We start from the raw sequence: 57,671 nt of genomic DNA on the forward strand, positions 1-57,671 counted from the left end.
GACGACGTGGTCCACCACCTCGAAGAGGAACCCGGCGGTTCCGGCGCTTTCTATAGCGACGGACTGGTCGGCTTCAGCATCAATGGCGACCGCGGAGTGGTGTACTGGGTGGAAAGCAACGACCTGATCGGCCGCGATTGCCACGCCCGCTAGGCCGCGCGGCGCAAGAGACTTGAATACGGCCTGCCCCTGGGGCAGGCTTTCGAACCACAGATCGAGCCCAACTTCTGGGAGAAGTGAAAACATGGCACTCATCAGCATGCGCCAAATGCTGGATCACGCCGCCGAGTTCGGCTACGGCGTTCCGGCCTTCAACGTCAACAACCTCGAGCAGATGCGCGCCATCATGGAAGCGGCCGACAAGACCGACTCCCCGGTGATCGTGCAGGCCTCCGCCGGTGCCCGCAAATACGCCGGCGCGCCCTTCCTGCGTCACCTGATCCTGGCCGCCATCGAAGAATTCCCGCACATCCCGGTGTGCATGCACCAGGACCACGGCACCAGCCCTGACGTCTGCCAGCGCTCCATCCAGCTGGGCTTCAGCTCGGTCATGATGGACGGCTCGCTGAAGGAAGACGGCAAGACTCCGGCCGACTACGAATACAACGTCCGCGTGACCCAGCAGACCGTGGCTTTCGCCCACGCCTGCGGCGTGTCCGTGGAAGGCGAGCTGGGCTGCCTGGGTTCGCTGGAAACCGGCATGGCCGGTGAAGAAGACGGCGTCGGCGCCGAAGGCGTTCTGGATCACAGCCAGCTGCTGACCGACCCGGAAGAAGCCGCCGACTTCGTGAAGAAGACCAAGGTCGACGCCCTGGCCATCGCCATCGGCACCAGCCACGGCGCCTACAAGTTCACCAAGCCGCCGACCGGCGACATCCTCGCCATCGACCGCATCAAGGCGATCCACGCGCGCATTCCGGGTACCCACCTGGTGATGCACGGCTCCTCCTCGGTTCCGCAGGACTGGCTGGCGATCATCAACGAGTTCGGCGGCGAGATCCCCGAAACCTACGGCGTGCCGGTCGAGGAAATCGTCGAAGGCATCAAGTACGGCGTGCGCAAGGTGAACATCGACACCGACCTGCGCCTGGCCTCCACCGGCGCCATTCGTCGCTTCCTGGCGAAGAACCCGAGCGAGTTCGACCCGCGCAAATACTTCGCCAAGACCATCGAAGCCATGCGCGATGTCTGCATCGCCCGCTACGAAGCCTTCGGCACCGCCGGCCATGCCTCGAAGATCAAGCCGATCTCCCTGGAAGGCATGTTCCAGCGCTACGCCAAAGGTGAGCTGGAGCCGAAGATCAACTGATCCGGCCCCGCACCTGAAGAGCCCCGCCCCTGCGGGGCTCTTTCATATCCGAGCCCCGAGAAGAGAGGTCGCCCATGCTGCGCTGGCTGTTTCCCCTGCTGGTCCTGCTGCTCGCCGGTTGCGCCGGTCACCCGTCCAGCGAGGCGCCGCCCGCCGAAGTCGCGCCGCCGCGGGCGCCAGCGGTCAGCCTGCCTGCCGACGCACAGAACTGCCTCAGCCATACCGAGTGCACGTTGAAGACCTCGCGTACCCTGCTGTTCGTCTTCGACTACGCCGCTGCCGGCGGCGCCCTGGTGCAAAGCGAAGGGCGTCTGTTGACCACGCCGGAGAAGGCCCCCCGCAACGGCTGGCCGGCCTTGCGCATCCAGCTGGCCGATCCTGACGGTGGGCGCTTCGACTTCCAGAGCGAATGCCGGCAGAAGCGCTGCCACATCAGTGATGCCAGGCTGCTCGCCTGCTACCGCGACTACCTCGACGGCAAGGCCTGCCGCCTGCGCTGACTGTGCTATACCGAGGCGATTCCGCAGCGGAGAGTGGTTCCATGGAAAACGTGCATGCCAGCGCCCGCCAGGGCTTCGGCCTGGAGGCCCAGACATACGCCCACGGGCGCCCGGACTACCCCGACGAGTTGCTCGAATGGATGCACGAGCGCCTGGGGATAACTGCAGGAAGCAAGGCGGTCGATCTCGGTGCGGGCACCGGCAAGTTCACTCGCCTGTTGTTGCGCAGCGGTGCTGAAGTCTGCGCCATCGAGCCGGTGGCGGCCATGCGCGACAAGCTGGCCGAGGAGCTGCCCGGCGTGCGCGTTCTGGAAGGCACCGCCCAGGGCATGCCGCTGGCCGATGCGAGCCAAGATGCGATGCTCTGCGCGCAGGCATTCCACTGGTTCGCCAGTGCGGCTGCGCTGCGCGAGATTCATCGCGTGCTGCGCCCGGGCGGACATCTGGGGTTGGTGTGGAACGTGCGCGACGAGCGCGTCGACTGGGTCGCCGAACTGACCCACATAGTCGCGCCCTACGAGGGCAGCACCCCGCGCTTCCATACCGGCGAATGGCGCCGAGCCTTCGCCGGTGCGCCGTTCGGGCCGTTGCAGCTGCGCGAGTTCAGCCACCAGCACGTTGGCCCGGCGGAGCAAGTGATAGTCGCGCGTACCCTGTCCATCAGCTTCATCGCGGCCTTGCCGGCGGAGCAGAAGGCGCGGGTCGAGCAGCGCCTGCAGGATCTGATCGACAACCATCCGGCCTTGCGCGGGCAGCAGCAGGTCGCCTTCCCCTACCGCACCGAGGCCTACTCGTCGGTCGCGCTGGGCTGAGCGCTGCCGGGCGGCGCGCGGATCGGCTAGACTGCGCGCCCCTTCGCCTTCCTCGCCATGTCCATGCAACCGCTCCGTTATCTCCAGGCTTACCCGCAACATCTGCAGGACCAGGTGCGCCAGCTGATCGCCGAAGAGCGCCTGGGCGAATACCTGGAAAAGCGCTATCCCGGGCGCCACGAAGTGCAGAGCGACAAGGCGCTGTACGCCTATGCCATGCAGCTTAAGCAGGAGCACATGCGCAACGCGCCGGCGGTGGACAAGGTCCTCTACGACAACAAGCTGGATGTGGTGCAGCGCGCGCTCGGGCTGAACACTGCGATCTCGCGGGTGCAGGGCGGCAAGCTGAAGGCGAAGAAGGAAATCCGTGTGGCCTCGCTGTTCAAGGAGGCGGCGCCGGAGTTTCTGCAGATGATCCTGGTTCACGAGCTCGCGCACCTGCGCGAGCGCGATCACAACAAGGCGTTCTACCAGCTCTGCGAATACATGCTGCCCAGCTATCACCAGCTGGAATTCGACCTGCGCGTCTATCTGACCTGGCGCGAACTGGGCTGATCGCGCGGCGCATTGCGCGCCTTCGAAAGGTTGCTGCGGGCAGCGCCCGGCGAATCGGATGGGGTCGATTGCACAGGCGCTGCTTTCCGCCGCATCCCGAGGTTAATCAAAGGCTTGGCAGATTGCTATCAAACCTTGAGAAATTTTCTCGGGCATAGCAAAAGCCCCTCCGGAGAGGGGCTTTGCGCGGATCAGAACAGGTCCATCGGCGTGCCTTCGTCAGCCGGCATGCCTGAGCCGGGCGAGGTGCCGGGAGCCAGCTCGTTCATCGGCGGCGGAGTGTCCTCGGCCTTGAACAGTTCGAAGTAGGCCCCCGGCGTTCCTGGCGGCGCGGCGCGGCCGCTGACCGGATCGATGCGCTGGCTGACCAGGCCCGGCGGTTCGGGCAGCACATGCGATGGCTTGTCCTTCAGTGCGGCGCCCATGTAGCGCATCCAGATCGGCAGTGCGACGTTGCCGCCGAACTCCATGCGGCCGAGGCTTTCCGGCTGATCGAAGCCAACCCACACGGTAGTCATGTAGTCGGCGTTGAAGCCTGAGAACCAGGCGTCCTTGGAGTCGTTGGTGGTGCCGGTCTTGCCTGCCAGGTCGTCACGCTTCAGCGCCAGGGCGCGGCGGCCGGTGCCGCGCTTGATAACGTCCTGCAGCATGCTGGTCATGATGTAGGCGGTGCGGGCGTCGATGATGCGTTCGGCCGGAGTTGGCTCGTAGGTGGTCTTGGCGTGTGCCGGATCGTTGTCCTCGACGGGCGCGGCGGTTGGCTGCGCGGTGGCCTGGCCCTGGCCGGCGGCCTGGGCAGTGTCGTCGACCGGTACGCTGGCCGGATTGGCCTGGAACAGCACCTGGCCGTCACGGCTCTCGACGCGGTCGACTATGTAGGGGCTGACCTTGTAGCCGCCGTTGGCGAAGGTGCTCCAGGCGCCGGCGATTTCCAGCGGCGTCAGGGTTGCGGTGCCCAGTGCCATGGACAGGTTGGGCGGCAGCTCCTGGACGTCGAAGCCGAAGCGGCTGATGTAGTTGCGCGCACGGTCTACACCGAGCGATTGCAGCACGCGGATCGACACCATGTTGCGCGACTTGTAGAGCGCCTCGCGCAGCGGAATGGGGCCGAGGAAGGTGTTGGTGTCGTTCTTCGGTCGCCAGACCTTGTCCAGGTATTCGTCGACGAAGACGATCGGTGCATCGTTGACCAGGCTGGCGGCGGTGAAGCCATTGTCCAGCGCGCAGCTGTAGATGAACGGCTTGAAGCTGGAGCCGGGTTGGCGCTTGGCCTGGGCGGCGCGGTTGTAGCTGCTCTGCTCGAAGGAGAAGCCACCGACCAGCGCCATGATGGCGCCGTTGCGCGGGTTCAGCGAAACGAGGGCGCTTTGCGCGGCGGGCACCTGGGTCAGGCGCAGGCTGCCGTCGTCGCGGCGCTGCACGCGAATCACGTCGCCTGCCTGCAGCACATCGTTGGGCTGGCGAGGTACCGGGCCCATGCTGTTGCTGCTGAGGAAGGGGCGGGCCCACTTCATGTTGTCCCAACTGATGGTCTCGTCCTTGCCATCGCGCAGCAGGACCATGACGCCGCTTTTTTCAACGCGGGTGACGATGGCTGGCTCCAGGCCGCCGAGCGGGCGTTGCTGGGCGATTGCCTGGCGCCAGGCGTCCATGGACTTGCCGGGCAGGCGAGCTTCCGGGCCGCGGTAGCCGTGGCGCTGGTCGTATTCCTGGAGGCCGTCGCGCAGGGCATCGTTGGCGTTGCTCTGCAAATCGCTGTGCACGGTGGTGTAGACGCGGTAGCCCTCGGTATAGGCGTTGCTGCCGTAGCGGCCGACCATTTCGGCGCGGGCCATTTCGGCGATATAGGGGGCATTCAGCTCGGGGCTCGGCACGTGGTAGGACGCGGCCACGGGCTCGGCAATGGCGGCCTGGTAGCGGGCCTGGTCGATGAAGCCGAGCTTGTTCATCCGCTCGAGGATCCAGTTGCGCCGCTCCATGCTGCGCGCCACGTTCGCCAGCGGGTTGTAGCGCGATGGCGCCTTGGGCAGGCCGGCGATCATCGCCATCTGCGCCAGGCTCAGCTCCTTGATCGACTTGCCGTAGTAGACCTGAGCGGCGGCCTCGATGCCGTAGGCACGGTTACCCAGGTAGATCTTGTTGATGTAGAGCTCGAGGATCTCGTCCTTGGTCAGCTCGCGCTCGATCTGCAGGGCCAGGAGGATTTCGGTGATCTTGCGCGAGAAGCTGCGCTCGTTGGTCAGGAAGTAGTTCTTCGCGACCTGCATGGTGATCGTGCTGCCGCCAGTCTGGATGTGCCCGGTCGTTAATAATTGCGCGGCAGCGCGCATCAGGCTCTTCACGTCCACGCCATAATGATTGGCGAAATTATCGTCCTCGGCGGACAGCAGGGCGTGAATGAAGTCTGGGGGAATGTCCGCGAAGCGAATGGGCGTCCGGCGCATCTCACCGAACTCTGCTATCAATTTGTTATCACTGCTGTAAACGCGCAGCGGGATCTGCAGCTGCACGTTGCGCAGGGCGTCTACCGAGGGCAGGTTGGGACTGAGGTAGAGATAAGCGCCGCTTAAACTGAGCAGCACTCCACAAAAAATGGCGACGCAAGTCCACCACAGAAACTTCAGCAGGCGCATTGGAAGGTCTTGGATTTCCAGGGAAAAGAAAGAGTTAAGCGAAACGCGCGGCGAAAAGGGAAAAGCTGTTCACATTATAAGCAGTTTTTTTGCCAGCGAGCTATTTGCGCGGGTGTCAAGTCTGGTATCTAATGTCAAAAAACATAAATCGTCCGTAAGTCTCGGATGCTGATAGGAAATCAGTCGTGCTAGGGCTCTTCAATAAGAAAGCGAACACACTGCTGGGGATCGACATCAGTTCGACTTCGGTCAAGCTCCTTGAGTTGAGCCGCTCCGGTGGCCGCTTCAAGGTCGAGGCTTACGCGGTCGAGCCGCTGCCCCCGAACGCGGTGGTAGAAAAGAACATCGCCGAACTGGAGGGGGTCGGCCAGGCGCTGTCGCGCGTGGTCGCCAAGGCGCGCACCGGCGTGAAAACCGCCGCCGTCGCCGTCGCCGGATCGGCGGTCATCACCAAATCCATCGAGATGGATGCTGGCCTCTCCGAGGATGAGCTGGAAAACCAGCTCAAGATCGAGGCGGACCAGTACATCCCCTACCCCCTGGAGGAAGTCGCCATCGACTTCGAGGTCCAGGGGGTATCGGCTCGCAACGCTGAGCGCGTCGATGTGCTCCTGGCGGCCTGCCGCAAGGAAAACGTCGAGGTGCGCGAAGCTGCGCTGGCGCTTGCAGGGCTGACCGCCAAGGTGGTCGATGTCGAGGCCTACGCCCTGGAGCGCGCCTTCGGTCTGCTCGGTGACCAGTTGGGCGGTAACGCCGATGAGCTGACGATCGCTGTGGTCGACATTGGCGCGACCATGACGACCCTGAGCGTGCTGCACCACGGCCGCACTATCTATACCCGTGAGCAACTGTTCGGCGGGCGCCAACTTACCGAAGAGATCCAGCGTCGCTATGGTCTGTCGGTCGAAGAGGCTGGCCTGGCGAAGAAACAGGGCGGGCTCCCGGACGACTACGAAAGCGAAGTGCTGCAGCCGTTCAAGGATGCGGTGGTTCAGCAGGTGTCCCGTTCCCTGCAGTTCTTCTTCGCCGCAGGTCAGTTCAACGACGTCGATTACATCCTGCTCGCCGGTGGCACGGCTTCGATCCCGGATCTGGATCGCCTGATCCAGCAGAAGATCGGCACGCCCACCCTGGTAGCCAACCCCTTCGCCGACATGGCCCTGAGCAGCAAGGTGAACGCCGGGGCGCTGGCCAGTGATGCGCCCGCGCTGATGATTGCCTGCGGTCTGGCGATGAGGAGTTTCGACTGATGGCACGCATCAACCTACTGCCGTGGCGCGAACAGCTTCGCGAGGAGCGCAAGCAGCGGTTCCTGGTGGCACTCGGTGGTGTCCTGCTGGTGTCCGCCGGCCTGGTGTTCCTGGGCGACCAGTACTTCAGCTCGGCGATCGAGAACCAGACTGCGCGTAACGACTTCCTGCGCAAGGAAATCAGTGTCCTCGATGCGCGTATCAAGGAAATCAGCGAGCTCAAGACCCGTCGCCAGCAATTGCTTGAGCGGATGAAAATCATCCAGGACCTGCAGGGTAACCGTCCGATCATCGGGCGCATCTTCGACCAGCTCGTGCGCACCTTGCCCGACGGCGTGTACTACACGGACCTGAAAATGAGCGGCAAGAGCATCGCCATCGCAGGCGCTGCCGAGTCGAACAACCGGGTTTCCAACCTGATGCGCAACCTGGACGCTTCCGAGTGGCTGACCGCGCCGAACCTCACAGAGGTCAAGGCGGTGACCCAGGGCGCTGTCGACCAGGCCAACACCTTCCAGCTGACCGTCCAGCAGACGCAGCCGAGCGAGAAGGCTCAGGAGCAAGAGAAGAAAGTGGCCGCGCAAGGAGCCAAGAAATGAGTCTGGCCGAATCCCTTGAAAGCTTGCGCAAGATCGACATCAACGAACTGGACCTGAACAACCTCGGCTCCTGGCCGGTTGCGGTGAAGGTGATCGCCGGTGCGCTGCTGATGGCTGTGGTGCTGGCGCTGGGATACAACTTCCACCTCAAGGACATGCAGGACCAGCTCGATCAGCGCCGCACCGAGGAAGAAACCCTCAAGCAGCAGTTCGCGAGCAAGGCGTTCCAGGCGGCCAACCTGGATGCCTACAAGGCGCAGATGAAGGAGATGGAAGAGTCCTTCGGCGCTCTGCTGCGCCAGCTGCCCAGCGATACCGAGGTGCCTGGGCTGCTGGAGGACATTACCCGTACCGGTCTGGGTAGCGGTCTCGAGTTCGAAGAGATCAAGCTTCTGCCTGAGGCGACGCAACAGTTCTACATCGAACTGCCGATACAGATCAGCGTGGTGGGCGGCTATCACGACTTGGCGACATTCGTCAGCGGTGTATCGAGCTTGCCGCGAATCGTCACGTTGCATGATTTCGAGATCAAGCCTGCGAGCGCGGACAGCACCAGCAAGCTGCGCATGACAATCGTGGCTAAGACCTATCGCTATAACGACAAGACGGTACAGGCCAAGCCGGGCAGCAAACCTGCTGCAGGTAAACCGGCAGCTTCGGCGGGGGCCAAACAATGAAGACTCGCCTGATACTGAGCGGCTTGGTTACGTTGATGTTGGCTGGTTGCGGGGCCGGCGGCGATTACGCTGACCTGCAGGCCTATATGGATCAAGTTCGCGCCAAGCCCAAGGGTGCGATCGAGCCGCTGCCCAAGTTCCAGCCTTACGAAGCATTTACCTATAACGCCTCGTCGCTGCGCAGCCCGTTCCAGCCACCGGTGAAGATCGACCTGGCGGTTAAGCAGAAGGGCTCGAAGGTGGTCAAGCCTGACGAGACCCGGGTCAAGCAGTTCCTCGAAGGCTTCAACATCGAAACTTTCGAGATGGTGGGTACGCTGTCGAATCCGCAAGGCATGTTCGGCCTCGTTCGCGGTGCCGGAGGGGTGCATCGGGTGAGGGTTGGGGACTACCTGGGGCGTAATGATGGAAAGATCGTATCCATCAGCGAAGGCAAGATCGATGTAGTCGAGATCGTTCCTGACGGAGAGGGGGGCTGGCTGGAACGGCCGCGCTCCCTGACGCTCAAGGAAAGGTCCTAAGGGGCGGGGATGACCATGAATTACAAACTGCTGTCTGCGCGACGGATTCAGACGACGATGAACAGAACGATGACCCGCCTGGGCGTTGCCCTGCTGGTAGGCCTTTTTGCACCGCATCTGCTTGCGGCCGACCTGCAGAGCCTTGACGTGGCCTCGCTGCCGGGCGATCGCGTGGAGCTCAAGCTCGGCTTCGACCAGCCTGTGGTGGCGCCGCGCGGCTATACCATCGAGCAACCCGCGCGTATCGCGCTGGATCTGCCTGGTGTGCAGAACAAACTGGGCAGCAAGAACCGCGAGTTGGGCGTGGGTAACGCCCGCAGCGTGACGGTTGTCGAGGCCAAGGATCGAACCCGGTTGATCATCAACTTGGGCACGCTGGTGCCGTATTCGACCCGGACCCAGGGCAACAACCTGTTCATTCTCGTCGGCCAGGGCACTGGAGCTTCCGCACCCGTTGCCAGTGCAACGCCGGCGGCGACCAGCTATGCCTCTTCGGCTCGTCCGGCGCAGCCCAAGCCTTACATTCCGGCCGGCAAGGCGATTCGCAACATCGACTTCCAGCGCGGTGATCAGGGTGAAGGCAATGTCGTCATCGACCTCTCCGATCCTGGTGTCAGCCCGGACATTCAGGAGCAAGGCGGCAAGATTCGCCTGAATTTCCCCAAGACGCAGCTTCCTGAAAGCCTGCGTGTGCGCCTGGACGTGAAGGACTTCGCCACTCCGGTGCAGTTCGTCAACGCTTCGGAAGCGGGTGGAAACGCCACCATCAACATCGAGCCGAGCGGTCTGTTCGATTATCTGGTGTATCAGACCGACAACCGCATGACCGTGAGCATCAAACCGCTCAGCGCCGGTGATGCCGAGAAGCGCAAGAAGGACACATTCGCCTACACCGGCGAGAAGCTGTCGCTCAACTTCCAGGACATCGACGTACGCTCCGTCCTGCAGCTTATCGCCGACTTCACCGACCTGAACCTGGTGGCTTCCGATACTGTGCAGGGCAACATCACCCTGCGCCTGCAGAACGTGCCCTGGGACCAGGCGCTGGATCTGGTGCTCAAGACCAAGGGCCTGGACAAGCGCAAGATCGGCAACGTGCTTCTGGTGGCGCCGGCTGACGAGATCGCCGCTCGCGAGCGCCAGGAGCTGGAGGCGCAGAAACAGATTGCCGAACTGGCGCCCCTGCGTCGTGAGTTGATCCAGGTGAACTACGCCAAGGCGTCTGATATTGCCAAGCTGTTCCAGTCGGTTACCGGTAGCGCTACCGGTCGTGGTGCTTCGGCCGCGACCGCGAACACCGATAACCGCGGTTCGATCACCGTGGATGATCGCACCAACTCGATCATCGCCTACCAGACCCAGGACCGCCTGGACGAGCTGCGCCGTATCGTTTCGCAGCTCGACATCCCTGTGCGCCAGGTGATGATCGAGGCTCGTATCGTCGAGGCGAGCGTCGATTACACCAAGGAGCTGGGTGTGAACTGGAGCGGCTCGCTGAGCAATCGGGGCAACTGGAACGTTTCCGGTGGCACCGACAGCACCTCGCAAACCTTCGTTGACCTGGGCGTGAGCACTACTACTCCGACGTCCGGTATCGGCATCGGCTTCGTGACCAACAACACCGTTCTCGATCTTCAGCTCAACGCGATGGAAAAGACCGGTAACGGTGAAGTGGTATCGCAGCCCAAGGTGGTCACCTCGGACAAGGAGACCGCGAAGATCCTGAAAGGTACCGAGGTTCCGTACCAGGAAGCGAGCTCCAGCGGCGCGACCTCGGTTTCCTTCAAGGAGGCCGCACTGTCTCTGGAAGTCACTCCGCAGATCACTCCTGACAACCGCATCATCATGCAGGTCAAGGTGAACAAGGACGAGCCGGACTACCAGAACGCGCTGCTCGGTGTGCCTCCGATCAAGAAGAACGAGGTCAACGCCAAGGTCCTGGTCAATGACGGCGAGACCATCGTTATCGGTGGTGTGTTCTCCAACACTCAGACCAAGACGACCGCGAAGGTACCGTTCCTGGGTGATGTGCCGGTAGTCGGTCGCCTGTTCAAGAATGACTACGTGACGGACACCAAGAACGAGCTTCTGGTTTTCCTCACTCCCCGGATCATGAATAATCAGGCCATTGCTATCGATCGTTGATCAATGCCGTGCCTAATCTGATTCTGGTTGGCCCGATGGGAGCTGGAAAAAGCACCATCGGGCGTCTTCTTGCCAAGGAGCTGCACCTCGATTTCAAGGATTCCGACAAGGAAATCGAGCAGCGCTGCGGTGCCAATATCCCCTGGATCTTCGATGTCGAAGGCGAAGTCGGTTTCCGTGAGCGGGAACAGGCGATGCTCGCCGAGCTCTGTTCCAGCAGCGGGATGGTGATTGCCACGGGTGGCGGCGCCGTCCTGCGTGAGGCCAACCGCGCGGCGCTGAAGACCGGCGGCAAGGTCATCTACCTGCATGCGTCTGTCGATCAGCAGATCGCCCGTACCGCGCGCGACAAGAATCGGCCCCTGCTGCAGAAGCCGAATCCCGGGCAGATCCTGCGAGACCTCATGGCTCAGCGCGATCCGCTCTATCGGGAAGTCGCCGACGTGGTGGTGGAAACCGACGAGCGGCCGCCGCGCCTGGTGGTTCTTGAGATACTCGATCGTCTGCGCAGGCTGGAGCGCCATTAAAGGCCGCCCGGTTCTGCGTTATCCTAATGCCCTTTCTTGCCTGGGGGCTTCATGCGCACACTGACTGTCGATCTCGCCGACCGCAGCTACCCGATCTACATCGGGGAGGGGCTGCTCGACGACCCGCATTACTTCGCGCCGCACATTCGTGGCAAGCAGGTGGCGATCGTCACTAACGAGACCATTGCGCCGCTGTACCTGGAGCGCCTGCAGAAGACGCTGTCGGGGTATGCGCAGATCGCCGTGGTGCTGCCGGATGGCGAGGCGTACAAACAGTGGGAAACCCTGCAATTGATCTTCGACGCGTTGCTCGAAGCTCGGCATGACCGCAAGACTACGCTGATCGCTCTGGGCGGTGGTGTCATCGGTGACATGACCGGATTTGCAGCCGCCTGCTACCAGCGCGGTGTCGACTTCATTCAGGTGCCGACCACGCTGTTGTCCCAGGTGGACTCTTCGGTGGGCGGCAAGACCGGCATCAACCACCCGCTGGGCAAGAACATGGTGGGTGCTTTCTACCAGCCGCAGGCTGTGGTGATCGATGCCGCTTCGCTGCGCACTTTGCCGCCGCGTGAGCTGTCCGCTGGCCTGGCCGAGGTCATCAAGTACGGGCTGATCTGCGACGAGCCCTTCCTGGCTTGGCTGGAAGCGAATATCGAACAGTTACTGGCGCTCGAGCCTACCGCACTGAGCGAAGCTATCGAGCGCTCCTGCGCCGCCAAGGCGCGTGTCGTCGGGGCAGACGAGCGTGAATCCGGCGTGCGTGCGACCCTCAACCTGGGGCACACGTTCGGCCATGCCATCGAGACGCACATGGGGTACGGCGTCTGGCTGCACGGCGAGGCCGTGGCTGCCGGAACCGTGATGGCACTGGAGATGTCGCATCGTCTAGGGTGGCTCAGTGTCGAGCAGCGCGACCGCGGTATCCGCCTGCTGCGTCGAGCGCGGTTGCCGATCGTGCCGCCGCAGGAAATGACAGTCGAGCATTTCCTTGAGCACATGGCGGTAGACAAGAAAGTACTCGATGGCCGGCTACGTCTGGTCTTGTTGCAAGGGATGGGGGCTGCAGTGGTCACGGCCGAATTCCCCCGTGAAATTCTGGAAGAAACGCTGCGTACTGATTATCAGGCCCTGGCCGATCAGTTAGGAGAACATTGAGGTCCCATGTCCAGCTTGCATGCCGATGAGGCCTTCCTGGCCCACTATCAGTTCAGCCACGACCCCTTCGCTCCGCGGGTGCCCGGCTTCAAGTTCTTCCCGGCGCAGCGCAAGCCGGTGCTTGGTCAGCTGCATCACCTGGCCCGCTACAGCCACCTGCTGCTAGCGGTGACCGGTCCACTGGGTAGCGGCAAGACGCTGCTGCGCCAGGCGCTGGTCGCCAGCACGAACAAGGATGCCGTCTCCAGTGTGGTGATCTCCGGTCGTTCGGCGGCCGACGAAGCCACCCTGATGCGTCAGCTGGCGCAGGGCCTGGGCATCACCCAGGTGAGCATCGAGGCGACTCTTGCCAAGGTGGCTCAGCTCGCCATCACCGGGCAGGACGTCTACTTGCTGGTGGATGATGCCGAGCAGCTACGCGACGGCGCGCTCGAGGTGCTCCTGTTGCTGGCTGCCGGTAACAGCGAAGCCCGCCTGCATGTGTTCCTCTTCGGTGAGCCGGAGCTGCTTTCCCGCCTCGAAGGGCTTTCGGAGGGCGAGGAGCGCTTCCACGCCATCGAGCTGCAGCCCTACACGGAGGAAGAAACCCGCGAGTACCTGGCGCAGCGCCTTGAGGGTGCTGGCCAGGGTGGTGAGCTGATTTCCGACGATCTGCTGGCCGACATTCAGGAGCAGTCCGGCGGCTGGCCGGGCTCGATCAACCAGGTGGCGCGCGACGCCTTGATCGAGGCGATGCTGGCCGACCGTGGCGGTGCCCGCAAGGCGGCTGCCACTTCCCCCGTGCGTCTGCCGAAGAAGCACCTGCTGGTGCTGGGTGTGGTTGCCATCGGCGTGGTTGCGGCCTGGTTCATGCAGGCTCGTACCAGCAAACCAGAGGCGCCTGCCCAGGCTTCCAGCCAGGCGCAGCCGGGTGCTCAGGCGCCGACTGCCAATGGTTCGGGGCCGTCGGTAGAGTTCGCTGGCTCCAACCAGCCGGTGCCGCTGCCGCTGGTAGGCCAGTCGCAGCCGGTGATTCGCGAGTCCATGGCGCAGGCTGGCGGGCAGGAAGACGCCGACGAAGGCGGCATGCCGTCCGCGGACGTTCCGCCGACCGTGACGACCTCCGCGCCGCCGGTGACGCCGCTCGCCAGCAAGACTGCTCCGCAGCCGCTCAATCCGGTTCCGCCGGCGCCAACCGCTGCCATTGCCAGCAGTGCGCCCGTCCAGCCTGTGCAGCCGGTCGCTCCGGTTCCCGAGCCGGTAAGCAAGCCTGCGCCGGTTGCCAAGGCAGAGCCGGTCAAGCCAGTTGCCAAACCAGTTGCCAAACCGGCCAGCAAACCGGCAGAGTCCAAGCCTGTCGCCAAGGCGGCGGCTCCTGCCAAGGCGCCGGTCGCCAGTGGTGGCGGCGCTGGCAGCCAGTGGTATCGTTCGCAGCCGGCCGCGCACTATGCGGTGCAGGTGCTGGGCACCGCTTCGGAAGCCAATGCCAAGGCCTTCATCAGCCAGCAAGGCGGCGGCGAGTACCGCTACTTCCGCAAGACCTTGCAGGGCAAGCCGATCTACGTGGTCACCTACGGCAGCTTCCCAAGTCGCGCTGCCGCCCAGGCAGCGGTCAAGGGCCTTTCGGCCAAGGTGCAGGCAGCCAAACCCTGGCCGCGCACCTTCGCCAGCATCCAGCAGGACATCGCTGGCAGCCACTGATCCTGCTGTCGCAAAAATGAAAACCCGTCAGTCGAGATCACGACTGACGGGTTTTTTCTTTCATAGATGCGACATTGAATTTCAGTCTGTCGCCAAAAATTTGTGACACGCAATGTAGCTATGTACAATGGCCTCCCTTTGCCTGTCGGAAACTTGCCGCTTGAGCGAGAAGACAGGTGAAGTCGCTGAATTAAAAAAGTTTTGCCGGTGAGAGTTCCCTATGAAAGCAGGTCTGTACCATCCTGAGACGTTCAAGGATAACTGCGGATTCGGCCTGATCGCCCATATGCAGGGCGAGCCGAGCCATGAGCTTCTGCAAACCGCCATCGAAGCACTGACCTGCATGACCCACCGAGGTGGGATCAACGCGGACGGGAAAACCGGGGACGGCTGCGGCCTTCTGATCCAGAAGCCCGATGAGTTCCTGCGTGCGGTGGCGAAAGCCGAATTCGCGACCGATCTGCCCGCCCAGTACGCGGTGGGCATGGTCTTCTTCAACCAGGACCCGGTGAAAGCCGAGGCCGCTCGCGCGAACATGAACCGCGAGATCGAGGCCGAAGGCCTGCAACTGGTCGGCTGGCGCAAGGTGCCGATCGACACCAGCGTGCTCGGTCGCCTGGCCCTGGAGCGCCTGCCGCAGATCGAGCAGGTGTTCGTCGGCGGCGAAGGCCTGTCCGACCAGGATTTCGCCGTGAAGCTGTTCTGCGCGCGTCGCCGTTCCTCGGTGTCCAACGCCGCCGATGCTGACCATTACGTCTGCAGCTTCTCGCACAAGACCATCATCTATAAGGGCCTGATGATGCCGGCGGACCTCGCCGCCTTCTATCCGGACCTCTCGGACGAGCGCCTGAAGACCGCCATCTGCGTCTTCCACCAGCGCTTCTCCACCAACACCCTGCCGAAATGGCCGCTGGCCCAGCCGTTCCGCCTGCTGGCGCACAACGGCGAGATCAACACCATCACCGGCAACCGCAACTGGGCACAGGCCCGTCGCGGCAAGTTCACCAACGAGTACATGCCGAGCCTCGACGAGCTCGGCCCGCTGGTGAATCGCGTGGGTTCGGACTCCTCGAGCATGGACAACATGCTCGAGCTGATGGTCACCGGCGGCATGGACATGTTCCGTGGCCTGCGCATGATCATTCCGCCGGCCTGGCAGAACGTCGAGACCATGGACGCCGACCTGCGCGCGTTCTACGAATTCAACTCGCTGCACATGGAGCCATGGGACGGTCCCGCCGGCGTGGTGCTGACCGACGGCCGCTACGCCGTCTGCCTGCTCGACCGTAATGGTCTGCGCCCGGCGCGCTGGGTCACCACCAAGAACGGCTACATCACCCTGGCTTCGGAAATCGGCGTGTGGGACTACAAGCCCGAGGACGTCCTGGCCAAGGGCCGTGTCGGCCCGGGCCAGATCCTCGCGGTGGACACCGAGACCGGCCAGCTGCTGCAGACCGAGGACATCGACAACCGCCTGAAGTCGCGCCACCCGTACAAGCAGTGGCTGCGTCAGAGCGCGCTGCGCATCCAGGCGTCGCTGGACGACGACCAGGGTGCGGCCAGCTACGACAGCGACCAGCTCAAGCAGTACATGAAGATGTTCCAGGTCACCTTCGAGGAACGTGACCAGGTGCTGCGCCCGCTCGCCGAGCAGGGCCAGGAAGCGGTCGGCTCGATGGGCGACGACACCCCGATGGCGGTGCTGTCCAAGCGTATCCGTTCGCCTTACGACTACTTCCGCCAGGTCTTCGCGCAGGTGACCAACCCGCCGATCGACCCGCTGCGCGAAGCGATCGTGATGTCCCTGGAAACCTGCCTGGGCGTCGAGCAGAACATCTTCGAAGAGTCGGCGCACCACGCCAACCAGGCGATCCTGACCACCCCGGTGATCTCCCCGGCGAAGTGGCGCAGCCTGATGAACCTGGATCGTCCGGGCTTCGATCGTCATCACATCGATCTGAACTACGACGAGTCCGTCGGCCTCGAAGCGGCCGTGCGCAACATCGCCGACCAGGCCGAGGAGGCCGTGCGCGCCGGCAAGGTGCTGCTGGTGCTGTCCGACCGTCACATCGCTCCCGGCAAGCTGCCGGTGCACGCGGCCCTGGCTGTCGGCGCCGTGCACCACCGCCTGGTGCAGACCGGTCTGCGCTGCGACTCCAACATCCTGGTGGAAACCGCCACCGCCCGTGACCCGCACCACTTTGCGGTGCTGGTCGGCTTCGGTGCGTCCGCGGTCTACCCGTTCCTCGCCTACGAGGTGCTGGCCGACCTGATCCGTACCGGCGAAGTGCTGGGCGACCTCTACGAGGTGTTCAAGTACTACCGCAAGGGCATCTCCAAGGGCCTGATGAAGATCCTGTCGAAGATGGGCATCTCCACCATCGCCTCCTACCGTGGCGCCCAGCTGTTCGAAGCCATTGGCCTGGCCGACGAAGTCACCGACCTGTGCTTCCCGGGCGTGCCGAGCCGCATCCAGGGTGCGCGCTTCATCGACATCGAGAACGAGCAGAAGCTGCTCGCCGGCGAAGCCTGGAACAACCGCAAGACCATCCAGCAAGGTGGCCTGCTGAAGTTCGTCTACGGCGGCGAGTACCACGCCTACAACCCGGACGTGGTGAACACCCTGCAGGCCGCCGTGCAGCAAGGTGACTACGAAAAATTCAAGGAATACACCGCGCTGGTGGACAACCGTCCGGTGTCGATGATCCGCGACCTGCTGAAGGTGAAGACCGCCGCGCAGCCGCTGAGCCTCGACGAGATCGAGCCGCTGGAGTCCATCTTCAAGCGCTTCGATGCCGCCGGCATTTCCCTCGGCGCGCTGTCGCCGGAGGCCCACGAGGCCCTGGCCGAGGCGATGAACCGCCTGGGCGGCCGCTCCAACTCCGGTGAGGGCGGCGAGGACCCGGCGCGCTACGGCACGCTGAAAAGCTCGAAGATCAAGCAGGTGGCCACCGGCCGCTTCGGCGTGACCCCGGAATACCTGGTCAACGCCGAGGTCCTGCAGATCAAGGTGGCCCAGGGCGCCAAGCCCGGCGAGGGCGGCCAGCTGCCGGGCGGCAAGGTCAACGGCCTAATCGCTCGCCTGCGCTACGCAGTGCCGGGCGTGACGCTGATTTCGCCGCCGCCGCACCATGACATCTACTCCATCGAAGACCTCGCCCAGCTGATCTTCGACCTCAAGCAGGTCAACCCGCAGGCGCTGGTTTCGGTGAAGCTCGTGTCCGAGCCTGGCGTCGGCACAATCGCCGCCGGCGTGGCCAAGGCCTACGCGGACCTGATCACCATCTCCGGCTACGACGGCGGTACCGGCGCATCGCCGATCACCTCCATCAAGTACGCCGGTAGCCCGTGGGAGCTGGGCCTCGCCGAAGCGCACCAGACCCTGCGCGGCAACGACCTGCGCGGCAAGGTCCGCGTGCAGACCGACGGCGGCCTGAAGACCGGCCTGGACGTGATCAAGGCGGCCATCCTCGGCGCCGAGAGCTTCGGCTTCGGCACCGCGCCGATGATCGCCCTGGGCTGCAAGTACCTGCGCATCTGCCACCTGAACAACTGCGCCACCGGCGTGGCCACCCAGAACGACAAGCTGCGCAAGGACCACTTCATTGGCACGGTCGAGATGGTGACGAACTTCTTCACCTTCATCGCCAGTGAGACCCGCGAGTGGCTAGCCAAGCTGGGCGTGCGCAGCCTCGCCGAGCTGATCGGTCGCACCGACCTGCTGGAAGTCCTGCCGGGTGAAACCGCCAAGCAGGGCAACCTCGACCTGACTCCGCTGCTGGGCAGCGACCTGATTCCGGCCGAGAAGCCGCAGTTCTGCGAAGTCGAGAAGAACCCGCCGTTCGACCAGGGTCTGCTGGCCGAAAAGATGATCGACCTGGCGCGTTCGGCCATCGAGGGCGCCACCGGCGGCGAGTTCGAGCTGGACATCTGCAACTGCGACCGTTCCATCGGTGCTCGTGTCTCTGGCGAAATCGCCAAGCGCCACGGCAACCAGGGCATGGCCAAGTCGCCGATCACCTTCCGCTTCAAGGGCACTGCAGGGCAGAGCTTCGGCGTGTGGAACGCCGGCGGCCTGAACCTGTACCTCGAAGGCGACGCCAATGACTACGTGGGCAAGGGCATGACCGGCGGCAAGTTGGTCGTCACCCCGCCCAAGGGCAGCCCGTTCAAGACCCAGGAGTCGGCCATCGTCGGCAACACCTGCCTGTACGGCGCCACTGGCGGCAAGCTGTTCGCCGCCGGCACCGCGGGCGAGCGTTTCGGCGTGCGTAACTCCGGTGCTCACGCGGTCGTGGAAGGCACTGGCGACCACTGCTGCGAATACATGACCGGCGGTTTCGTCTGCGTACTGGGCAAGACCGGCTACAACTTCGGCTCCGGCATGACCGGTGGCTTCGCCTACGTCCTCGACATGGACAACACCTTCGTCGACCGCGTGAACCATGAGCTGGTGGAAATCCAGCGGATCAGCGGTGAAGCGATGGAGGCCTACCGCAGTCACCTGCGCAAGGTCCTGGTGGAATATGTTGCGGAAACGGCGAGCGAGTGGGGTGCGAACCTGCTGGAAAACCTCGACGACTACCTGCGTCGCTTCTGGCTGGTCAAACCCAAGGCGGCGAGCCTCGGCTCCCTGCTGACCAGCACCCGTGCCAACCCGCAATAAGCGCCTGAAGTCGAAAGAGGTCTTGAAATGTCTGAACGTCTGAATAACGACTTCCAGTTCATCGAAGTCGGGCGCAAGGATCCGAAGAAGAAGCTCCTGCGCCAACGCAAGCGCGAGTTCGTGGAGATCTACGACCTGTTCAAGCCGCAGCAGGCGGCTGACCAGGCGCATCGCTGCCTGGGTTGCGGCAACCCGTACTGCGAGTGGAAGTGCCCGGTGCACAACTTCATCCCCAACTGGCTGAAGCTGGTCTCCGAAGGCAACATCCTGGCCGCCGCCGAGCTGTCGCACCAGACCAACACCCTGCCGGAAGTCTGCGGCCGGGTGTGCCCGCAGGATCGCCTCTGCGAAGGCGCCTGCACCCTGAACGACGGCTTCGGCGCGGTGACCATCGGCTCGGTGGAGAAGTACATCACCGACACCGCCTTCGCCATGGGCTGGCGCCCGGACATGTCCAAGGTCAAGCCGACCGGCAAGCGCGTTGCCGTGATCGGTGCCGGCCCGGCCGGCCTGGGCTGCGCCGACGTGCTGGTGCGCAACGGCGTGACCCCGGTGGTGTTCGACAAGAACCCGGAAATCGGTGGCCTGCTGACCTTCGGCATCCCCGAGTTCAAGCTGGAAAAGCAGGTGATGAGCCGTCGCCGCGAGGTCTTCACCGGCATGGGCATCGAGTTCCGTCTGAACACCGAGATCGGCAAGGACGTGACCATGCAGCAACTGCTCGACGAGTACGACGCAGTCTTCATGGGTATGGGCACCTACACCTATATGAAAGGCGGCTTCCCCGGCGAGGACCTGCCCGGCGTGACAGACGCGCTGGACTTCCTGATCGCCAACGTGAACCGCAACCTGGGCTTCGAGAAGTCGCCGGAAGACTTCATCGACATGAAGGGCAAGCGCGTGGTGGTTCTGGGCGGTGGTGACACCGCGATGGACTGCAACCGCACCTCGATCCGTCAGGGCGCCAAGGCCGTTACCTGCGCCTATCGCCGTGACGAAGAGAACATGCCCGGCTCGCGCAAAGAGGTGAAGAACGCCAAGGAAGAAGGCGTGAAGTTCCTCTTCAACCGCCAGCCCATCGCCATCGTCGGCGAGGACAAGGTGGAAGGCGTGAAGGTGGTCGAGACCCGTCTCGGCGAGCCGGACGCCCGCGGCCGTCGCAGCCCCGAGCCGATCCCGGGCTCCGAGGAAATCATCCCGGCGGAAGCCGTGCTGATCGCCTTCGGTTTCCGTCCGAGCCCGGCGCCGTGGTTCGACCAGCACCAGGTGGAAATCGACAGCCAGGGCCGCGTCATCGCCCCGGCCGCCGCGCAGTTCAAGCACCAGACCAGCAACCCGAAGATCTTCGCCGGTGGCGACATGGTCCGTGGTTCCGACCTGGTGGTGACTGCGATCTTCGAGGGCCGCACGGCTGCCGAAGGCATCCTGGACTACCTGGGCGTGTAATCGCGCCCACGGCTGCGGCATTCTGCCGCGAATGACAAAAGGCACGGCACCCGCCGTGCCTTTTGCTTTGGGCTTTGCGAAAATGCCGGCACTTTTCTGCCGGATGCCGCCATGACCGCCCTGAAGAACGATCGCTTCCTCCGTGCCCTGCTCAAGCAGCCCGTCGACGTCACCCCGGTGTGGATGATGCGCCAGGCCGGCCGCTACCTGCCGGAATACCGCGCCACCCGCGCCAAGGCCGGCGACTTCATGAGCCTGTGCATGAATCCGCAGCTGGCTTGCGAGGTCACCCTGCAGCCGCTGGATCGTTATCCGCAGCTGGACGCCGCGATCCTCTTCTCCGACATCCTCACCATCCCCGACGCCATGGGCCAGGGCCTGTACTTCGAGAGCGGCGAAGGTCCGCGCTTCAAGAAGGTCGTCTCCAGCCTGGCCGACATTGAGGCGCTGCCGATCCCCGATCCGGAGAAGGACCTGGGCTACGTGATGGATGCCGTGCGTACCATTCGCCGCGAGCTGAACGGCCGCGTGCCGCTGATCGGCTTCTCCGGCAGCCCCTGGACGCTCGCCACCTACATGGTCGAGGGCGGCTCCAGCAAGGACTTCCGCAAGTCCAAGGCGATGCTCTACGACAATCCGCAGGCCATGCATGCGCTGCTCGACAAGCTGGCGCAGTCGGTGACCAGCTACCTCAACGGGCAGATTCGCGCCGGCGCCCAGGCCGTGCAGATCTTCGATTCCTGGGGTGGCAGCCTGTCGTCCGCGGCCTACCAGGAGTTCTCACTGGCCTACATGAAGAAGATCGTCGACGGCCTGATCCGCGAGCACGACGGTCGCCGCGTACCGGTGATCCTGTTCACCAAGGGCGGCGGCCTGTGGCTGGAATCCATGGCCGACACCGGCGCCGAAGCGCTTGGCCTGGACTGGACCTGCGACATCGGCAGCGCCCGCGCCCGGGTCGGCGACAAGGTCGCCCTGCAGGGCAACATGGACCCGTCGGTGCTCTACGCCAACCCGGCAGCGATCCGCACCGAGGTGGCGCGCATCCTCGCCGCCTACGGCAATGGCAGCGGCCATGTGTTCAACCTCGGCCACGGCATCACGCCGGAGGTCAACCCGGCCCATGCCGGCGCCTTCTTCGAGGCGGTGCACGAGCTGTCGGCGCAGTATCACTGAGGGATTGTGGCGTAGCGCCGCTCCTGTAGGAGCGGATCTCATCCGCGAATCGCGCTGGTAGGTTCGGTTTTCGCGGACAAGGTCCGCTCCTACGAGGGCAATCCCTCCCAAACGAAAAAGCCCCGCCAATGGCGGGGCTTTTTCATGTCCGGTGCAAACGCTTAGGCGGCGTCGGCAACCAGGCCATTGGCGCGCTGGGCCTTGCGGCGGTTCGAGACCAGCAGGCCGGAGCAGACGACCACGATGCTCAGCAGAGTGGTGGCGACTACTTCCATGCGGTGATCCGGCATGATCAGCATGATCGCCAGGGCTGCGACGATGAACACGATCACCGCCCAGGTCAGCCAGGGGAACAGCCACATCTTCAGCTTCAGCTGGTGGCCCTGGGCGAGCAGCTTCTTGCGCATGCGCAGCTGCGACATCGCGATTACCAGGTACACCAGCAGGGCGATGGCGCCGGAGCTGGCCAGCAGGAAGTCGAACACCGCAGCCGGGGCCAGGTAGTTGGCGAAGGTGCAGGCGAAAGCCATGGCGGTGGACAGCAGCACGGCGTACACCGGGGTGCGGCTGACGCTGGTCACCTGGGCGATGCGCGGGGCGTCGCCGCGCTTGCTCAGCGAATACATCATGCGCGAGGCGGTGTAGAGCGCCGAGTTCAGGCAGCTGGTCACCGAAACCAGGACGATGATGTCGACGATCAGCTTGGCGTACGGGACGTTCAGCTGGTTCAGCACGGTCTGGTAGGAGCCCATGCTTACCAGGCGCGGGTCGTTCCACGGCACCAGGCAGACCACGATCAGGATCGACAGCAGGTAGAACAGCGCGATACGCCAGATCACCGAGTTGGTGGCGCGGGTGATCTGCTGCGCCGGGTCCTTCGACTCGGTGGCGGCGATGGTGACGATTTCCGAGCCCATGAAGGAGAACATGGTGGTCAGCAGGGCGGCCAGCACGGCGCCCCAGCCCTTTGGCATGAAGCCGCCGTCGGCCCAGAGGTGGCTGATGCCGCTGACTTCCGGGTTCAGCGAGACGCCGAAGATGGCGGCGCAGCCGAGGACCAGGAAGGCGATGATCGCGCTGACCTTGATCAGCGCCAGCCAGAACTCGAACTCACCGTAGTTCTTCACGCTGAACAGGTTGGTGACGGTCAGGGCGCTGGTGATGACGAAGGCCAGGACCCAGATCGGCGCGCCGGGAATCCAGGCGTGGATGATGGCCGCTGCCGCGTTGGCTTCCAGCGGGATCACCAGGACCCAGAACCACCAGTACAGCCAGCCGATGGTGAAACCGGCCCAGTGGCCGATGGCGCGGTCGGCGTAGGTGGAGAAGGAGCCGCTGTCGGGTTGGGCGACAGCCATTTCGGCGAGCATGCGCATCACCAGGACCACCAGCAGGCCGGCGACCAGGTAGGACACCATGACGGCGGGGCCGGCTTCGGCAATGGCGTGGCCGGAGCCGACGAACAGGCCGGCGCCAATGGCCCCGGCGATGGACAACATGGTGACGTGACGGTTTTTCAGGCCTTGGGCCAGACCGGCGGAAGGGGTACTGCTCATGAATTACCTACAGCGAAAAGGAAGGGAATTGCGTCCTGCGCAGCCGAGGCTGTCTTGAGAATCCAGCGAATTAAGCGGGGGACGTGAACGCAAGATGCGCGCCACATTCTGTTACGACTTTGGTCGTAGAAAGCTGTTGCGTGGGTAAAAACCGCACAACGCCCGCTGGCACGGGCGTTGTGGTGGCATTTCAGGCATATCCGTCGGCGACGATGGCGTATCAGTCGCCGACGTCTTTGGTATGGGGTGTGTAGAAACTACTCATGCACGTGTCGCGCTCGGTGCGGGAATGCTGCGCGGTAACACTGCAAGGCGTGCCAAGTGCAGGGCAACCAGCACGGCGGCGACCAACAGGGCGGCGATGAACAGGCCAACGCCGGTCCAGCCGAAGTGGTGCCAGAAGACCCCGCCAGTGGTGCCCGCGACGCTGGAGCCCAGGTAGTAGCAGAACAGGTACAGCGACGAGGCTTGCCCCTTGGCCTTGAGCGCGCGACGGCCGATCCAGCTGCTGGCCACCGAATGCGCGGCGAAGAAGCCGAAGGTGAACAGCAGCATGCCGGCGACGATCAGCGGCAGCGGGCTGGCGAAAGTCAGCAGCAGGCCGCTGAGCATCAGCACTATCACCGCCCACAGCACCTTGCGCCGACCGAGGCGGTCAGCCAGTGAGCCGACCCAGGCGGAGCTGTAGATGCCCACCAGGTATACCAGCGAAAGCACTCCGACCACGGACTGGCTGAGGTGGTACGGATCGGCCAGCAGGCGGTAGCCGATGTAGTTGAACAGGGTGACGAAGGCGCCCATGAGCAGGAAGGCTTCGAGGAACAACCAGGGCAGGCCGGCGTCGCGCAGGTGCGAGGCGAAGCCGTCGGCCAATTGCCGCACGTTCAGCGGGGTCGGGCGAAAATTGCGCGACTCCGGGAGGATGCGCCAGAACACCAGGGCGGCGACCAGCGCGAGTGCGCCGAGGATGCCGATGGCGGCATGCCAGGAGACGAAGTCCACCAGCACGCCGGTGATCAGCCGGCCGCTCATGCCGCCAATGGCGTTGCCGCTGATGTACAGCCCCATGGACAAGCCGAGGTGCTGTGGATGGATTTCCTCGCTCAGGTAGGTCATGCCCACCGCCGCCAGGCCGCTGAGCGATAGCCCGACCAGTGCGCGCATGGCCAGCACGCCATGCCAGCTGGGCATCACCGCGCTGCCGAGGGTGAACAGGGCGGCGAGGATCAGCGAGGCGACCATGATCGGCTTGCGGCCGATGGCGTCGGAAATCGGCCCGGTCACCAGCAGCCCGCAGGCCATCATGATGGTCGCGATGGACAGCACCAGGCTGCTCTGCGCAGCGGTAAGGGAATAGGTCTGCGACAGCACCGGCATCATCGGCTGCACGCAGTAGAGCAGGGCGAAGGTGGCGAAGCCGCCGGCGAACAGCGCCAGCGAGGTGCGCAGGAAGGCCGGGGTGCCTTTCTCGATATAGCTTTCGATCTCGCCGAGGGCGCCGGACAGCGCTCGGTTGGCCTCCTGGGCGGCCTTGATGACGGCGGGCTCGGGTTCCGCGGAAGCCCGCAGGGCGGAGTGACTCACAACTCACCTCGAATCTGGATGGGATGCGCCGCGGGCGAGCGAAGGGCGCTTGCACAGGCGGCTGGCAGAAAGAGTGGGGAAGTTGTTCTTGGGCTTGTGCGGCAAGGATAAGGACAGGGATTTATTATCTCCAATATATTGTTCGACACGTTTGATATGTATTTCGAATCAAAGAGGCGGGTATGGAACTGCGTCACCTGCGTTACTTCATTGCCGTCGCCGAAGAACTGCACTTCGGCCGCGCGGCAGAGGCGTTGGGCATCTCCCAGCCACCGCTGAGCCAGCAGATCCAGGCGCTGGAAGAGGAGATTGGCGCGCGCCTGCTGGAGCGCACCAATCGTCGGGTGGCGCTGACCGAAGCCGGGCGGCTGTTCCTCGACGAGGCGCGGCAGGTGCTCGCCCAGGTCGACCGCGCGGTCCTGCTGGCGCGGCGGGCGCACCAGGGCGAGCTGGGCGAGTTGCGCATCGGCTTCACTGCTTCGGCACCTTTCACCTCGACCATCCCGCGCAGCATCCATGCCTTCCGCCAGGCTTATCCGGAGGTGCATCTGGACCTGCAGGAGATGAGCAGCCGGCAGGTCGTCGAGGCGCTGCTCGAAGAGCGCCTGCACGTCGGGGTGATCCGTTCCTTCGCATTGCCCGAGTCACTGGAGGCGGTGGAGCTGTTCAGCGAGCCGTTGGTCGCCATCCTGCGCGCCGACCATCCGCTGGCCGCCGAATCGGTCGAAGGGTTGGAGATGGCGGCGCTGGCCGACGAACCATTCGTGTTCTTCCCGCGCAGCTACGGCACCGGCCTTTACGACCAGCTGCAGGCGTTGGCCCGCCAGGCCGGCTTCACCCCGCGCATCGCCCAGGAAGCGGGCGAGGCCATGACCATCATCGGCCTGGTCGCGGCAGGCCTGGGCGTCTCCATGCTGCCGGCTTCGTTCCGCCGCACGCGGGTCGACGGCGTGGTGTACCGCACCCTGCTCGACCCCGGCGCCTGCAGCTCGGTCTGGCTGGTACGACGGCGCAACGAAAGCGCGCCGGCAGCGCTCAGCTTCATCGACCTGGTGACCCGCAGCGTGACCGCCTGAATGCATGACCGGCGGCGCGCGTAAGTGCTCGCCCTCGTCATGGCCATTGCATAGAATCCGAGACTCCTAAACGGCAGGAGGGATGCCCGATGCGTCGCGTGGTTTTCAATCAGAAGGGTGGCGTGGGCAAGTCCAGCATCGCCTGCAACCTGGCCGCGGTGAGCGCCGCCGAAGGCTACCGCACACTGCTGGTGGACCTTGATGCGCAAGGCAACTCGACCCATTACCTCACCGGTCTGACCGGCGAGGACGTGCCCATGGGCATCGCCGACTTCTTCAAGCAGACCCTGGCCAGCGGCCCCTTCGCGCGCAAGGGCAAGGTCGACATCTACGAGACCCCGTACGACAACCTCCACGTGGTCACCGCCACCGCCGAGCTGGCCGATCTGCAGCCCAAGCTCGAGGCCAAGCACAAGATCAACAAGCTCCGTAAGTTGCTCGACGAGCTGGCAGAGGACTACGACCGGATCTATCTGGATACGCCGCCAGCGCTGAACTTCTACACGGTTTCTGCGCTGATCGCTGCCGATCGCTGCCTGATTCCCTTCGACTGCGACAGCTTCTCCCGCCAGGCGCTGTACGGCCTGTTGCGCGAGATCGAAGAGCTCAAGGAAGACCACAACGAGGACCTCGAAGTGGAGGGAATCGTGGTCAACCAGTTCCAGCCGCGCGCCAGCCTGCCGCAGCAACTGCTCGACGAACTGGTGGAAGAGGAGCTGCCGGTGCTGCCGGTCTACCTGATGAGCTCGGTGAAGATGCGCGAGTCGCACCAGGAGTGTAAGCCGCTGATCTTCCTCGACCCGCGGCACAAGCTGACCCAGCAGTTCGTCGAACTGCACAACCTGCTCGAGGCCTGAGGCCTCAGGCGCTGACCAGCAGGTCGCAGGGCGGACGGCGCAGGTAGTAGCGCGCCGTGCTGCCCAGCAGGGCCTGTTGCAATGCGGCGCGTCCGCGGCTGCCGAGCACCAGCAGCTGGGGCTGCCAGTCGGCCAGGCTCTGGTCGAGCAGGACGCGGATATTCAGCGAGCTCACCAGGCTCTTGCGATGCGGCAGGGCTTCGCCGACCTGGGCGCATTCGTCCTGCATGAGTTGCTCCAGAAGAGCCTGCTGCTCCTCCAGGCGTTCTTGCACCCGCCTGTTATCCGAACCGGTGTCGTAGGCATGCACGGCCAGCAGTTCGCTGTGCGGCGGCAGCCAGCAGCAGGCCGCGCGCCAGGCGTTGCAGGCGGCCACCGAGAAGTCCAGGGCGCTGAGCACCCGCTGGTAGGGCTGGAGCTGGTCGTCCAGCGCCAGCAGTGCCGGCACTCGGCAGCAGCGCAGGATCTGCTCCAGGGTGGTGCCGTCAAAGTGCTCCACCACCTGGGGATGGTGTGCGCCCGTCACCAGCAAGTCGGCCTGCATTTCTTCGGCGGTGCTGGCGATCACCGTTGCCGGCAACCCTTCGCCGATCAGGAGTTCGCAGCGTTGCAGTCCCGCGGCCTGAGCGCTGTCGCGCAGGGCGGCTTCGGCGGTTTGCCGGGTCCTGCCAAGCAGCTCGGCGGTCGGGGAACTCTTGATGACGTGCAGCAGACAGACTTCGGCGTCGTGCTCGGCGGCCAGTTGCGCGGCGCGGCGCACGGCTACATCGGCCTCCACGCTAAGGTCGTGGGCGACCAGGATGAGCTTGGGCATAGTGGCGTCCTCCACAGGTCAGGACACTTTGGTCCATCCCTGTGAAGGCATCTTGATCCAACGCAAATGACACTGATCAGCGGCTACGCAGCTGATAGACGGCGTGGCTTTCGGCGACCACCACGCCTTGGGTGTCCTTGAGCTGCAGGTCGAGCACGTACTCGGACTTGCCTTTGCTCGCCGCTTCCTCGGCGATGCGCTCTATATCGGCTTCGCTCAGGCGCGCCTCGACCACTACGTCGCTGCTGGCGGGCCTTAGGAAGCGCAGGCTGGCTTCCTTGACGATCGGGTAATAGCTGTGGCTTTCGAAGCAGGTGAGGCGCAGGACGCCTCCGGGGATTTCGGCCAGGGTGAAGAGTGCAGCGGCGTACATGGTTCCGAGGTGGTTCTCGTTGCCCTTGAGGGGCATGCGCAGGCGCACGTGGCCGCGCTCGAGGAGTTCGGCCTTGAGCCCGGTGCGCTTGACGAAGGCGATGTGCTCCTCGGTCAGCTGGCGGACATATTCTTCGGGAAAGTACATGGGCGGCCTCGCTGTGCATGGGGTCAGCGCAAGCCTAGCCGCGCCGTCAATGGCGGCAATGACCGCTTCGCTCAGCCGGGCTGACCGAAGCGATCAGGGCGGTTCAGATGCCCTGGCGCGACAGCCAGTCGAGCAACTGGGGAAGGGGCATTGCGCCGCTCTGCCGCGCGACTTCGCGACCGTCCTTGAACAGGATCAGCGTGGGAATCGAACGGATGCCCAGGCGCCCGGCGAGGTGCTGGTTGGCTTCGCTGTCGAGCTTGGCCAGGCGGCATCTGCCGTTCAGCCGAGCGGCGGCCTGCTCGAAGGTCGGCGCGAACGCCTTGCAGGGTCCGCACCAGTCGGCCCAGACATCCAGCAGCAGCGGCAGGTCGCCCTTGAGTTGCGCGGCGAAGCCGGCGTCGTCGACGGCGAAGGGCGTGCCCGGCAGCACTTCGTTCTTGCAGCGGCCGCAGCGGGGATGGTCGCTCAGGCGTTCGCTCGGCAGGCGGTTGAGGCCGCCGCAGTGTGGGCAGGGAATCAGCAGGGGATCGGTCATGACGCGGCTCCGGATATGGCTTCCCCCTATCTGGAGCCGCGCCCGCCGGATATCAAGCCGCGGCGGCGGCCAGCGCCTGCTCCAGGTCGGCGATGATGTCGTCGCGGTGCTCGATGCCGATCGACAGGCGCACCATGTCACGCGGAACGCCGGCCTTCTCCAGCTCGTCGTCATTGAGCTGGCGGTGGGTGGTGGAGGCCGGGTGGCAGGCCAGCGACTTGGCATCGCCGATGTTCACCAGGCGCACCACCAGCTTGAGCGCATCGATGAAGCGCGCCCCGGCTTCCTGGCCGCCCTGGATGCCGAAGGAGAGGATCGCCGCCGGCTTGCCGCCGGTGTAGCGCTGCGCCAGCGCATGTTCCGGATGATCGGGCAGGCCGGCGTACTTCACCCAGGCCACTTGCGGGTGTTGCTGCAGGTAGTGGGCGACCGCGAGGGCGTTGTCGCAATGGCGCTCCATCCGCAGCGCCAGGGTTTCCAGGCCCTGCAGGATGAGGAAGGCGTTGAATGGCGAGAGCGCCGCGCCGGTGTTGCGCAGCGGCACCACGCGGCAACGGCCGATGAAGGCCGCCGGGCCGAAGGCTTCGGTGTAGGTCACGCCGTGGTAGGACGGGTCCGGCGTGTTGAGCAGCGGGAAGCGCTCCTTGTGCTGCGCCCAGGGGAACTTGCCGGAGTCGACCACGATGCCGCCGATGCTGGTGCCGTGGCCGCCGATGTACTTGGTCAGCGAGTGCACCACGATGTCCGCGCCATGCTCGAAGGGCCGGCAGAGGATGGGCGTGGCGACGGTGTTGTCGACGATCAGCGGCACGCCGTGGCGGTGCGCGGCGTCGGCCAGGGCCTGGAGATCGACGATGTTACCCGCCGGGTTGCCGATGGATTCGCAGAAGACTGCCTTGGTGCGCTCGTCGATCAGCGCTTCCAGCGCAGCGATGTCGTCGTGCGGGGCAAAGCGGGTCTGGATGCCGAAGCGCGGCAGGGTGTGCGCCAGCAGATTGTAGGTACCGCCATAGAGCTTGGCCACCGAGACGATGTTGTCGCCGGCCTCGGCGACGGTCTGGATGGCATAGGTGATGGCGGCCATGCCCGAGGCCACGGCGAGCGCGCCGACCCCGCCTTCCAGCGCCGCGACGCGCTGCTCCAGCACGTCGTTGGTGGGGTTCATGATGCGCGTGTAGATGTTGCCGGCGACCTTGAGGTCGAACAGGTCGGCGCCGTGCTGGGTGTCGTCGAAGGCGTAGGAGGTGGTCTGGTAGATCGGCACGGCCACGGCCTTGGTGGTCGGGTCGGGGCTGTAGCCGGCATGGACGGCCAGGGTTTCCGGTTTCATCGCGCTTGCATCCTTGTGGGCAGAAAGGCCCTGAGGATGCGAGCGGCGCCGCGGCCCGGTCAATGACCGGGAGCAATTGTCGCAGGGCGCCGCCAGATCGATTTCGCCTGAGCTTATAACCGCCTCAGGAGGAACAGCTGATCTCCAGGTGGCGGCCCCAGTCCGGCGGGCGGCGGGTCAGGTGTTCCACGCCCGGCTGCTCCTCGAAGGGCTTGCTCAGCACCTCGTGCAGCTGGCGCACCACCGAGTAGTCGCCCTGTTCGGCAGCTGCAATGGCTTCCTGGGCCAGGTAGTTGCGCAGCACGTACAGCGGATTCACCGCATGCATGCGCGCGCGGCGCTCGTCCTGGTTGCCGCCTTCGCGCGCGGTGCGAGCGAGGTATTCGGCGGCCCAGGCATCGAAGTCGGCGAGGTCGACGAAATCCTCGCGGACCGTGGCCAGCGCCTGTTCCGGCGCCTGCTCGCCGAGGCGGCGGAAGAACAGGCTGTAGTCCACCGCGCCGCTCTGCATCACCTGCAGCAGACGTTGCACGAGTTCGAGGTCGCCTTCCTCGGCCGTGGTCAGGCCGAGGCGGCGGCGCATCAGGTCGAGGTAATGGGCCTGGTACAGCGGCAGGAACAGGCCGAGCGCCTCGCGCAATTCGTCCACCTCGACGAAGGGCGTCAGCGCCTGGCCCAGCGCCGCCAGGTTCCAGTGGGCGATGGGCACCTGGTTGTTGAAGCTGTAGCGCCCGCTGTCGTCGGAGTGGTTGCAGATGTGCTTGGCGTCGAAGTCGTCGAGGAAGGCGTAGGGGCCGTAGTCGAAGGTGATGCCGAGGATCGACATGTTGTCGGTGTTCATCACGCCGTGGCAAAAGCCGTAGGCCTGCCAGTAGGCGATGAGTTCGGCGTTGCGCTCGACCACTTCGCGGAAGAAGGCCGCGTAGGGTTGCGGCTGCTCCAGGCAGGCCGGGAAGTGGTTGGCCAGGACGAAGTCGCCCAGTTCCTTCAGCTTGTCGTGCTGCTGGGTGTAGTAGAAGTACTCGAAATGGCCGAAGCGCACGTGGCTGGGCGCCATGCGCAGCAGCATCGCGGCGTTTTCCTTCTGCTCGCGCCAGACCGGGGTGTCCGAGGCGGTCACGCAGAGCGCACGGCTGCTGGGGATGCCGAGGGCGTACAGGTACTCGCTGGCGAGGAATTCACGGATCGAACTGCGCAGCACGGCGCGGCCGTCGCCCATGCGCGAGTAGGGCGTCTGGCCGGCGCCCTTGAGGTGCAGGTCCCAGTGCTCGCCAGCGGCGTTGATCACTTCGCCCAGTAGCAGGCCGCGGCCATCGCCCAGGCGCGGGTTGTAGGCGCCGAACTGGTGGCCGGAGTAGACCATGGCGCGCGGTTCGGCCTCGGACCACAGCTTGTGCCCGGCGAAGATCTCGGCGAACACCGGCTCCTCGGTCACCGCCGGATCGAGGTCGAGCAACGCCAGGGCGGCGCGGCTGGCGACGACCAAGCGCGGGTTGGCGATGGGATCGGGGAGGACTTCGGTGGAGAAGGCGTCGCCCAGGCGGGCGAAGCGATTGTCGAAGGAGAGTTCGTCGAGGGCTTTCATGCTGACTCCGGTAAGTCCGAGCATTGTGCTCGGACTTGTCCGGAGCCGTCCAGACTCAGGGCTTGCTGCCCGGCAACGGCGGGTCCTGGTCCTTCACCGGTACGCCGGGCAGGGCCAGGGGCAGCTGGGGGATCTTCTGTGCCAGGTGGATTTCCTTGCCTTCGCCGTTCTTCACGTAGACGTCGAGCTGGTTGAAGGCCATCTCCACGCCATTTTCGCGGAAGCTCAGGGCGATGGCGGTGAGCAGTTCGTCCACCGCCGGGTTGCGGTCGCCCAGTTCGCGCACGTGGAAGCGCAGCTCGTAGTCGAAGGTGCTGGCGCTGATCGACAGGAAGTACAGCGACGGCTCCGGATCACGCAGCACGCGCGGGTTGTTGCGTGCGGCCTCGAGCATCAGCTTGCGTGCAAGCGCCAGGTCCGACTCGTAGGCCAGGCCGATCTTGATGGTGACGCGGGTGACGGTGTCGCTCAGCGACCAGTTCACCAACTGCCCGGTGATGAAGGTCTGGTTGGGGACGATGATTTCCTTGCGGTCGAAATCGGTGATGGTGGTGGCGCGGATGCGGATCTTGCTGACCGTGCCGGAGAGGCTGCCGATGGTCACGGTGTCGCCGATCCGCACCGGGCGCTCGAAGAGGATGATCAGGCCGGAGACGAAGTTGGAGAAGATCGCCTGCAGGCCGAAGCCCAGACCGACGGAGAGCGCCGCGACCAGCCACTGCAACTTGTCCCAGCTGACGCCGAGGGTGGACAGCGCGCTGACGATACCGACGCCGCTGATGGCGTAGGAAAGCAGTGTGGTGATGGCGTAGGCGCTGCCTTGTGCCAGGGTCAGGCGTTGCAGCACCAGCACTTCCAGCAGGCCCGGCAGGTTGCGCGCCAGGGCCGTGGTGACTGCCGCGATGACCAGGGCCATGAGCACGTCGCCGAGGCTGATCGGCGAGCTGCTGAGGTTGTCGCCGGTGCCCGTGGTGTATTGGTAGAGCGTCACGTCGTTGAGGTACGAGGCGACGCTGATGAGGTCGGCCCAGATCCAGTACAGCACCGCCACGAAGACGATCAGCAGGCCGAGGCGAATCAGGCGCAGGGACTGTTCGTTGATCTCTTCGATGTTCAGCGTCGGCTCTTCCACCGCTTCGCTGCCATCGGCGTTCTCCTTGGGCGGGTTCTGCCGCTTGCTCAGCGCGCGCTGGTAGGCCAGGCGCCGGGCGGCCACGCTCAGGCCGCGGACGAAGGTGGCCTCGATCACCACCCAGATCATCAGCAGGAACAGGGTGTCGATCAGCCGGTCGCTCAGGCGCAGCGCGGTGTAGTAATAGCCGAAGCAGACCGCGATGAAGAGCAGCACCGGCAGCGCGGTGAAAAGCACGCCGACGATCATCTTGATTGCCGATGGGCGCGAAGTGCTCGGGCTGGCGAAGAGGATTCGCCCGAGCAGGGTGGTCATCACCGCATAGCCGGCGAGCACCACGGCAATGCCGATGACGTCGTCGGCCAGGCTGCCGGGCTGGTGCTCGGCCACGGTGAAGACCGCAACCAGCGCCATGACCACGGCGCCCAGGCGACGGATCATCTTGCTGGCGAAGCGCACCTGCGCCTGGCTCCAGTGGAAGTGCAGCTCGGCGATACCGCCGGGGCTGAGGATGCGGTGGGCGGTGTAGAACACCAGCCAGACTTCGGCCATCTGCAGCAGCGCGGCGCCGAGGGTGGCGTTCTGGCCGCGAGCGTCGAGCACCAGCGCCAGGCCGGCGATGGCCAGTGCCAGGGTGCCAGGCAGGGCCAGCAGTATCACCAGCAGCAGGGCGAGCGGCGTGTGCGCCTGGCCGTCGCGCTTGAAGTGGCCGATGTCGTCGTTCAGCGAGGCCAGCTTGTCGTAGAGGAAGCGACGCTTCCAGAGCAGGCCGGCGATCAGCAGGATCAGCGGCAGGAACAGCAGCGGACGGTCGATCAGGCCTTCACCCACTTCGACCACGGCCGAGCCCCAGGGTACCTGCGCCAGCTGGTTCTGCAGCAGGGTTGGGGTCATCTTGAACCAGGACAGGTCCAGCGGGCGGTTGCTGGGAATCCAGAACATCTGCTCGTCGAGCGTGGCGCGCAGGTTGTCACTGGTGTCCTTGAGCTGCTTCTGGTTGAGCTGCAGGGTGATGGCCTCGTTGAGCAAGGCATTGAGCTCGTGGTTCAGGCGCTCCATCAGCTCGCTGCGGGTGTCCACCAGGTTGCTCAGGTCCTGGCGCAGCTGCGGCGTCACGGTTTCCTGTGGCTGCTGGGCGAGCAGCTTGTCCATGTACATCTGCGGGTTGGCCAGCTCGTCGCGCTTCTGGTTCAGCTCGAACTGGTACAGGCGCAGGTCGGCGATCTCGTCGGCCAGTTCCTGGTCGGTCTTGATCTTGGGCAGCGACTGTTTCTGCTGGTAGAGGACCTTGGACAGCAGCAGGCTGCCGCGCAGCACATTGATCTGCTGGTCGAGGGTCTGGTCGAGTTGGGTCAGGGTGTCGAGCTGCTGCTTGGCCTCCAGGTTGCGCCGGGTCAGATCGTTGAGGCGGTCGGTGGTCCGCAGCAGATAGTCCGAGAAGCGCAGGTTGGTGGCGTTCTCCTGGCTCAGCAGGCTGTCGCTACCGGTGCTCTGGCTGCTGTCCTTGGCCAGCTCGGCGACGGTCTTTTCCGACTGCTGGCGGCGCTTGTCGCTGATCATCGTCTGCAGTTCGAGGGTCTCGTGCTCGGCGCGAGCGATCTGCTCGCTGAGCAGATCGCGGCGACTGTTGGCAAGGTCCTGCAGCAGGTTGTTGCCGGCCAGTTGCTGGCGCAGCAGCTGTATCTGCGCGTTCAGCGAATCCTGCTCGGCGAGCAGTTCGTTGCGGCGCTCCGGCGAGATCGACTTGCCGGTCTCCTTACCCGCCTTGAGGAGGTTGCCGATTTCCAGCACCCGCGACTGGGCATTGCTAATGTCGGCCTGGGCGCGCTCGGGGCGGGTCTGCGCGGTGATGAACTGGCTCTTCGCGTCGAGCAGCTGTTTCTGCCAGTCGGTGAGCTGGGTGGTGCGGTCGTTGAGCAGCAACTCCAGGCGGCTCACGTTCTCCCCGGCGTAGCGCTGGGTCGCAGGCTTGTCCGGGGTTGCCTTCAGGCGCGCCAGATTGCGCTGGTTCTCGATGATCTGTCGGGGCGCGTCGGCCAGGCTGGTTTTCAGTTCGTCCAGCTGCTTCACATTGTCGTCGCGCGTGCCGAGCAGCTTGAGCGTGCGCTCCAGGCTGGCCTTGGCGACCTGCATGTCGGCATCCGGCAGCTTGCGCGCGGCCAGGCCGTCGAGGCTCTGCTGGACGGCATCGGCGGAAGGCGGCTGGTTGGCGTCGGCGTGCACCGGCAGGGTGACGAGGGCTCCTCCCAGGAGGAGGGCGGCGAGCAGATTGCGCAGGGACGAAGGCATGGTCGCGGTCGGTGGTTCTCGAAAAGTTGCAGTGAGCGTAGTGCGCCGCCGGCGGCAGCGGCAAGGTTGGACGATGGGCTGCCGGGCGAGCGGTGGGGCGCTAGAGGAAGAGCCCCGGACCGGGACGACCTTCGGGGAATTTGACCCCCACCTTGCGGATCTTGTTCCCGTCCAGGGCGGCCACGGTCCAGGTCAGGCCGTTCCATTCCACCTGGTCGCCGATGATCGCCTGGCCGCCGATCTCGTGGGCAATGAAGCGGCCCAGCGACTGTTCGCCATCGACACCCACGAGCTTGAGGCCGTAGAGGGAGGCCACCGCCGACAGCTGGGCGTCGCCTTCGAGGACGAAGTCGCCGAAGAAGCGTGCGCTCAGTCCGCGGTCCGGCGCCTGGCTGAACAGCTTGCCAAGGGCCGGCAGGTCATGTTCATGGCCGATCACGCAAAGGATGTCGTCGGCCTCGAGGATGGTGCTACCGGACGGGTGCAGCAGCTGGGTGCCGCGGAACAGCGCGGCGATACGCGTGCCTTCGGGCATCTTCAGCTCGCGCAGGGCGGCGCCGATGCACCACTTTTCCTTGCTCAGGTGGTAGACGAACAGCTCCCACTCGCTGGTCGGGTGCACTTCGAGGCCCGCGCGGGAGATCGGCGCCGGGTCCGGCGGCACGATAACCCGCAGCAGGCGCGCGGCCCAGGGAAGGCTGGTGCCCTGCACGAGCAGCGAGACCAGGACGATGAAGAAGGCCACGTTGAAGAACAGCTGGGCGTTCGGCAGGCCGGCCATCAGCGGGAACACCGCGAGGATGATCGGCACCGCGCCGCGCAGGCCGACCCAGGCGATGAAGGCTTTCTCGCGGCCATGGAAGGCGCGGAACGGGATCAGCCCCAGCAGCACCGAAATTGGGCGGGCGAAGAGAATCATCCACAGGGCCAGGCCAAGCGCCGGCAGGGCGATGGGCAGCAGGTCGTGAGGCGTGATCAGCAAGCCGAGGATGAGGAACATGCCGATCTGCGCCAGCCAGGCCATGCCGTCGAGCATGTGCAGGATGCCGTGGCGCGAGCGGATCGGCCGGTTGCCCAGGACCAGGCCGCAGAGGTAGATGGCGAGGATGCCGCTGCCGTGCACGGTGTTGGCCACGGCGAAGATCAGCAGGCCGCCGCTGATCACCAGCAGCGGGTAGAGGCCGCCGGCCAGGTGCATGCGGTTGATTACCTGCAACAGCAGCCAGCCGCCGCCCAGGCCGAGCACCGAGCCGATGCCGAACTCGCTCAGCAGGTGGCCGGCGAAGGCCCAACTGATCTCGTTCTCGCCGTGGGCGAGCATGTCGATCAGGGTGACGGTGAGGAACACCGCCATCGGGTCGTTGCTGCCGGATTCGATTTCCAGGGTCGCGGTGACCCGCTCGTTGAGACCCTTGCCGCCGAGCAAGGAGAACACCGCCGCAGCATCGGTAGAGCCGACGATGGCGCCGATCAGCAAGCCTTCCATCCAGCTCAGCTTGAACAGCCAGGCGGCGGCCATGCCGGTCAGCCCTGCGGTCACCAGCACGCCGACGGTGGCCAGTGACAGCGCTGGCCAGAGTGCCACGCGGAAGCTCGTTACGCGCGTGCGCAGACCGCCGTCGAGGAGGATCACCGCCAGCGCGAGGTTGCCCACCAGGTAGGCCACGGGATAGTTGGAGAAACCGATGCCGCCGGGGCCGTCGGTGCCGGCGAACATGCCGACGCCGAGGAAGATCACCAGGATCGGGATGCCAAGGCGCGAGGACAGCGAACTGACCAGAATGCTCATGCCGACCAGTACCGCACCGATCAGGAAATAGGTGTTGATCGAAACGGCATCCAAGGTATCGGGCCTCCTGGCAGATAGGGAACGGCAAGGCTATCGGGAAGGATGCAGGCCGCATGCCAAGGGATTCTAACCCGCGGATTTGCAAGGCTGTCAAAGGCTAATTGCGCAAGCCTTCACGAGGCTTTCAGCCCTGCCTTGTAGGCGCAAGCTTGCTCGCGAACGCATGCTGCCGGAGCTCATTCGCGAGAAAGCTCGCTCCTACGGAAGGCTCTGCGGCACGCGAAAATAAAAAAGCCCCGGACGTGACCGGGGCTGAAGAACGCAGGCGGGAACTAGAACCAGCTGTCCCGCATGCTCGAACAGGTGTTGTCGCGGGCCTCGAGCAGCGCCAGCTCGTGGTGGCAGGACGGCACTTCCCAGGTCAGGAAGTAGCGCGCGGCCTGCAGCTTGCCGCGGTAGAAGTCCTCGTCGGCGGCGTTGCCGCGCGCCAGGCCTTCTTCGGCGCGGATCGCCTGTTCCAGCCAGCGCCAGCCGATCACCATGTGGCCGAATACCTTGAGGTACAGCGCCGAGTTGGCCAGGCTTTGGGCGACCTTGCCTTGCATCAGGTCGCCGAGCAGCGCCAGCGTCACTTCGGAGAGGCGCGCCAGCAGTTGCTCCAGCGGCTGGCGCAGGGCGTCGAGGCTCGGGTAGCCACGGGCGCGCTCGCAGGCCTGGTGGATCAGCCGGGTCAGCTGCTTGAGGCCGGCGCCGTTGTTCTGTGCAAGCTTGCGGCCGAGCAGGTCGAGCGACTGGATGCCGTGGGTGCCTTCGTGGATCGGGTTCAGGCGGTTGTCGCGGTAGTACTGCTCCACCGGGTATTCGCGGGTGTAGCCGTGGCCGCCGAGGATCTGGATGGCCAGCTCGTTAGCCTTCAGGCAGAACTCCGAGGGCCAGGATTTGACGATCGGGGTGAGCAGGTCGAGCAGCTCGTGCGCCTGCTTGCGCTCATCCTCGGTCGGCAGGGTCTCGCAGTCGTCGACCAGGCGCGAGGCGTACAGGCCGAGGTCGAAGGCGCCTTCGACGTAGGCCTTCTGGGTCAGCAGCATGCGTTTGACGTCGGCGTGCTCGATGATCGAGACCTGCGCCGAAGTCGGGTCCTTGGCGTCCACCGGGCGGCCCTGCGGACGCTCGCGGGCGTATTCCAGCGAATACAGGTAGCCGGCGTAGCCGAGCATGATCGCGCCCATGCCGACGCCGATGCGCGCCTCGTTCATCATCTGGAACATGTAGGCCAGGCCGTGGTGCGGCTTGCCCACCAGATAGCCGACGCAGTCGCCGTTATCGCCGAAGTTCAGCGCGGTGGAGGTGGTGCCGCGCCAGCCCATCTTGTGGAACAGGCCGGCCAGGGTCACGTCGTTGCGCTTGCCCAGGGAGCCGTCGGCATTGACCAGGAACTTCGGCACGATGAACAGCGAGATGCCCTTCACCCCGGCCGGTGCGTCCGGCAGCTTGGCCAGGACCATGTGCACGATGTTTTCCGACAGCGGGTGGTCGCCACCGGAAATGAAGATCTTGTTGCCCTTGATCCGGTAGCTGCCGTCCGCGTGCGGTTCGGCGCGGGTGCGGATGTCGGCCAGCGACGAGCCGGCGTGCGGCTCGGTCAGCGCCATGGTGCCGAAGAAGCGACCTTCGATCATCGGCTCGAGGAACAGACGCTTCTGCTCGTCATTGCCGAAGGACTCGATCAGGTGGCTGGAGCCCATGCTCAGCATCGGGTAGGACGAGGTGGCGATGTTGGCCGACTGGAAGTGCGCGAAGCAGGCGCGCGACAGCAGGTGCGGCAGCTGCATGCCGCCTTGCTCGAAGCTGCGCGAGGCGTTGTGGAAACCGGCCTCGTTGAAGGCGTCGACCGCCGGCTTGACCTCGGGGATGAGCACCGCGGCGCCGTCGACGTACTGCGGTTCGTGCTCGTCGTTCTTGCGGTTGTGCGGGGCGAAGAGCTCTTCGGCGATGCCGCGCGCGGTGGAAATGGCCGCGTCGAAGGTCTCGCGGTTGTGCTCGGCGAAGCGCTCGCGCTGGGTCAGGGCTTCGGCGTCGAGCACTTCGTAGAGCTCGAAGGCGAGGTTGCGGGAGCTGAGCAGGGTCTCGGACATGGTCGGCCTCCAGATGGGTGACAGCAGTCTAATCTGGTGAATTAAGGGCGCCCACTAACATCCATGAGCGTGATAGAGGCCCAAAACATCGCCCATGCACTAAAATGCCCTCCCCCAAGGAGCCTGCCGTTCATGAACTACCGTCACGCCTTCCACGCCGGCAACCATGCCGATGTCTTCAAGCACATCGTCCTTTCGCGGATCTTCGCCCTGATGGCGCGCAAGGACACGCCCTTTGCCTTCCTCGACAGCCACTCGGGCATCGGCCTGTACGACCTGCTGGGCGACGAGGCCAGCCGCACCGGCGAGTGGGAGCAGGGCATCGGCCGCCTGTGGCAGCGCGACGACCTGCCGGAGCTGACCGCCGATTACATGGCGCTGGTGCAGGCGATGAACCCGGATGGCGAACTGCAGTACTACCCCGGCTCTCCCGAGCTGGCGCGGCGGCTGACCCGTTCCCAGGACCGTGTGCACCTGAACGAGCTGCACCCAGAGGACGGTCGCCTGCTCAAGGCCAACATGGGCGGCGAGCGGCGAATCGCCGTGCACCAGAACGACGGCTGGTTGCTGCCGCGAGCGCTGCTGCCGGTGGCGGAAAAGCGTGCAGTGCTGCTGATCGACCCGCCGTTCGAGCAGGCCGATGAGCTGGAGCGCTGCATTACCGCCCTGGGCGAAGCCATCGCCCGGATGCGCCAGACGGTGGTGGTGATCTGGTATCCGATCAAGGACGAGCGCCAGCTCAAGCGCTTCTACCAGGGGCTGGAGCGCAGCAACGCGCCCAAGCTGCTGCGCGCCGAACTGCTGGTGCATCCTTCGGACACTGCCGACCGCCTCAACGGCTCGGGCCTGGCCATCGTCAACCCGCCGTGGCCGCTGGAGGACGAACTGCGCGAGCTGCTGCCGTGGCTGGCGCAGGTGCTGGCGCAGAGCGAAGGCAGTTGGCGCCTGGACTGGCTGGTGGCCGAGGGCGCCTGAGGCCCGCAATCCCTGTAGGAGCGAGCTTGCTCGCGAACGCTTTCCGGGGCACACGCATCAAGCGGATTCGCGTGCAAGCTCTCCTGCTGCGACTTCAAAGCGCCGTCCAGGTCTCGAAGACTTCTTCCCGCGCGATCAGCCCATCGCGCATGCGGAAGTGATGCACCAGCCGCAGCTCGGCGCGGCTGCCCACCGGAAGCGGACAGTTGTCGATGCCCTCGGCGGTGATTCGCAGGCGCACGCGCATGTCATCCACCACCCTGTCCTCGGTAGCGAAGCGGTCCAGCGGTTCCAGCTCGATCTCGCCCATGGCGCCGAACAGTCGCAGGTACATGATGCGGATGGCCGACTTGCCATGCAGTTCGATGCCGCGGCCGGGGATGCTCAGCACTATGTCGTCGGTATATAGGTCGAGCACTGCATCGACATCGCGGGCTTCGTCGCGGATATGCCGATCCACGACTTCGAGGTTGCGGGTGATCGAGCTCATAGCTATCTCCTGGAACAAAGTCAGTTTGTCTGTCTAAAATAGACAGGTAAACTGACTTTGTTCAAGCTGAGCCGATGAACAGTCCTCTCGTCGATCCGAATCGAAAATCCCTGGGTGTGCTGCTGCGCTATCCCTACGAACTGCTTGCCGACTGGCTCTATGGCCGCCTGGGCGAGGAGTTTCCTGGCGTGCGCCTGCCGCACAGTGCTGTGCTGCGCGGTCTGGAAAGCGGCGGCAGTCGAGTGGTCGATCTCGCGGCGCGCGCCGGCATGACCAAGCAGAGCATGGCCTATCTGGTGGAGCAGTTATGCGAGCTGGGTTACCTGCGTGTCGCCGCCGACCCCAACGACGGCCGGGCCAAGCGGGTACAGCTGACGGCAAGCGGGGAACGCCTTTACGCAAGGGCGCTGGAGTTGTCCGCGCAGGCAGAGGAGGGGCTGGCCGTAACCTTGGGGGAGGCGGATGCGCACGAGCTGCGGCGCATCCTCGAACGTCTCCACGGGCGTTGGAGTCCGCGCTAGATGCTTTGCGCTGGAGCGATGCTTTCCGGCGAGCCGCGTCGAGCGGATCGCAGAATGCAAGAAGCCCCGGCGGTGCCGGGGCTTCTGCGTTATGCGGTGATGACCTTTGCAGGTCCTGGCGCCAGGGCGCGTCTACCTCACGCCGGCAGGCAAACCCCGGTGCCACCCAGGCCGCAGTAGCCGTTGGGGTTCTTCGCCAGGTACTGCTGGTGGTAGGCCTCGGCGTAGTAGAACGGCGGCACCTCGCGGATTTCCGTGGTGATCTCGCCGTAGCCGTTGGCGCTCAGTTCCTTCTGGAAGGCCGCACGGCTGGCTTCCACCACGGCTTTCTGCGCCTGGTTGGTCCAGTAGATGGCCGAGCGGTACTGGGTGCCGGTGTCGTTGCCCTGGCGCATGCCCTGGGTCGGGTCGTGGGATTCCCAGAACACCTTGAGCAGCTTCTCCAGGCTGGTCTGCTGCGGGTCGAAGACCACCACCACGACTTCGGTGTGGCCGGTCAGGCCGGAGCAGACTTCGTCGTAGGTCGGGTTCGGGGTCAGGCCGCCGGCGTAGCCGACCGCGGTGACCCACACGCCCGGCTGCTGCCAGAAGCGCCGCTCTGCTCCCCAGAAACAGCCCAGTCCTAGAACGATCTGCTGCAGGCCGGCCGGGTACGGCGGGCACAGGGTGTGGCCGTTGACGTAGTGGGTCTCGGGCACCGGCATAGGCGTCTCTCGGCCGGGCAGGGCCTGGGCTTGGCTGGGCAGTTCGTGCTTGTGGACGAGAATCTGGGAACGCAGGGTCATGGCATTCGTCTCCTCTGGCTGGGATGCGGATAGACGCGCGTAGACCCCGGAGATTACAGATTTTGCCTAGGGCGTGGGATTTTTCAGTCGCTGCGGCAGGGATAGCGTTGCAGGCTGGCGGACAGCTCGGCGCTGGGGATGGGTTTGTCGAACAGGTAGCCCTGGCCGATATCGCAGCGGTTGCGCCGCAGGAAAGCCAGCTGCGCCGCGGTCTCCACGCCTTCGGCGACCACTTGCAGCTTGAGGTTGTGGGCCATGGCGATCACCGCCGAGGTGATTTCCATGTCGTCCTGGTTGTCCGGGATGTCCTTGATGAAGCTGCGATCGATCTTGATCACGTCGATGGGGAATTTCTTCAGGTAGCTCAGCGACGAATAGCCGGTACCGAAGTCGTCCATGGCCAGTGTCAGGCCGAGCTGCTTGAGGCGTTCCAACTGCTGCTTGGTGTCGGCGGTGGCGTCGAGCAGCAGGCTTTCGGTGAGTTCCAGCTCCAGGCGTCCGGCCGGTACCTGTTCCTCGTGGAGGATCGCGGCGATCGAGCCGACCAGGTCGGGGTCGCTGAACTGCTTGGGCGACAGGTTGATCGCGATGTTCAGCGGTCCCAGGCCCTTTTCCATCAACTCGCGGCCCTGGCGGCAGGCCTCGCGGATCACCCACTTGCCGATGGGGATGATCAGCCCGGTTTCCTCGGCCACGCTGATGAACTGGTCAGGGCGGATCATGCCGCGCTCCGGGTGCTCCCAGCGCAGCAGGGCTTCCAGGCCGAGCAGCTGGCCGCTGCGCAGGCACAGTTTGGGCTGGTAGTGCACTGCCAGTTCGTTATGCACCAGCGCGCGGCGCAGGTTGCTCTCGACGAACAGCTTGTGGCTGGCCTCGGCGGTCATTGCCTCGGTGAAGGTCTGCAGCTGGTGCTTGCCGTTGGCCTTGGCCTTGTGCAGCGCGAGGCCGGCGTTCTTCATCAGCGTCTGTGGGTCCTGGCCGTGCTGCGGCGCATAGGCCAGCCCGACCGAACCGGTGATGTTGATGAGTTGGTTGTCGACGAACAGCGGCTTGTCGAGCACGTCGAGGATCTGCGCGGCCACCCGCTCGCCACGGCCGGCGCTGGACTCCTCGAGCAGCACGGCGAACTCGTTGCTGGCGAAGCGCGCCAGCGTCGTGCCGTCGGAAAGACTGCTGCGCAGACGCCGCGCCAGGCTGGCGAGCAGCTTGTCGCCGGTCTGGTGGCCAAGGCTGTCGTTGATCCGCTTGAAATTGTCGATGTCCACCAGCAGCAGGCTCAGCGGTGTCTGGCTGCCGGCGTGCAGGCGTTCTTCGAGGACATTGATGAAGTAGTGCCGGTTGGCCAGCCCGGTGAGGTTGTCGCGGTAGGCGAGCTTCTCGATGTGCTGCTGGGCCAGCTTGCTCTGGGTGATGTCTTCGTAGATGCCGATGTAGTGGGTCAACTCGCCGTCGTCGGCGTAGACCTTGGACAGCGACAGCTGGCCCCAGTAAGGCTCGAGGTTCTTGCGCCGGCTGCGGAATTCGCCTTGCCAGCTGTTCTGCGCGAGCAGCGCGGAGCTGGCGTCGAACAGCAGGTCGCTGAGGTTGGCCAGGGCCGGCACTTCGGACAGGCGGCGGCCGCGCACTTCGTCGGCGCCGTACTGGGTGATGGCGGTGAAGCTCGGGTTGACGTATTCGATCACGCCTTCGCGTTCGATCAGCAGGAAGGCGCTGGCGCTCTGCTCTACCGCGCGCTGGAACAGGTGCAGGGCGCTGGAGGCACTGCGCCGCTCGTGGTTCATCACCACCTGGGCGTACTGGTCGGCCAGCTCGCCGGCGAAGGCGACTTCGTCGCTCTGCCACAGGCGCACTTCGCCTATGTGCTCCAGGCAGAGCACGCCGACCACCTCGCCGCCGACCCGGATGGTCGCGTCGAGCATCGCGCTGATGCCTTGCGCGCGCAGGTAATGCTCGGCGAGCTCGCGGGTACGCGGGTCCTGCAGGACGTTGTGTGCGTCAATTGCACGACCGCTGTTGATGGCTTCGAGGTAGTTCGGGAAGCGGCTGGCGTCGAAGCTGCGCGGCAATTCGAACTGGTCGATGTCGCGGCGGTAGATGGCGATCGGCTCGAGGACGTTGTCCTTGGTCAGTCGCCAGATGCCGGCGCGGGCCACTTCGTAGGCCTCGCTGGCGGCCTGGGCGATCAACTGCGCGGCTTCCAGTAGCGGGTCGTCGGACTGGTAGCGATGGCGCGCCAGACGCACGATTAGGTTCTGCTGGGCGCGTGAGCGCACCAGGTGCTGCAGGTGTTCGTCCTGGGAGCGCTGGTACATCTCCAGGGACATCTTCAGGCGGATGTTCTGCTCTTCCAGTTCGCCTGGTGCGGCTTGCTCTGCGGAGGAGTCGTCATGCACGAGATAGCCCTGCAGCAACTGGCGGCCGCGCTGCTGCACGGCCTCGCCGATCTCCAGCAGGCTGAGCGCGCCACGGGGCGTGTGCAGGCTGTAGCGCACCTGGTAGCGGCCGTTCTGCAGTAGCTGCTGCTGGATCTGCTCGTGCAGGCGGTGGCGCGCTTCCGGCTCCATCAGGCTGGCATAGGGCGAATCGAGCAGGCTGCAAAGATCGGCGGCGGCGACTCCGAGGCTGCGTTCGCAGGCGGCGTCGAGGTACAGGAGTGTCCAGCTCGGCTCGTTCAACCGCTCGAAGCGCAACAACCCCAGCCGCGAAGGGACGGGGAGCTGCGTGACAGCCTCGACCGCCGGACGGTTGGCGGGATCGGGATGACTCTTCATGCTCGGCGGTTTTTCCAGTTCTGGGCGAGGTGCTTTGCCTCGGCCGACTTCTGATGGCTCAGGCAAGGGTGCATGATGCAGAAATGTCTGACAAGCAAAGCCTTTATCGGCGCGGTCGGGCATCGATTGAGGAAAAGGCTGACCGTTGATCGGAGGATGCCACGGATACTGGCGGTTTGCCATGAAGTGCGCGGTGGTAGAGCGGCGGGCAAAAAGAAGCCCCGTCATCCGGCGGGGCTGGAGAGAACGAGCGTGGCGTGCTCGTTGGTAAAAACGAATCGGCCCCCGAATGGGGGCCGATGCATTTACAGCAGCAGGGTGCGGATATCGGCGAGCACATCGCCCAGGCGCTTGGTGAAGCGCGCGGCGGCGGCGCCGTTGATCACCCGGTGGTCGTAGGACAGCGACAGCGGCAGCATCAGGCGCGGCTGGAAGGCCTTGCCGTCCCACACCGGCTGCATGGTCGCCTTGGACACACCGAGGATCGCCACTTCCGGCGCGTTGACGATCGGCGTGAAGCCGGTGCCGCCAATGTGGCCGAGGCTGGAAATGGTGAAGCAGGCGCCCTGCATGGCGTCGGCCGAGAGCTTCTTGGTGCGCGCCTTTTCCGCGAGTTCCGCGGCTTCGGCGGCCAGTTGCAGCAGGCTCTTCTGGTCGACGTTGCGGATCACCGGCACCAGCAGGCCGTCCGGGGTGTCTACGGCGAAGCCGATGTGCACGTACTTCTTGCGGATCAGCGCCTTGCCGCTGGGGGCGAGGGAGCTGTTGAAGTCCGGCAGTTCCTTGAGCAGGTGCGCACAGGCTTTGAGCAGGATCGGCAGTACGGTCAGCTTGACCCCGGCCTTCTCCGCGGCGGCTTTCTGCGCGATGCGGAAGGCTTCCATGTCGGTGATGTCGGACTGGTCGAACTGGGTCACGTGCGGCACGTTCAGCCAGCTGCGATGCAGGTTGGCGGCGCCGACCTGCATCAGGCGGGTCATCGCCACTTCTTCCACTTCGCCGAACTTGCTGAAGTCGACTTCCGGAATCGGCGGAATGCCCGCGCCACCGGTAGCGCCCACTGCGCCGGCCGGAGCCGACTTGGCGCGCTGCAGTTGTTCTTTGACGAACAGCTGCACGTCTTCCTTGAGGATGCGGCCTTTCGGACCGGTCGCCTTCACGTCGGACAGCTCGACGCCGAACTCGCGGGCGAGCATGCGCACGGCAGGGCCTGCATGCACCTTGGCGCCGTCACGGCTGGGGGCGCCGACCGGGGCCGGGCCTTCGTCCTTGACCGGAGCCGGTGCGGCGGCCGGAGCGGCTGCAACCGGAGCTGCCGCCGGTGCCGGAGCGGCAGCCGGTTGCTCGGCGGCGGCCGGAGCAGCAGCGCCTGCGACCTTGAGCTTGAGGATCAGGTCGCCGGTGCCGACTTCGTCACCGATCTTGATCGAAACGCTTTCCACCACGCCGGCAGCCGGCGAGGGGATTTCCATGCTGGCCTTGTCCGATTCCAGGGTGATCAGCGACTGGTCGGCTTCGACCGTGTCGCCGGCTTTCACCATGACTTCGATGACGTTCGCCTTGCCTGCCGAGCCGATGTCCGGGACGTGGATGTCCTGGACGCTGGCGGCAGCGGCCGGCGCCGCCGGAGCGGCAACCGGAGCTGCGGCCGGCGCGGGCGCCGCTGCAGCAGGGGCTTCGGTCTTGGCTGCCGGGGCCTCGGGGGCAGCGGCGCCGCCCTCGACTTCCAGCTCGAGAATCTCGTCGCCTTCCTTGAGGGTGTCGCCCACCTTGACCTTCAGGCTCTTCACCACGCCGGCTTTCGGCGAGGGGATTTCCATGCTGGCCTTGTCCGACTCCAGGGTCAGCAGGCTCTGATCGGCCTCGACCTTGTCGCCGACCTTGACCAGCAGTTCGATCACTTCACCCTGACCGTTGCCGATGTCGGGTACACGAATCAGTTCGCTCATCGTGCCTCTCCTCAGCAGTCCAGCGGGTTGCGTTTTTCGGGGTTGATGCCGAACTTGGCGATGGCCTCGGCCACCACTTTCGGTTCGATGTCACCACGGTCGGCCAGGGCTTCCAGCGCGGCCAGGACCACCCAGTGGCGGTCGACTTCGAAGAAGTCGCGCAGCTTGCGACGGCTGTCGCTGCGGCCGAAGCCGTCGGTGCCCAGGACCTTGTATTCCTTGCTCGGAACCCACTGGCGGATCTGCTCGGCGTACAGCTTCATGTAGTCGGTGGAGGCGATGACCGGGCCCTTGCGGCCGCCCAGGCATTCTTCCACGTAGCTCTGCTTGGGCTTCTGGCCCGGGTGCAGGCGGTTCCAGCGCTCCACGGCCAGGCCGTCGCGACGCAGTTCGTTGAAGCTCGGTACGGACCAGACGTCGGCGCCGATGCCGAAGTCCTCGCGGAGGATCTTCGCCGCCGCTTCCACTTCGCGCAGGATGGTGCCGGAGCCCAGCAGCTGCACGTGGTGAGCGGCTTCCTTCTTGTCCTCCTCGAGGAGGTACATGCCCTTGATGATGCCTTCCTCTACGCCCTTCGGCATGGCCGGCTGGACGTAGTTCTCGTTCATCACGGTGATGTAATAGAAGATGTCCTGCTGCTCTTCGATCATCTGGCGCGAGCCTTCGCGGATGATCACCGCCAGCTCGTAGGCGTAGGTCGGATCGTAGGTGCGGCAGTTCGGGATGGTCGCCGCCAGCAGGTGGCTGTGACCGTCTTCGTGCTGCAGGCCTTCACCGTTCAGGGTGGTACGGCCGGCGGTGCCGCCGATCAGGAAGCCGTGCGCGCGGCTGTCGCCGGCAGCCCAGGCCAGGTCGCCGATACGCTGGAAGCCGAACATCGAATAGAAGATGTAGAACGGCAGCATCGGCTGGTTGTGCGTGGAGTACGAGGTGCCCGCGGCGATCCAGCTGGACATGGCGCCGGCTTCGTTGATGCCTTCCTCGAGGATCTGACCTTTCTTGTCCTCGCGGTAGAACATCACCTGGTCTTTATCGACCGGTTCGTACAGCTGGCCCACCGAGGAATAGATCCCGAGCTGGCGGAACATGCCTTCCATGCCGAAGGTGCGGGCTTCGTCAGGCACGATCGGCACGATGCGCGGGCCGAGGTCCTTGTCCTTGACCAGCTGCGAGATGATCCGCACGAAGGCCATGGTGGTGGAGATTTCGCGGTCGCCCGAGCCGTCGAGTATGGCTTTCAGGGTTTCCAGCGGGGGAACCGGAACCTGGAAGCTCTTCTCGCGACGCACCGGCATCACGCCGCCCAGCGCGGCACGGCGGGAAGCCAGGTACTTGGCTTCGGCGCTGCCTTCTTCGGGGCGGTAGAACGGCAGGTTTTCCAGGTCGGCATCCTTGATCGGGATGTCGAACTTGTCGCGGAACGACTTCAGCGACTCGACGTCGACCTTCTTGACGTTGTGCGCGATGTTCTTCGCTTCGCCCGAACCGGTGCCGTAGCCCTTGATGGTCTTGGCCAGGATGACGGTCGGCTGGCCCTTGTGGTTGACCGCCTGGTGGTAGGCCGCATAGACCTTGTAGGGGTCGTGGCCGCCACGGTTGAGCTTCCAGATTTCCTCGTCGGAGAGGTCCTTGACCATCTCCAGCAGCTCCGGACGGGCACCGAAGAAGTGCTCACGCACGTAGGCGCCGTCTTTGGCCTTGTAGTTCTGGTACTCGCCGTCGATGACTTCGTCCATGCGCGCTTGCAGCAGGCCGGCGGTGTCCTTGGCGAACAGCGGGTCCCAGAAGCGGCCCCAGACCACCTTGTTGACGTTCCACTCGGCGCCACGGAACACGCCTTCGAGTTCCTGGATGATCTTGCCGTTGCCGCGAACCGGGCCGTCGAGGCGCTGCAGGTTGCAGTTGATGACGAAGATCAGGTTGTCCAGCTTCTCGCGGCCGGCCAGGGAGATCGCGCCCAGGGATTCCGGCTCGTCGCACTCGCCGTCGCCCATGAAGCACCAGACCTTCTGCTTGCCGGCGGGGATGAAGCCGCGGCTTTCCAGGTACTTCATGAAGCGCGCCTGGTAGATCGCCTGGATCGGGCCCAGCCCCATGGAAACGGTCGGGAACTGCCAGAAGTCCGGCATCAGCCAGGGGTGCGGGTAGGAGGACAGGCCGTTGCCGTCCACTTCCTGGCGGAAGTTGTTCAGCTGGTCTTCGCTGATGCGGCCTTCGAGGAAGGCGCGGGCATAGACGCCGGGGGAGGCGTGGCCCTGGAAGAACACCAGGTCGCCGCCGTGTTCGTCGGTCGGGGCCTGGAAGAAATAGTTGAAGCCAACGTCGTACAGGGTCGCCGAGGAGGCGAAGGACGAGATGTGGCCGCCCAGGTCCGGGTCGTTCTTGTTCGCCTTCATCACCATGGCCAGCGCGTTCCAGCGCACCAGCGAGCGAATGCGGCGTTCCATGAACAGGTCGCCGGGCATGCGTGCTTCGTGGGTGACCGGGATGGTGTTGCGATACGGCGTGGTGATGGCGTAAGGCAGCTGGGTGCCGGAGCGGCTGGCCAGCTCGCCCATGCGGGTCATCAGGTAGTGAGCGCGGTCCTCGCCTTCACGGTCGAGCACGGACTCCAGGGCGTCCAGCCACTCCTGGGTTTCGATGGGATCGAGGTCTTGCATGGCTTGCTCCAGGGCGGAAAGGCTTCCAGAATCGAAAGCCAGTGATCGTTGCCGATAGCGGCGCCGGCTTCGTGGGCGGCGCGGCGAATTCTTGGAAGTACACCGGGGGTGTTTCCGGCGGGTTGTAGTTTTACTACAAAACCTTTTCGGATACAGCCCTTCGCGAAAAAAAGTTAGTAGTAAAACTACAGGCGCCCGAATGGCGGGGCTTCCGCGGGGTGCCGTTCATCAGGAACGATGCATGACTCTGCCGTCCCGGGCCGCTTTGCCGGCCACCTTGAAGCCCCTCGCCGAGCGCGCGGGGCAGAATTTCGCAACTGCCGTCTCCTCCCTTCCCGCTGAAATCGCCTCCTTCTATTCGCAGTGGTCCGCCGAGCGCCATGCCGACTTCGCCCTGGTCTGCGCGGCCAGTGACTTCGTCGCTGAACAGGCTGCCCGCGACCCTCAGGCTTTCCTCGAATTGGTCGCCGACGGCCTGCTGGACCGCCCGCTGGCGGGCGGCGAAATGCGTGCGCAACTGGACGCGCTGCTGGCCGATTGCGCTGATGAAGATGAGCTGGGACGCCGGCTGCGCCGCTTCCGCCGGCGTCAGCAGGTGCGCATCGTCTGGCGCGACCTGACCCGCAGCAGCGATCTGATGGGAACCTGCCGTGATCTCAGTGATCTGGCGGATAACTGCATCGATCTGGCTTATCAATGGCTTTACGCGCGGCACTGCCAGCAATTCGGCACGCCGATGGGCGGCCGCTCCGGGCTACCGCAGCACCTGGTCATTCTCGGGATGGGCAAGCTGGGCGCCGGGGAGCTGAACCTGTCCTCGGACATCGACCTGATCTTCGGCTACCCGGAGGGCGGCGAAACCCAAGGCGCGCGCCGCGCGCTGGACAACCAGGAGTTCTTTACCCGTCTGGGGCAGCGGCTGATCAAGGCGCTGGATGCCATCACCGTCGAGGGCTTCGTCTTCCGCGTCGACATGCGCCTGCGCCCCTATGGCTCCAGCGGTCCGCTGGTGCACAGCTTTGCCGCCCTGGAGCAGTACTACCAGGACCAGGGACGCGACTGGGAACGCTACGCGATGATCAAGGCGCGGGTGGTCGGCGGCGACCAGGACTCAGGCCAGCGCCTGCTGGAACTGCTGCGGCCCTTCGTCTATCGGCGCTACCTGGATTTCTCTGCCATCGAGGCGCTGCGCAACATGAAGCAGCTGATCCAGCAGGAGGTCCGGCGCAAGGGCATGAGCGAGAACATCAAGCTCGGCGCCGGCGGCATCCGTGAGGTGGAGTTCATCGCCCAGGCCTTCCAGCTGATCCACGGCGGCCGCGACCTCAGCCTGCAGCAGCGGCCGCTGCTGCGCGTGCTGGCGACCCTGGAAGGGCAGGGTTACCTGCCGGCAGCGGTTGTCGGCGAGTTGCGCGAGGGCTACGAGTTCCTGCGCTATGCCGAGCATGCCCTGCAGGCCATCGATGACCGGCAGACGCAGATGCTGCCGGAGGACGAAGTGGCGCGTATTCGCGTCGCCTTCATCATGGGCTTCGCCAACTGGTCGGCCTTCCATGAGGCGATCAACCACTGGCGCGAGCGCGTCGACTGGCACTTCCGCCAGGTGATCGCCGACCCCGACGAGGACGAAAACGGCGAAGCCGAAGGCGCCTGCATCGGCGGCGAATGGCTGCCTTTATGGGAAGAGCAGGTGGACGAGGAGTCCGCCTGCCGGCAGCTGGCCGATGCCGGATTCGCCGCGCCGGAAGCGGCCTTCAAAAGGCTCATCGACCTGCGCCACGGCAACCAGGTGCGCGCCATGCAACGCTTGGGGCGGGAGCGCCTGGACGCCTTCATCCCGCGTCTGCTGAACATGCTCGCCGAGCACGACAAGCCGGACCTGACCCTGGAGCGCGTGCTGCCGCTGGTGGAAGCGGTGGCGCGGCGTTCGGCCTACCTGGTGCTGCTCACCGAGAACCCCGGCGCGCTTGAGCGCCTGTTGACCCTCTGTGCGGCCAGCCCGATGGTGGCCGAACAGATCGCCAAGTTCCCGATCCTGCTGGACGAGCTGCTCAACGAAGGCCGTCTACTGAGCCCGCCGAAGGCGCCCGAGCTGATCGCCGAGCTGCGCGAACGGCTGATGCGCATTCCCGAGGACGACCTCGAACAGCAGATGGAGACCCTGCGCCACTTCAAGCTGGCCCACGGCCTGCGCGTGGTGGCTTCGGAGATCGCCGGCACCCTGCCGCTGATGAAGGTCAGCGACTACCTGACCTGGCTTGCCGAGGCGATCCTCGAACAGGTCCTGGCGCTGGCCTGGCACCAGCTGGTGCAGAAGCACGGCCGGCCGCTGCGGGCCGATGGCACACCGTGCGATCCGGACTTCATCATCGTCGGCTACGGCAAGGTCGGCGGCCTGGAGCTGGGGCATGGCTCGGACCTCGACCTGGTGTTCATCCACGACGGCGACCCGCAGTGCGAGACCGATGGCGAGAAGTCCATCGACGGCTCGCAGTTCTTCACCCGCCTGGGGCAGAAGATCATCCACTTCCTGACGACCCAGACCACTTCCGGTGCTCTTTATGAAGTGGACATGCGCCTGCGTCCGAGCGGCGCAGCCGGCCTTCTGGTGAGCTCGCTGGCAGCGTTCCAGGCGTACCAGCAGAACGAAGCCTGGACCTGGGAGCACCAGGCCCTGGTGCGTGCCCGCGTGCTCGCCGGCTGCTCGCGGGTGGCGCGCGAGTTCGAAGGCATTCGGGCTGCGGTGCTCGGCCGGCAGCGCGATCTGGGCGAGCTGCGCCGCGAAGTGAGCGAGATGCGCGCGAAGATGCGCGACAACCTCGGCACCCCCGCGACCGCGGCGGGAACGGCGGCGAATGCCTTCGAAGCCGCGGCTGACTTCGATCTCAAGCAGGATGCCGGTGGTATCGTCGATATCGAATTTATGGTGCAATATGCGGCCCTTGCCTGGTCGTGGCAGCACCCCGAGTTGCTGCAGTTCACCGACAACATCCGCATTCTGGAAGGGTTGGAGCGGGCTGGCCTGATCGCCAGCGAGGACGTCCGTTTCCTGCAGGAGGCCTACAAGGCCTATCGCGCAGCCGCGCACCGCCTGGCGCTGCAGAAACAGCCGGGCGTAGTGAGTGGCGACCGTTTCCATGGCGAACGCCGCGGAGTGATGCGGATCTGGCGCGAGCTCGAGCTCGCCTGATCCCGGGCAGTACGCACCGGTCGCTGGCGCAATGCACTTGCGCGGCGACCGAACGACGAATTTCTGTGAGGAGCTGGCAACGATGTCGATGGCTGATCGTGATGGCGTGATCTGGTATGACGGTGAACTGGTGCAGTGGCGCGATGCGACCACCCACGTGCTGACCCATACCCTGCACTACGGCATGGGCGTGTTCGAGGGCGTGCGCGCCTACAACACCCCCGAAGGCACCGCGATCTTCCGTCTGCAGGCGCACACCGACCGCCTCTTCGATTCGGCGCACATCATGAACATGAAGATGCCGTACTCGAAGGAAGAAATTAACGAGGCGACCCGCGCCGCCGTCCGCGAGAACAACCTCGAAAGCGCCTACATCCGCCCGATGGTGTTCTACGGAAGCGAAGGCATGGGCCTGCGCGCATCCGGCCTGAAGGTCCACGTCATCGTGGCCGCCTGGCACTGGGGCGCGTACATGGGCGACGACGCGCTGGAGCAGGGCATCAAGGTGCGCACCAGCTCCTTCACCCGCCACCACGTGAACATCTCCATGACCCGCGCCAAGTCCAACGGTGCCTACATCAACTCGATGCTGGCCCTGCAGGAAGCCATCTCCGGCGGCGCCGACGAGGCCATGATGCTCGACCCCGAAGGCTACGTGGCCGAGGGCTCCGGCGAGAACATCTTCATCATCAAGGACGGCGTGATCTACACCCCGGAAGTCACCGCCTGCCTGAACGGCATCACCCGCAACACCGTGCTGACCCTGGCCAACGAGCTGGGCATCAAGGTGGTCGAGAAGCGCATCACCCGCGACGAGGTCTACATCGCCGACGAGGCCTTCTTCACCGGCACCGCCGCTGAAGTGACCCCGATCCGCGAGGTCGACGGCCGCTCCATCGGCATCGGCCGCCGCGGCCCGGTGACCGAGAAGCTGCAGAAGGCCTACTTCGACCTGGTCAGCGGCAAGACCAGCGCCCATCCGGAATGGCGCACCCTGGTCAAGTAAGCTTCAGTCAAGGGCATGACGGGGAGGCGCTGAGCCTCCCCGATCGTTTCTGGAAGGTACATGAGAATTCTGATCGTAGGGCCGTCCTGGGTCGGCGACATGGTGATGGCGCAGACGCTGTTCCATTGCCTGAAACAGCAGCACCCCGAGTGCCAGATCGACGTGCTGGCGCCCGAATGGAGCCGGCCGATCCTCGAGCGCATGCCGGAAGTGCGCCAGGCGCTGAGCTTCCCGCTCGGCCACGGCGTGCTCGACATCGCCGCGCGGCGGCGCATCGGCAAGTCGCTGGCCGGCCAGTACGACCAGGCGATCCTGCTGCCCAACTCGCTCAAGTCCGCACTGGTGCCGTTCTTCGCCGGCATCGCCAAGCGCACCGGCTGGAAGGGCGAGATGCGCTTCGGCCTGCTCAACGACATCCGCACGCTCGACAAGGAGCGCTATCCGCTGATGATCGAGCGCTTCATGGCGCTTGCCTACGAGCCTGGCGCTGATCTGCCCAAGCCCTATCCGCAGCCGCGCCTGTCGATCGACCCGACGACCCGCGACGCCGCCCTGGCCAAGTTCGGCCTGAGCCTGGATCGCCCAGTGCTCGCGCTCTGCCCGGGCGCCGAGTTCGGCGAGGCCAAGCGCTGGCCGGCCGAGTACTACGCCAAGGTCGCCGAAGCGAAGATCCGCGCCGGCTGGCAAGTCTGGATCTTCGGCTCGAAGAACGACCATCCCGGCGGCGAGGACATCCGTTCGCGGCTGATTCCCGGCCTGCGCGAGGAGTCGGTGAACCTCGCCGGTGAAACCGCCCTGGCCGAGGCTATCGACCTGATGTCCTGCGCATCCGCCGTGGTCACCAACGACTCCGGGCTGATGCACGTGGCCGCGGCGCTGAACCGCCCGCTGGTGGCGGTCTACGGCTCCACCTCGCCGCAGTTCACCCCGCCGCTGGCCGAGGCCGTGGAGATCGTGCGCCTGGGCCTGGAATGCAGCCCCTGCTTCGATCGCGTGTGCCGCTTCGGCCACTACAACTGCCTGCGCGAGCTGCAGCCGCAGCCGGTGCTGGCCGCGCTCGACCGCCTGGTCGCGGACCCGGTCGACGTGGAATGAGGGTTCTGCTGATCAAGACGTCGTCCCTGGGCGACGTCATCCATACCCTGCCGGCACTCACCGACGCCGCCCGCGCCATCCCCGGCATCCAGTTCGACTGGGTGGTGGAGGAGGGCTTCGCCGAGATCCCGGCCTGGCATCCGGCGGTGGCGCAGGTCATCCCCGTGGCCATCCGGCGCTGGCGCAAGAACCTCTGGCAGACCCTGAAGAGCGGCGAATGGCGCCGCTTCAAGAAGCGCCTGCGCGAGGTCGACTACGACCTGGTGATCGACGCCCAGGGCCTGCTGAAGAGCGCCTGGCTGACCCGCTACGTGAAGAAGACGCCGATCGCCGGGCTGGACAAGGAGTCGGCGCGCGAGCCGGCGGCCAGCCGCTTCTACGATCGCGGCTATCCGGTCGCCTGGGGCCAGCATGCCGTCGAACGCGTGCGCCAGCTCTTCGCCCAGGCACTCGACTATCCGCTGCCGCAAGGCACCGGCGACTACGGCCTGGACCGCAGCCGCCTGCTCGACGACAGCGCCGGCGCGCCTTACCTGGTGTTCCTGCACGGCACCACCTGGGTCACCAAGCACTGGCCCGAGAAGTACTGGCGCGAACTTGCCGAGCGCATGGGCGAGCGCGGCTGGTCGGTTCGCCTGCCGTGGGGCAATGAAATAGAGCGTTCGCGAGCCGAGCGCATTGCCGATGGCTTGGAAAACGCCTCGGTACTCCCCAAGTTATCCCTCGCGGGCATGGCCAAGGTTCTGGCTGGCGCTTCGGCCTGCGTGGCGGTGGACACCGGGCTCGGACACCTGGCAGCCGCCCTGGACGTGCCGACGTTGTCGCTGTTCGGCCCGACCAACCCCGGACTCACCGGCGCCTACGGGCGTTCGCAGGTGCACCTGGGCAGCGACTGGCCGTGCGCCCCCTGCCTGCAGAAAACCTGCACCTACCAGCCGACGGCCGACGACAGGCGCCAGTTCGACCTGCGGCAAGAGCAACCGCTGTGCTTCACGCGCCTGAATCCGCAGCGCGTGTCCACCCAGCTGGAGGCCCTGCTGCTGGCCCCGGAGACGCTTCGATGAACCTGGCTTTCGTTCTCTACAAATACTTCCCGTTCGGCGGGCTGCAGCGCGACTTCATGCGCATTGCGCTGGAGTGCCAGAAGCGCGGACACGCGATTCGCGTCTACACGCCGATCTGGGAGGGCGAAGTGCCCGCTGGTTTCGACGTGCGCGTCGCGCCGATCAAGGCGCTGTTCAACCATCGCCGCAACGAGAAGTTCAGCGCCTGGCTGGACGCCGACCTCGCGCGCGATCCGGTCGATCGGGTGATCGGTTTCAACAAGATGCCGGGGCTGGACGTGTACTACGCCGCCGACGGTTGCTTCGAGGACAAGGCGCAGACGCTGCGCAACCCGATCTATCGCCGCTGGGGCCGCTACAAGCACTTCGCCGACTACGAGCGCGCAGTGTTCTCGCCGCAGTCCAAGACCGAGATCCTGATGATCTCCGAGGTCCAGCAGCCGCTGTTCGTCAAGCACTACGGCACCCCGGCCGGGCGCTTCCACCTGCTGCCGCCGGGCATCGCCCAGGACCGCCGCGCACCGGCCAATGCCGCCGAGATCCGCGCCGATTTCCGCCGCGAGTTCAAGCTGGGCGACGATGACCTGCTGCTGGTGCAGATCGGCTCCGGCTTCAAGACCAAGGGCCTGGACCGCAGCCTCAAGGCGCTGGCATCGCTGCCGCGCGAGCTGCGCAAGCGCACCCGCCTGATCGCCATCGGCCAGGACGATCCCAAGCCGTTCCTGCTGCAGGTGAAGGCTCTCGGCCTGTCGGACAACGTGCAGATCCTCAAGGGGCGCAGCGACATCCCGCGCTTCCTGCTGGGCGCCGACCTGCTGATCCACCCGGCCTACAACGAGAACACCGGCACCGTGCTGCTGGAGGCGCTGGTCGCCGGCCTGCCGGTGCTGGTCACCGACGTCTGCGGCTACGCCCACTACATCGCCGAGGCCGATGCCGGCCGCGTGGTGCCTTCGCCTTTCGAACAGGACAACCTGAACCGTATGCTGGTGCAGATGCTCGGGGATGCTGAGGCCCGTGCCGCCTGGTCGCGCAACGGCCTGGCCTTCGCCGACACGGCGGACCTGTATTCCATGCCGCAGCACGCGGCAGACGTGATTCTCGCGGAGCGCCCATGAAGCTCGAACTGCAGCCCCCCTTCAAGGCGCTGTGGGCCGGCAAGGACCCCTTCGTCGAGGTCGAGCGCCTGCAGGGCAAGGTCTACCGCGAGCTGGAAGGCCGCCGCACCCTGCGCACCGAAGTCGACGGGCGCGGCTACTTCGTGAAGATCCACCGTGGCATCGGCTGGGGCGAGATCTTCAAGAACCTGCTCAGCGCCAAGCTCCCGGTGCTCGGCGCCGGCCAGGAGCAGCGCGCCCTGGAACGCCTGCACCAGGCCGGCGTGGCGACCATGACCTCGGTGGCCTACGGCGAGCGTGGCAGCGATCCGGCGCGCCAGCATTCCTTCATCGTCACCGAGGAACTGGCGCCCACCACCGACCTCGAACAGCTCTCGCTGAACTGGCGCGAGCAGCCGCCCGAGCCGCGCTTCAAGCGCGCGCTGATCGCCGAAGTGGCGAAGATGGTCGGCACCATGCATCGCGCCGGGGTCAACCACCGGGACTGCTACATCTGCCATTTCCTGTTGCATACCGACCGCGCGCCTACGGCCGATGACCTGCGCCTGTCGGTGATCGACCTGCATCGCGCGCAGACCCGCGCCGCCACGCCCAAGCGCTGGCGCGACAAGGACCTGGCCGCGTTGTACTTCTCCGCGCTGGACATCGGCCTGACCGAGCGCGACAAGCTGCGCTTCCTGCGCGGCTACTTCGGCAAGCCGCTGCGCGACATCCTGCGTGACGAAGCGCCGCTGCTCGCCTGGATGGAGCGCAAGGCTGCGAAGTTGTACGACCGCAAGCAGCGCTATGGTGATCTGCTGTGACGCACACCGCCCATTTCTCCGAGGGACGCGAGTGAACGACTTCATCGCCGACGACGACCGCGAGTGCCTGGAACGCCAGGGCCTGGCCGACTTCGACGCGCTCTGGGCACTGCAACTGCAGGCCGTGGACGAACCCAACACCGAGCGCGGTGGCTGGAGCAGCGTTTCCCGTCTCGAACTGGAAGGCCGCGCCTACTACCTCAAGCGCCAGATCAACCACCTGACCCGCAGCCTGCGGCGCCCGCGCGGCGAGCCGACCTTCGCCCGCGAGCTGCGCAATATCCTGCGTTACCAGCAACTCGGTATTCCCGCGTTGCAAGCCGCTTTCTTCGGCATGCGCGAAGTCGACGGTGAGCGCCGCGCGATCCTGCTGACTCGCGCCCTG

The 57,671-nt window shown here is 65.2% G+C and carries 43 protein-coding genes (2 of these 43 cut by a window edge); 27 read left to right on the top strand and 16 right to left on the bottom strand.

Annotated features, from left to right (window positions below):
* From ACA097_RS14805 to ACA097_RS14825, 5 genes are all read left to right on the top strand, one after another.
* A protein-coding gene (locus ACA097_RS14805; RefSeq protein WP_043255949.1) for an MliC family protein crosses the window boundary here: on the top strand, nucleotides 1-153 show its 3' end. The gene continues 189 nt to the left of window position 1, outside the view; only the last 153 of its 342 coding nucleotides appear in the window; the start codon falls outside the window, past its left edge; it ends in the stop codon at nucleotides 151-153.
* Nucleotides 154-244: 91 nt separating this feature from the next.
* On the top strand, nucleotides 245-1,309 hold the full coding sequence (gene fba / locus ACA097_RS14810; protein ID WP_043255948.1) for a class II fructose-bisphosphate aldolase: 1,065 nt from the start codon (nucleotides 245-247) through the stop codon (nucleotides 1,307-1,309).
* A 74-nt stretch (nucleotides 1,310-1,383) separates the two neighbouring features.
* On the top strand, nucleotides 1,384-1,809 hold the full coding sequence (locus ACA097_RS14815) for a hypothetical protein (protein ID WP_043255947.1): 426 nt from the start codon (nucleotides 1,384-1,386) through the stop codon (nucleotides 1,807-1,809).
* 41 nt (nucleotides 1,810-1,850) lie between these two features.
* The gene (locus tag ACA097_RS14820; protein WP_371364168.1) at nucleotides 1,851-2,621 is read left to right on the top strand and encodes a methyltransferase domain-containing protein; all 771 of its coding nucleotides are present in this window, start codon (nucleotides 1,851-1,853) and stop codon (nucleotides 2,619-2,621) included.
* A 63-nt stretch (nucleotides 2,622-2,684) separates the two neighbouring features.
* Nucleotides 2,685-3,176 (top strand): YgjP-like metallopeptidase domain-containing protein, encoded by a 492-nt coding sequence (locus tag ACA097_RS14825; RefSeq protein ID WP_043257828.1) that lies wholly within the window; start codon nucleotides 2,685-2,687, stop codon nucleotides 3,174-3,176.
* Between the two features lie 191 nt (nucleotides 3,177-3,367).
* On the opposite strand, the gene ACA097_RS14830 is transcribed toward ACA097_RS14825, so the two are convergent.
* Entirely contained in the window at nucleotides 3,368-5,809 is a 2,442-nt protein-coding gene (locus tag ACA097_RS14830; protein ID WP_371364171.1) for a penicillin-binding protein 1A, read from the bottom strand.
* 185 nt (nucleotides 5,810-5,994) lie between these two features.
* Here ACA097_RS14830 and ACA097_RS14835 point away from each other — a divergent pair, with 185 nt between their 5' ends.
* The 11 genes from ACA097_RS14835 (at nucleotide 5,995) to hemE (ending at nucleotide 21,654) form a co-directional block, all read left to right on the top strand.
* Nucleotides 5,995-7,059, top strand: a complete 1,065-nt coding sequence (locus ACA097_RS14835; protein ID WP_371364173.1) for a pilus assembly protein PilM — start codon at nucleotides 5,995-5,997, stop codon at nucleotides 7,057-7,059.
* Nucleotides 7,059-7,658: a type 4a pilus biogenesis protein PilN gene (pilN, locus tag ACA097_RS14840; RefSeq protein ID WP_043255938.1), complete on the top strand. Its 600-nt coding sequence runs from the start codon at nucleotides 7,059-7,061 to the stop codon at nucleotides 7,656-7,658. The genes ACA097_RS14835 and pilN overlap by 1 nt, the downstream gene beginning before the upstream one ends.
* Nucleotides 7,655-8,335, top strand: coding sequence for a type 4a pilus biogenesis protein PilO (gene pilO, locus ACA097_RS14845; RefSeq protein WP_052355394.1), 681 nt, complete (start codon nucleotides 7,655-7,657; stop codon nucleotides 8,333-8,335). Before pilN ends, pilO begins: the two co-directional genes overlap by 4 nt.
* Complete coding sequence (gene pilP, locus ACA097_RS14850; protein WP_043255936.1) at nucleotides 8,332-8,856, top strand: type 4a pilus biogenesis lipoprotein PilP; 525 nt, start codon at nucleotides 8,332-8,334, stop codon at nucleotides 8,854-8,856. The genes pilO and pilP overlap by 4 nt, the downstream gene beginning before the upstream one ends.
* Nucleotides 8,857-8,913: 57 nt before the next feature.
* Nucleotides 8,914-11,001, top strand: a complete 2,088-nt coding sequence (gene pilQ, locus ACA097_RS14855; protein ID WP_160288625.1) for a type IV pilus secretin PilQ — start codon at nucleotides 8,914-8,916, stop codon at nucleotides 10,999-11,001.
* 8 nt (nucleotides 11,002-11,009) lie between these two features.
* Nucleotides 11,010-11,528: a shikimate kinase AroK gene (gene aroK / locus ACA097_RS14860; protein ID WP_371364176.1), complete on the top strand. Its 519-nt coding sequence runs from the start codon at nucleotides 11,010-11,012 to the stop codon at nucleotides 11,526-11,528.
* A 51-nt stretch (nucleotides 11,529-11,579) separates the two neighbouring features.
* Nucleotides 11,580-12,686: a 3-dehydroquinate synthase gene (gene aroB, locus ACA097_RS14865; RefSeq protein WP_043255932.1), complete on the top strand. Its 1,107-nt coding sequence runs from the start codon at nucleotides 11,580-11,582 to the stop codon at nucleotides 12,684-12,686.
* 6 nt (nucleotides 12,687-12,692) lie between these two features.
* Entirely contained in the window at nucleotides 12,693-14,366 is a 1,674-nt protein-coding gene (locus tag ACA097_RS14870; RefSeq protein WP_371364178.1) for an AAA family ATPase, read from the top strand.
* 220 nt (nucleotides 14,367-14,586) lie between these two features.
* A complete protein-coding gene (gene gltB / locus ACA097_RS14875; RefSeq protein WP_160288623.1) occupies nucleotides 14,587-19,032 on the top strand; it encodes a glutamate synthase large subunit in 4,446 nt (1,481 codons plus the stop codon).
* A gap of 27 nt (nucleotides 19,033-19,059) precedes the next feature.
* Complete coding sequence (locus tag ACA097_RS14880; RefSeq protein ID WP_043255926.1) at nucleotides 19,060-20,478, top strand: FAD-dependent oxidoreductase; 1,419 nt, start codon at nucleotides 19,060-19,062, stop codon at nucleotides 20,476-20,478.
* Nucleotides 20,479-20,589: 111 nt separating this feature from the next.
* Nucleotides 20,590-21,654: a uroporphyrinogen decarboxylase gene (gene hemE / locus ACA097_RS14885; RefSeq protein WP_371364180.1), complete on the top strand. Its 1,065-nt coding sequence runs from the start codon at nucleotides 20,590-20,592 to the stop codon at nucleotides 21,652-21,654.
* A 161-nt stretch (nucleotides 21,655-21,815) separates the two neighbouring features.
* Here hemE and gabP read toward each other — a convergent pair whose 3' ends face one another.
* Together gabP and ACA097_RS14895 are read right to left on the bottom strand one after the other, a co-directional pair.
* The gene (gabP, locus tag ACA097_RS14890; RefSeq protein WP_371364182.1) at nucleotides 21,816-23,210 is read right to left on the bottom strand and encodes a GABA permease; all 1,395 of its coding nucleotides are present in this window, start codon (nucleotides 23,208-23,210) and stop codon (nucleotides 21,816-21,818) included.
* 261 nt (nucleotides 23,211-23,471) lie between these two features.
* Nucleotides 23,472-24,794: an MFS transporter gene (locus tag ACA097_RS14895; RefSeq protein WP_371364184.1), complete on the bottom strand. Its 1,323-nt coding sequence runs from the start codon at nucleotides 24,792-24,794 to the stop codon at nucleotides 23,472-23,474.
* 182 nt (nucleotides 24,795-24,976) lie between these two features.
* Between ACA097_RS14895 and ACA097_RS14900 the strand changes: the two genes are divergently transcribed.
* Both ACA097_RS14900 and ACA097_RS14905 read left to right on the top strand, forming a co-directional pair.
* Nucleotides 24,977-25,870, top strand: coding sequence for a LysR substrate-binding domain-containing protein (locus ACA097_RS14900; RefSeq protein ID WP_371364186.1), 894 nt, complete (start codon nucleotides 24,977-24,979; stop codon nucleotides 25,868-25,870).
* A gap of 89 nt (nucleotides 25,871-25,959) precedes the next feature.
* Nucleotides 25,960-26,727, top strand: a complete 768-nt coding sequence (locus ACA097_RS14905) for a ParA family protein (RefSeq protein WP_043255899.1) — start codon at nucleotides 25,960-25,962, stop codon at nucleotides 26,725-26,727.
* Nucleotides 26,728-26,731: 4 nt separating this feature from the next.
* Here ACA097_RS14905 and ACA097_RS14910 read toward each other — a convergent pair whose 3' ends face one another.
* The 8 genes from ACA097_RS14910 to ACA097_RS14945 form a co-directional block, all read right to left on the bottom strand.
* Nucleotides 26,732-27,541, bottom strand: a complete 810-nt coding sequence (locus ACA097_RS14910) for a universal stress protein (RefSeq protein ID WP_043255897.1) — start codon at nucleotides 27,539-27,541, stop codon at nucleotides 26,732-26,734.
* A 76-nt stretch (nucleotides 27,542-27,617) separates the two neighbouring features.
* Nucleotides 27,618-28,061, bottom strand: a complete 444-nt coding sequence (locus ACA097_RS14915) for a YiiD C-terminal domain-containing protein (RefSeq protein ID WP_371364188.1) — start codon at nucleotides 28,059-28,061, stop codon at nucleotides 27,618-27,620.
* 103 nt (nucleotides 28,062-28,164) lie between these two features.
* Nucleotides 28,165-28,599, bottom strand: coding sequence for a thioredoxin TrxC (gene trxC / locus ACA097_RS14920; RefSeq protein WP_371364190.1), 435 nt, complete (start codon nucleotides 28,597-28,599; stop codon nucleotides 28,165-28,167).
* Between the two features lie 52 nt (nucleotides 28,600-28,651).
* Nucleotides 28,652-29,929: a bifunctional O-acetylhomoserine aminocarboxypropyltransferase/cysteine synthase gene (locus ACA097_RS14925; protein WP_371364192.1), complete on the bottom strand. Its 1,278-nt coding sequence runs from the start codon at nucleotides 29,927-29,929 to the stop codon at nucleotides 28,652-28,654.
* Nucleotides 29,930-30,053: 124 nt separating this feature from the next.
* The gene (gene selO, locus ACA097_RS14930) at nucleotides 30,054-31,514 is read right to left on the bottom strand and encodes a protein adenylyltransferase SelO (RefSeq protein ID WP_371364194.1); all 1,461 of its coding nucleotides are present in this window, start codon (nucleotides 31,512-31,514) and stop codon (nucleotides 30,054-30,056) included.
* Between the two features lie 55 nt (nucleotides 31,515-31,569).
* Nucleotides 31,570-34,935, bottom strand: a complete 3,366-nt coding sequence (gene mscK / locus ACA097_RS14935; protein ID WP_371364196.1) for a mechanosensitive channel MscK — start codon at nucleotides 34,933-34,935, stop codon at nucleotides 31,570-31,572.
* A 100-nt stretch (nucleotides 34,936-35,035) separates the two neighbouring features.
* Nucleotides 35,036-36,778, bottom strand: a complete 1,743-nt coding sequence (locus tag ACA097_RS14940) for a potassium/proton antiporter (protein ID WP_371364198.1) — start codon at nucleotides 36,776-36,778, stop codon at nucleotides 35,036-35,038.
* Nucleotides 36,779-37,056: 278 nt separating this feature from the next.
* The gene (locus ACA097_RS14945; protein WP_371364200.1) at nucleotides 37,057-38,859 is read right to left on the bottom strand and encodes an acyl-CoA dehydrogenase; all 1,803 of its coding nucleotides are present in this window, start codon (nucleotides 38,857-38,859) and stop codon (nucleotides 37,057-37,059) included.
* A gap of 132 nt (nucleotides 38,860-38,991) precedes the next feature.
* Between ACA097_RS14945 and ACA097_RS14950 the strand changes: the two genes are divergently transcribed.
* Nucleotides 38,992-39,834, top strand: a complete 843-nt coding sequence (locus ACA097_RS14950; protein WP_371364202.1) for a 23S rRNA (adenine(2030)-N(6))-methyltransferase RlmJ — start codon at nucleotides 38,992-38,994, stop codon at nucleotides 39,832-39,834.
* A gap of 94 nt (nucleotides 39,835-39,928) precedes the next feature.
* Here ACA097_RS14950 and ACA097_RS14955 read toward each other — a convergent pair whose 3' ends face one another.
* Nucleotides 39,929-40,324 (bottom strand): nuclear transport factor 2 family protein, encoded by a 396-nt coding sequence (locus ACA097_RS14955; protein ID WP_043255882.1) that lies wholly within the window; start codon nucleotides 40,322-40,324, stop codon nucleotides 39,929-39,931.
* A 74-nt stretch (nucleotides 40,325-40,398) separates the two neighbouring features.
* Between ACA097_RS14955 and ACA097_RS14960 the strand changes: the two genes are divergently transcribed.
* On the top strand, nucleotides 40,399-40,845 hold the full coding sequence (locus ACA097_RS14960) for a MarR family winged helix-turn-helix transcriptional regulator (RefSeq protein WP_043255880.1): 447 nt from the start codon (nucleotides 40,399-40,401) through the stop codon (nucleotides 40,843-40,845).
* Nucleotides 40,846-40,982: 137 nt separating this feature from the next.
* Here the strand turns inward: ACA097_RS14960 and msrA are convergent, their stop codons facing one another.
* From msrA to aceE, 4 genes are all read right to left on the bottom strand, one after another.
* Nucleotides 40,983-41,630, bottom strand: a complete 648-nt coding sequence (msrA, locus tag ACA097_RS14965; RefSeq protein WP_043255878.1) for a peptide-methionine (S)-S-oxide reductase MsrA — start codon at nucleotides 41,628-41,630, stop codon at nucleotides 40,983-40,985.
* A gap of 83 nt (nucleotides 41,631-41,713) precedes the next feature.
* Nucleotides 41,714-44,401 carry a bifunctional diguanylate cyclase/phosphodiesterase gene (locus tag ACA097_RS14970; RefSeq protein WP_043255876.1) on the bottom strand — a complete coding sequence of 896 codons (2,688 nt, stop codon included), beginning with the start codon at nucleotides 44,399-44,401 and terminating at the stop codon, nucleotides 41,714-41,716.
* Nucleotides 44,402-44,706: 305 nt separating this feature from the next.
* The gene (aceF, locus tag ACA097_RS14975; RefSeq protein ID WP_371364205.1) at nucleotides 44,707-46,350 is read right to left on the bottom strand and encodes a dihydrolipoyllysine-residue acetyltransferase; all 1,644 of its coding nucleotides are present in this window, start codon (nucleotides 46,348-46,350) and stop codon (nucleotides 44,707-44,709) included.
* Between the two features lie 11 nt (nucleotides 46,351-46,361).
* Entirely contained in the window at nucleotides 46,362-49,010 is a 2,649-nt protein-coding gene (gene aceE, locus ACA097_RS14980; RefSeq protein ID WP_160288607.1) for a pyruvate dehydrogenase (acetyl-transferring), homodimeric type, read from the bottom strand.
* 241 nt (nucleotides 49,011-49,251) lie between these two features.
* Here aceE and glnE point away from each other — a divergent pair, with 241 nt between their 5' ends.
* From glnE to ACA097_RS15015, 7 genes are all read left to right on the top strand, one after another.
* The gene (glnE, locus tag ACA097_RS14985) at nucleotides 49,252-52,200 is read left to right on the top strand and encodes a bifunctional [glutamate--ammonia ligase]-adenylyl-L-tyrosine phosphorylase/[glutamate--ammonia-ligase] adenylyltransferase (protein ID WP_371364207.1); all 2,949 of its coding nucleotides are present in this window, start codon (nucleotides 49,252-49,254) and stop codon (nucleotides 52,198-52,200) included.
* 82 nt (nucleotides 52,201-52,282) lie between these two features.
* Complete coding sequence (ilvE, locus tag ACA097_RS14990; RefSeq protein WP_371364209.1) at nucleotides 52,283-53,206, top strand: branched-chain-amino-acid transaminase; 924 nt, start codon at nucleotides 52,283-52,285, stop codon at nucleotides 53,204-53,206.
* A gap of 60 nt (nucleotides 53,207-53,266) precedes the next feature.
* A complete protein-coding gene (waaF, locus tag ACA097_RS14995; RefSeq protein WP_371364211.1) occupies nucleotides 53,267-54,301 on the top strand; it encodes a lipopolysaccharide heptosyltransferase II in 1,035 nt (344 codons plus the stop codon).
* On the top strand, nucleotides 54,298-55,365 hold the full coding sequence (gene waaC / locus ACA097_RS15000; protein ID WP_371364213.1) for a lipopolysaccharide heptosyltransferase I: 1,068 nt from the start codon (nucleotides 54,298-54,300) through the stop codon (nucleotides 55,363-55,365). Before waaF ends, waaC begins: the two co-directional genes overlap by 4 nt.
* Nucleotides 55,362-56,483 (top strand): glycosyltransferase family 4 protein, encoded by a 1,122-nt coding sequence (locus tag ACA097_RS15005; RefSeq protein WP_160288602.1) that lies wholly within the window; start codon nucleotides 55,362-55,364, stop codon nucleotides 56,481-56,483. The genes waaC and ACA097_RS15005 overlap by 4 nt, the downstream gene beginning before the upstream one ends.
* Nucleotides 56,480-57,286 carry a lipopolysaccharide core heptose(I) kinase RfaP gene (rfaP, locus tag ACA097_RS15010; RefSeq protein WP_371364216.1) on the top strand — a complete coding sequence of 269 codons (807 nt, stop codon included), beginning with the start codon at nucleotides 56,480-56,482 and terminating at the stop codon, nucleotides 57,284-57,286. The genes ACA097_RS15005 and rfaP overlap by 4 nt, the downstream gene beginning before the upstream one ends.
* Before the next feature lie 31 nt (nucleotides 57,287-57,317).
* A protein-coding gene (locus tag ACA097_RS15015) for a lipopolysaccharide kinase InaA family protein (protein ID WP_043255863.1) crosses the window boundary here: on the top strand, nucleotides 57,318-57,671 show its beginning. 402 nt of this gene lie beyond the right edge of the window; 354 of the gene's 756 nt are visible here — the first part of the coding sequence; it begins with the start codon at nucleotides 57,318-57,320; its stop codon lies beyond the right edge, outside the window.

This window comes from Pseudomonas sp. QL9 (assembly GCF_041409665.1).
Lineage (GTDB): Bacteria > Pseudomonadota > Gammaproteobacteria > Pseudomonadales > Pseudomonadaceae > Pseudomonas > Pseudomonas knackmussii.

Coding starts and splice junctions, on each gene's coding strand:
- fba (WP_043255948.1), top strand. CDS start 245: ATGGCACTCATCAGCATGCGCCAAATGCTGGATCACGCCGCCGAGTTC.
- ACA097_RS14815 (WP_043255947.1), top strand. CDS start 1,384: ATGCTGCGCTGGCTGTTTCCCCTGCTGGTCCTGCTGCTCGCCGGTTGC.
- ACA097_RS14820 (WP_371364168.1), top strand. CDS start 1,851: ATGGAAAACGTGCATGCCAGCGCCCGCCAGGGCTTCGGCCTGGAGGCC.
- ACA097_RS14825 (WP_043257828.1), top strand. CDS start 2,685: ATGCAACCGCTCCGTTATCTCCAGGCTTACCCGCAACATCTGCAGGAC.
- ACA097_RS14830 (WP_371364171.1), bottom strand. CDS start 5,809: ATGCGCCTGCTGAAGTTTCTGTGGTGGACTTGCGTCGCCATTTTTTGT.
- pilN (WP_043255938.1), top strand. CDS start 7,059: ATGGCACGCATCAACCTACTGCCGTGGCGCGAACAGCTTCGCGAGGAG.
- pilO (WP_052355394.1), top strand. CDS start 7,655: ATGAGTCTGGCCGAATCCCTTGAAAGCTTGCGCAAGATCGACATCAAC.
- pilP (WP_043255936.1), top strand. CDS start 8,332: ATGAAGACTCGCCTGATACTGAGCGGCTTGGTTACGTTGATGTTGGCT.
- pilQ (WP_160288625.1), top strand. CDS start 8,914: ATGAACAGAACGATGACCCGCCTGGGCGTTGCCCTGCTGGTAGGCCTT.
- aroB (WP_043255932.1), top strand. CDS start 11,580: ATGCGCACACTGACTGTCGATCTCGCCGACCGCAGCTACCCGATCTAC.
- ACA097_RS14870 (WP_371364178.1), top strand. CDS start 12,693: ATGTCCAGCTTGCATGCCGATGAGGCCTTCCTGGCCCACTATCAGTTC.
- gltB (WP_160288623.1), top strand. CDS start 14,587: ATGAAAGCAGGTCTGTACCATCCTGAGACGTTCAAGGATAACTGCGGA.
- ACA097_RS14880 (WP_043255926.1), top strand. CDS start 19,060: ATGTCTGAACGTCTGAATAACGACTTCCAGTTCATCGAAGTCGGGCGC.
- hemE (WP_371364180.1), top strand. CDS start 20,590: ATGACCGCCCTGAAGAACGATCGCTTCCTCCGTGCCCTGCTCAAGCAG.
- gabP (WP_371364182.1), bottom strand. CDS start 23,210: ATGAGCAGTACCCCTTCCGCCGGTCTGGCCCAAGGCCTGAAAAACCGT.
- ACA097_RS14900 (WP_371364186.1), top strand. CDS start 24,977: ATGGAACTGCGTCACCTGCGTTACTTCATTGCCGTCGCCGAAGAACTG.
- ACA097_RS14905 (WP_043255899.1), top strand. CDS start 25,960: ATGCGTCGCGTGGTTTTCAATCAGAAGGGTGGCGTGGGCAAGTCCAGC.
- ACA097_RS14910 (WP_043255897.1), bottom strand. CDS start 27,541: ATGCCCAAGCTCATCCTGGTCGCCCACGACCTTAGCGTGGAGGCCGAT.
- ACA097_RS14915 (WP_371364188.1), bottom strand. CDS start 28,061: ATGTACTTTCCCGAAGAATATGTCCGCCAGCTGACCGAGGAGCACATC.
- trxC (WP_371364190.1), bottom strand. CDS start 28,599: ATGACCGATCCCCTGCTGATTCCCTGCCCACACTGCGGCGGCCTCAAC.
- ACA097_RS14925 (WP_371364192.1), bottom strand. CDS start 29,929: ATGAAACCGGAAACCCTGGCCGTCCATGCCGGCTACAGCCCCGACCCG.
- selO (WP_371364194.1), bottom strand. CDS start 31,514: ATGAAAGCCCTCGACGAACTCTCCTTCGACAATCGCTTCGCCCGCCTG.
- mscK (WP_371364196.1), bottom strand. CDS start 34,935: ATGCCTTCGTCCCTGCGCAATCTGCTCGCCGCCCTCCTCCTGGGAGGA.
- ACA097_RS14945 (WP_371364200.1), bottom strand. CDS start 38,859: ATGTCCGAGACCCTGCTCAGCTCCCGCAACCTCGCCTTCGAGCTCTAC.
- ACA097_RS14950 (WP_371364202.1), top strand. CDS start 38,992: ATGAACTACCGTCACGCCTTCCACGCCGGCAACCATGCCGATGTCTTC.
- ACA097_RS14955 (WP_043255882.1), bottom strand. CDS start 40,324: ATGAGCTCGATCACCCGCAACCTCGAAGTCGTGGATCGGCATATCCGC.
- ACA097_RS14960 (WP_043255880.1), top strand. CDS start 40,399: ATGAACAGTCCTCTCGTCGATCCGAATCGAAAATCCCTGGGTGTGCTG.
- msrA (WP_043255878.1), bottom strand. CDS start 41,630: ATGACCCTGCGTTCCCAGATTCTCGTCCACAAGCACGAACTGCCCAGC.
- ACA097_RS14970 (WP_043255876.1), bottom strand. CDS start 44,401: ATGAAGAGTCATCCCGATCCCGCCAACCGTCCGGCGGTCGAGGCTGTC.
- aceF (WP_371364205.1), bottom strand. CDS start 46,350: ATGAGCGAACTGATTCGTGTACCCGACATCGGCAACGGTCAGGGTGAA.
- aceE (WP_160288607.1), bottom strand. CDS start 49,010: ATGCAAGACCTCGATCCCATCGAAACCCAGGAGTGGCTGGACGCCCTG.
- glnE (WP_371364207.1), top strand. CDS start 49,252: ATGACTCTGCCGTCCCGGGCCGCTTTGCCGGCCACCTTGAAGCCCCTC.
- ilvE (WP_371364209.1), top strand. CDS start 52,283: ATGTCGATGGCTGATCGTGATGGCGTGATCTGGTATGACGGTGAACTG.
- waaF (WP_371364211.1), top strand. CDS start 53,267: ATGAGAATTCTGATCGTAGGGCCGTCCTGGGTCGGCGACATGGTGATG.
- waaC (WP_371364213.1), top strand. CDS start 54,298: ATGAGGGTTCTGCTGATCAAGACGTCGTCCCTGGGCGACGTCATCCAT.
- ACA097_RS15005 (WP_160288602.1), top strand. CDS start 55,362: ATGAACCTGGCTTTCGTTCTCTACAAATACTTCCCGTTCGGCGGGCTG.
- rfaP (WP_371364216.1), top strand. CDS start 56,480: ATGAAGCTCGAACTGCAGCCCCCCTTCAAGGCGCTGTGGGCCGGCAAG.